Raw genomic sequence first — 54,720 nt, forward strand, 5'->3', positions numbered from 1 at the left:
ACGAACCGGGCCACCGCGGCAGGATGCCACGAACCGGGCCACCGCGGCAGGATGCCACGAACCGGGCGACCGCGGCAGGATGCCACGAACCGGGCCACCGCGGCAGGATGCCACGAACCGGGCTACCGCGGCAGGATGCCACGAACCGGGCCACCGCGGCAGGATGCCACGAACCGGGCCACCGCGGCAGGATGCCACGAACCGGGCCACCGCGGCAGGATGCCACGAACCGGGCTACCGCGGCAGGATGCCACGAACCAGGCCACCGCGGCAGGATGCCACGAACAGCTACGAACCATCCCCAAATAAAGAACCTCCGTACCCACAAAATTGGGTCGGAGGCTCACTTTACACTCACTAGTATATATGAAACTTAATCAACTGCTCTTGTAACTACCTTACTGCAAGAAAAGTTATAAGCAATAAGGCTTTTGTTCAAGGTTTTAACATTTTCTTTTATTCCTTGGCTACCGCCGGTAGGGTACCGGTCTTAGTGCGGAAAAGTTTCCACCAAAACGCCGGTCTGACGAGCTGCTTGCGGAGTTCAAAGTCGGTGTACATCCTACAGAGTAGTTCTACGAGCTCAGGGTTGGCTGCGACGATGCCCGTAAGAAAATTTGTTATCCATTTGTGCTGCATGATCTGCTGCATGCGGTAGCTCAACCGGAGTTCGGTGCGCAGCACACGCTCGATGCGCACGTCGTAAGCAGCTAAAAAAGCGGCATCAAAACGATTTTCCTTTAAACACTGCTCGGCCAACTCAGCGGCGATAAATCCGGAATACGTAGCGTTGCCGATGCCCTCACCGGTAAGGGGGTCGATCAGGTGTCCGGCGTCGCCGGTAAGCAGGTAGTGATCGCCGGATAAGGTCCGGTCTTTGGAGCCGAGCGGCAATCCGTAGCCGACAATGGGATCAATTTGCACAGCATCGCGAAACCGGTCCCGAAACTGATCGGAAGCAACGATCTTATCCATCTCCTTACGCAGATTCAGGCCGCGCTTCTTTACAATGTCGGAACGCATTCCCAGCCCCACGTTCGCCTCCCCGTTCGGCAGGGGAAAGATCCAGAAGTAGCCCGGGCTGTACGCGTCCAGAAAATGAAGTTCGATAAAGTTGTCGGGGTGAAAACCGGTGACCCCCCGATAATAGCCACGCACCGCGGCGGCGTAGTGGTCTTTGTCGATCTCCTGCCCGGCCTCGTGACGACTAAACTTACTCTGGGCTCCACTGGCATCGATCAGCAGGCGGCAGTTCCACTCCCGACCACCACGGGCCGTCACGCGGTACCCATCATCCGTTCGCTCGGTCGCGGTGATTTCCGTATCCAGGTGGAGGTCGATGTCAGCGCGCCGGCGGACTTCCTCGATCAGGAAGGAGTCGAAGTCGATGCGTTTGCTCACGTAGCCCGGCGCGGCGTCGGGGATACGTTCGTAGCCCACCTTGAAGGGCAGTTCGATCAGTTTTCTGCTGGGCGGATAGAAGCGGATGCCCCACACGTCGGCCGGGGAAAAACGCTTCCGAAAGCGGTCCATAATGGCCGGATCCAGGCGGTTGAGCAGGGTAGGGACCTTACCACTGATGGCATCGCCACACACCTTGTCGCGGGGAAATGTAGCTTTATCCACGATCACGCTGGGTATGCCGAGGTAGGAAAGGCGTAGTGCGGTAGCCGTTCCGGCGGGGCCTGCGCCGATGATCAGAATGGGAGTGGGAGAGTTTACCATTGACAATTTACCAGGTACGATGTACGATTTGCCGTCGGTACTGATGCGTCAACGGGCGGGGTCGCAGGTGCAAGGTAAGTACAAAGGCAGCTGACGTTCGTGGCACCCGCGCGCCGCCGCCCCAACAAACTTATGGCAAAATAGGGTGTTTCCCTGCTGAAACATATGTACACAATATCCGTCCGCCCAATGGGGGCGGTTGCAGTTTTATACCTACATGCCTAAGAATATAACGAAGAGCGGCAAGCTCAAAGCCCGCGACCTGGAGCGCGCAATCTACCAGGAGTTCAAGGCCAATGCCCGCAAAGAACTCAACCCCAAACAACTTTTACGGAAACTCAAGGTCAAAAACAGCAAGGACAGTATACAGGCTGCCCTCGACAAACTCGTGTCCGGCGGCAAGATCAAAGTCAACGACGACTTCCGCTACCAGTTCAACGGATCTACCCGCGAAAAACGCTCGACCAGCTACGCCGAAGGACGCGTCGACATGACCCGCAGCGGTGCCGCCTACATCATTATGGATGGTGAGGCCAACGATATCTTCGTCCCCGGAGGCCGGCTGGGTAACGCCCAGGACGGCGACAAAGTAAAGGTCCGCTTCTGGACGCCCGGCGGTCGCCGTAAGCCAGAAGGTGAAGTAACGGAGGTGCTCGAACGCAGCGTCACCCACTTCGTAGGTACCCTAAACATTCACGACAAGTACGCCGAAGTAGTGGTTGACGGTCCCGGAGGCAAAATCCTGAGTATCGCTGTCCACCGCGCCGAACTGATCGGTGGAAAGGATAAAGAAAAGGTGGTCGTCAAGATCCTCGACTGGGAAGAGAACCGCTATGGTCAAATCAGTGGCCAGATCACCGCCGTTCTCGGTGAACCGGGATCGAGCAACATCGAGATGCAGGCCATCCTGATCAACAACGGCTTCCAGATCACCTTCCCGCCGGAAGTGCTCGCCGAGAGCGAAGCGCTGCCCGGTGAAATCACCCCCCAGGAGATCAACATCCGCCGCGACATGCGGGAAGTGACGACCTTCACCATCGATCCGCTGACGGCCAAGGACTTCGACGACGCCCTGTCCATCCAGCACCTGGAGAACGGCAGAATCGAGGTAGGCGTACACATTGCCGACGTAAGCCATTACGTCAAGCCCGGCAGCGCCCTGGATAAGGAGGCCGCCGACCGCACCACCAGCGTCTACCTGGTTGACCGGGTCTGCCCCATGCTTCCCGAGCGCATCAGCAATGAACTGTGCTCCCTGCGGCCCAATGAGGACAAGCTGACCTTCAGTGCCATCTTCCAGTTCGACCCGAAAAGCTTCAAGGTAGTCGACCGCTGGTTCGGCCGCACCGTCACTCACTCCGACCGTCGCTTCACCTACGAAGAAGCCCAGGAAGTGCTCGATTCGGGAGAGGGAGATTTTGTCGATGAGCTCGATCTGCTCGACCGCATTTCCGATAAATTGCGCAAGCGCCGGTTTAAGGAGGGCTCGATCGACTTCAATACCAACGAGGTCCGCTTCAAGTTGGACGACCAGGGCAAACCCCTCTCGGTCTACATCAAAGACCGGATCGACACCAACATGCTGATCGAGGACTTCATGCTGCTCGCCAACCGCGAAGTGGCGGGATTCATCAAGAAAAAGGAGGAGCGGCTGAAGCAAAATATCCCCTTCGTCTACCGAGTACACGACGAGCCCGATATGGACAAGGTGGCGGAACTCGCCAAATTCGCTGCGGCCCTGGGGTACGAGATGGACCTGAGCTCGCCTAAATCCGTCTCCCAGAGCTACAATAAGCTACTCGCCAAGGCCGACGAGGACCCCATGGTCAAGATGCTTTCACCCATTGCGATCCGGACTATGGCAAAGGCGGTGTACACTACTCAGAACATCGGTCACTACGGACTCGGTTTCGATAACTACAGTCACTTCACCTCTCCCATCCGCCGCTACGCCGACGTACTCGTACACCGTTTGCTCGCTAAAAATCTCGAGAAGGGAAGCCTGTTCAAGGCCAATCCCGAAACCCTCGAGGAGCTCTGCAAGCACATCAGCAGCCAGGAACGCAAGGCGGTGACCGCCGAACGGGAAAGCATCAAGTACAAACAGACCGAGTACATGCTCGATAACGTGGGCGAAGAGTTCGACGGCGTCATCAATGGCCTGGCCGATTTCGGCGTATTTATCGAGCTCATCGAGAACTTCGTTGAGGGTATGATCCCCTTCGACAAGATGGACGAAAGCTACGACCTCAGCGCCGGCAAACTATACATCACCGGCAAGCAGTCGGGCAAGAAACTGAAAATGGGTGATCAGGTCCGGGTGAAGATTGAGGACGTAGATCTTGAGCGCCGCCGTATCGATATGTCCCTGGTGAAGGTCCTCAAAGTCCACGGAGAGCCCGAGCCCGCGAAGGGACAGCGCAGCCGGAAGTCCCGCCGGCGCAAGGATTAACGGGCGACCGTCGTTAATTTTCCGTTAAAGCCAAGACCCGTAATCGGGCAATTTTTTTGCACAAGTTACTGAATGAGAGGAAGTTGCGCCACAGGGCGGCTGGTTAAACCTTCCTTATCGGAGTAACTAAGACTTTTCCCAAACGTCTATTATAGAGTCAAGTAGCCCGGCTGCTTGTACTTTTGTGCACTAAAATTTAATCCTATGCGTCCCCGCAGTTTTTTGTTGATCGCCATTCTGACTCTGGCCGGCTTTGGCGCCTCGCTTTCGGCCCAGAAGATTGCCTCCGTTGACATGGAGAAGATCCTGAGCAGCATCACCGAATACCAGGACGCCCAGGAGCAGCTTGATCAGCTTGCCGCGAAGTGGCAGCAGGAGATCAATCAGGAATTTGATGCCATCAAGGGCATGTACAACAAGTACCAGGCCGAGCAGGTCCTGATGAGCGACGAGCAGCGCAAGCAGCAGGAAGAGTCCATTTACGATCGGGAGACCAAAGTGCGCAACATGCAGCGAGAGCGGTTCGGACCCGAGGGTTCCCTCTTCCAACGCCGCCAGGAACTCGTCAAGCCCATTCAGGATGCCATCTACGAGGCCATTGAGACCTACGCCAATCAGAACAATTACGATTTTATTTTCGACCGTGCAGGCTCCGCGGGAATCATCTTCTCGAGCGACCAGTACGACAAAACGGATGAGATACTCCGCGCCCTGAAAAACTAAATTTTCCCCACGAAAGATGCAATGACTTGCGTCTCAACCTTAACAACGATGAAACGATTTATTCAACTCGCATTTGTAGCGATCCTTTTCCTCGCCGCCACCGCCACGGCCACCGCTCAGAAGTTCGGTTACGTCAACTCCGCCGAAATTCTTTCCGAACTGCCCGCCATGAAGGCTGCCGAGTCGAACCTTGAGGGACTGCAAAAGCAACTCCAGAAGAAGGGACAATCAATGGTGCAGACCTTCCAGACTGATTACCAGGCGCTACAAGCCCAGGCCCAGGAAGGAACCATGAGTCCCAAGCAGCAGCAGGAAGCCGCCGCTAAACTTCAGGTCCGTGAAGAAGAGATCGGTAAGTTTGAGCAAAGCATGATGGCGGATCTGCAGAAGAAACGCGCCGAATTGCTGGAGCCCATCTACGAGTCCATCAACACGGCCATCGAGGAGGTCGCCAAGGAAAACGGTTTTCAGTTCATCTTCGATCAGCAGGTACTCCTGTACGGCGAAGAGAGCCAGGACGTGAGCGCCATGGTGAAGGCCAAACTCGGACTGTAGCCCTACCTTGCGGCCACCATGTCGCAGCACATTTACCTGCCCGACCATTCGGGCTCAATCGGAGTCTTTGACTCCGGCATTGGCGGCCTCTCGGTCGCCAATGCTGTTTCGGGACTACTCCCCACGGAACGCATGCTCTACGTAGCCGACAATGCCCACGCACCCTACGGAGGGCGGACGGATGCGGAGGTCCGGGAGTACAGCCGCTGCATCACCGACTTTTTACTCCGCGCGGGCGTCAAACTGATCGTTGTAGCCTGCAACACCGCTACCAGCGTCTCCATCGATTACCTCCGCGATGCCTACCCAGATGTGCCCTTCGTCGGTCTGGAACCTGCCGTAAAACCCGCCGCCGAGAGCACCAACGTAGCCGTTATGGCCACGGCCGTCACCCTCCGTAGCGACCGCTACCGGGCCCTCAGGGACCGCTATTTGGCCGACCGTCCCGTTTGGGAAAATGCCTGTACCGGTCTTGTCGAGTTGATCGAGGAATATCCCTCCGGATCACCCCAGATTTCCGACTACCTGACCGAGCTATTTAAAACCTCCGGCAATCCCGACGCTGTGGTACTCGGCTGTACCCATTATCCCCTCATCGCTGCGGATATTGCCGCGGTCGTGGGGCCTGACGTGAAGGTGATCGATCCATCGGGGGCGGCGGCGCGCCAGGTGCAACGTATACTGGAAAAGCAGGGGCTGCTTACCTCCGAAACTACGGCAGGCAGGTATGATTTTTTCTGTACCGGTAGCAGTACCGCGCTCCAGCGTACCCTGGGTCGGTTGACCGAGCTGAATGGGTACCGTCGGTGGGTGGTGCCCTACCTTACACTCAAATAGAACCAATGGATTCCGCCATCGCACACGCCTTTACCCTACACCAGCAAACCCGCAGGAACATTCATGCCCTGATGGAGTCCATGGAGCCGGAGCAATTGAACCGCATTCCGGGCGGACTGAACAACAACTTGGTGTGGAACGCGGGGCACGTTATCGCTACCCACGAGCTACTGATCTACGCACTGGGAGGCCACCATACCCCGAGCGGCAAAGAATTCATCAATCGCTACCGCAAGGGGAGTCGGCCGGCGCAACCGGTTACTGCGGAGGAGATAGCGTACATCAAGACCGAATTGACCGAGGGAGGGCGGCGCCTACAGGAGGCCTTTGGTAGCCTGGATTGGGCGGGGTTTACGTCCTATACCACCAGTTTCGGAATCAGCATCACCAGTGTCGGTGAGGCCATTACGTTCAACAACATGCACGAGGCGATGCACCTGGGGACCATGCTGACTCTACGCAGGCTGGTCTAGATGGGTCGACTGCCGGAGAAATGCTGCTCCATCAGACCACGGATCTTTTCCTTGGTCAGTGGTTTTGACTCATGCGCATCGATGAGGGCATACTCACCGGCCCGGGCGTAGTCTGAATCTCCTACCGAGCTGGTGAGCATTACGATCAGCACCCTGGCCCGGCACGCTTCCGGAAGTTGGTGGTAGGCATCGAGAAATCCCCATCCGTCCAGTACGGGCATATTGATATCCAGGAAAACGAGGTCGGGCCGGGGAAAGTTACCGTCGGCGTTGTGGGTAGTCAGGTAGTCGAGTCCCTGACGGCCGTTGTTGCGCACCACGATCTCTCCGGCCACGTGCATCTTGTCCAGGCGGCGGCAGTGGATAAAATTATCCGCTTCCGAGTCGTCAATCAGCAGTATGCTCCCCAGCTTTTTCATAATCTATGGTGCGCGGTATGCGGACGGTGAAGGTACTACCCTGACCCGGTTCGCTCTTCACTTCGATGGTGCCCCGGTGTAATTGTACTATTTTTTGACAAAATGCCAGGCCGATCCCCTGCCCGTCGTGGCTATCCGCACCGTGAAGTCGGGTAAACAAGTCGAAAATCTTAGTTTGGTCACATGCTGACATTCCAATCCCTTCGTCCCTGACGGTGATCCGGTAGACATCCGCTTCCTCCGAGCCTTCTACCCGGATGCGGGGCGGTTCTCCGGGTTTGTGAAACTTCAGGGCGTTGGCGATCAGGTTTTGTAGCAATTGCCGCAGGGCCACGGCATACCCGGTGATCACGGGCAGCCGATCGGAAGTGAGGACGGCACCGGACTCCTCGATGCGCAGGGAAAGGTTCTCCCGCACCTCATCCAGGACGCGGTTTAAATTTACCCGACCCGGTAGTTCGGAACGTCCTACGCGGCTATACTGCAGCAGGCTGTCGATGAGCGCGCTCATCCGTTGGGTTGCCCGGGAGATGAAAGACAGGTGTGATTTGCCCTCCTCATCCAGTTGGTGGGCGTGATCCTCGTTGATCACCTCCACGAAGTTGCTGACCGTGCGCAGGGGTTCCCGTAGGTCGTGAGAGGCGATGTAAGCGAACTGATCGAGCTCCCGGTTCTTAGTACTGAGTTCCTGATTTGCGGCACTCAGGCGCCGATTGGCCTCGCGCGCTTTGTCGTGGGCCTGGGATATCTCTCCGTAAAGCGGATGAACATGGGTATAGATGTAGTAGAGAACGAAGGCGAGGCCCACTACGCCCAGTAGCCTTAGGGCAGTCGTTACCTGGCTGAGCCTACTCAGTTGTTGTTGGCGCCTGGCAACATCGTTGTTTTCCGTTTGCCGCAACAGCACGATGGTATTCCGGATCTTGGTCATGATTTCGCGCCCTCCGCCGTTTTGAATGATGCGATCGACGGCCGCCGTGTCGCCGATAGCCCGCGAGTTGATGGAGCGGGAAAGGTCTCCGAACCGGTACCGGGTGAGGGAACGCACCCGTTCGACCCGAATTTGCTGAATGGGATCGGCGAGCACCTCCATTCCGATCCGCGCCAGTATCGACCCGATGGTGTCCCGTGCGTAAGTATAGGGTTGTAGGTCACTCGAATCCTTGGTCAGCAGAAAGCTCCGCTGGCCGATCTCCGCATCCTGCAGCGTGGTCAGCAGTTGGCCGAGATCGCGTTCGAGCCGCAAGGCGTTGTCGAGTTTCTTGCGTACATCGATGGCGGCCAGCTCCGTAACTACGGAGGCGAGTACCACGAGGGTAAGTAGGCCGAGACCGGCGAATAGAACACGGAACAAGCGGTTGCTCTTGCTGTTTGGTGCGGATTGGATAGGTGCAGGTATCAAGTAAGGTGGCTGAGTAGGCGGTAAAAATAGGCAATGTAGCGGAGCCACAGGCGCTTTCCGGCGGATTCAGGTAGGTAGGCCGCCGACCGCAGAAAACTTGTGTATATTTGCCGCGATACAAAATAACCTAGATCATGGCCGCAAATGCGCGGCGTCCGTCGGTCATCAGCGACCCCCGGCGGGACTAAGAGATAAGATCGGTGTAAACCGGTCGAAAATGGCAGCTTTGCCGGACCTTCATTGGACCCGCGACCCCGCCCTACCTCCCCCCCCCTTATTTGAGGCTGTTTTGTGTCTTGCACTTGCTCAACCGGAGCAGGGCAGCGAAACACGTATTTTCATTTAAAGTCCAATCAATAATGGGTAATAAGACCCCAATGTCGGTGAACTTCGCCCTGCCCAGTGGGCGGGAGATCACCATCGAGACCGGTAAGCTGGCCACCCAGGCCGACGGCGCCGTTGTCGTCAAGTGTGGTAATACCATGCTATTCTGCTCCGTCGTCTCCAGCACCAGCGTGCGCGAAGGCCAGAGCTTCTTCCCGCTCAGCGTAGATTACCAGGAGAAATTTGCCGCCGCCGGCCGCATTCCGGGTAACTTCTTCCGCCGCGAGACCCGCCTCAACGATTACGAGGTGCTCATCAGCCGCATCGTCGACCGCGCGATCCGGCCGCTCTTCCCGAAGGGCTACATGTTTGACACCCAGGTGATCATCAACCTCATCAGCCTCGACGCCGAGGTGATGCCCGATGCCCTGGCCGGCCTCGCCGCCTCGGCCGCCCTCATGGTCTCCGATATTCCCTTTGCCGGACCGATCTCCGAGTGCCGCGTGGCCCGGATCGACGGCGAATACGTGGTCAACCCCGACCGCAGCAGCCTAAAGGACGCAGACCTCGACCTCATCGTAGCCGCCGACGCCGACAACATCATGATGGTGGAAGGCGAAGGAAAGGAAGTGGACGAAAAATCCATTCTCGGTGCCCTGAAGGCCGGACACGAAGCCATTAAGGTGATGTGCAAGGCCCAGCTCGAACTCCGCGAAATGGTCGGCGATAAGGCCAAGACCCGCGACGTAGAGATCGTAGAGCAGGACGAAGAAATCCTGAGCTACGTAGAAAGTAAAGTCAAGGAAGGGATCACCAAGGTTGCCCGCGGTGCCCTCAACAAGCAGCAACGGAAGGACGCGTTCAGCCAGGTCAAAACCGAGTTTAAGGAGGCCGTACTCGCCGAGAAGGGTGAGGAATGGCAGACCGAAAACAAGGAGCAACTCAGCAGCGCCTACGACAAGGTGCAGAAGAAGACCATCCGCAACCTGATGCTCAACGATCAGGTCCGTCTCGACGGTCGCGCCTTTGATGAGGTACGCCCCATCTGGACGGAAGTAGACTACCTGCCCAGTGCCCACGGTTCGGCCATTTTCAACCGCGGTGAGACCCAGGCCCTGACCAGCCTCACCCTCGGTACCAAGACCGACCAGCAAATGGTCGACGTAGCCCACGAAAACAGCTACGCCAACTTCATCCTGCACTACAACTTCCCGGCCTTTTCGGTAGGGGAAACCAAGCCGATGCGCGGTCCTGGCCGTCGCGAAGTGGGCCACGCCAACCTGGCCGCCCGCTCAATTCGCCAGGTGCTTCCCGAGGAAATGACCCACACCATCCGCATCGTATCCGACATCCTGGAGTCCAATGGTTCCAGCTCGATGGCTACCGTTTGTGCCGGCTCGCTGGCCCTGATGGACGGCGGTGTACAGATCACCCGCCCCGTAGCCGGTATCGCTATGGGTATGGTGGCCGAAGGAGGTAAAATTGCCATCCTGTCGGACATTCTCGGCGACGAGGATGCCCTCGGTGATATGGACTTCAAGCTGACCGGTACCGACAAGGGGATCACGGCTTGCCAGATGGACATCAAGATCGACGGACTGCCCTACGAGCAACTCGAGCAGGCACTGGAGCAGGCCCGCGTGGGCCGTCTTCACATCCTGGGCGAGATGAACAAAACGCTAAGTGCACCCCGGGAGGACCTCAAGCCCCACGCACCGCGGATCGTCAAGCTCATCATTGAGAAGAGCTTCATCGGTGCGGTCATCGGACCCGGCGGTAAGATCATCCAGGAACTGCAGGAAATGACCGGCACGAACATCAACATCGACGAGGTCGACGGCAAGGGGCACGTCTCCATTGCCAGCAACGACAAGGCGGCGATCGACGATGCCGTAGCCCGGATCAAGAAGATCACCTTCACCCCCGAAGTGGGCGGCGTCTACGAAGGCACCGTAAAGACCATCATGCCCTACGGCGTGTTTGTCGGATTCGAGGGCGGTCGTGACGGACTGCTGCACGTAAGCGAAATGAGCCACAGCCGTATCGAAAGCGTCGAAGACGAATTCGAGGAAGGCGATACCGTGAAATTCAAGATCGTCGACGTCGACGAGCGCACCGGTAAACTCCGCCTGAGCCGCAAGGCCATCATGCCCCGCGCCGACGGTACCATCCCCACGGATGAGGAACTCGAGGAAGAGCGTAAGGCCGGTAAGTCACGCGACCGTGGCGACCGTGGTGACCGCCGTAGCGGTGGACGCGACCGGGGCGACCGTCGTGGTGGCGGACGCGACCGCCGCGATCGCAACGACCGCGACTAGTCCGGTTAGCGATACTGTTTAAGGGAGCGCCCGGTAGCTATGCTGCCGGGCGCTTTTTGGTTGGCAGGAGAATGGCTGCTCGTTTTAGAATGAGGTATAGGTCGAGGTGTTGCACACCGAGCTACGGGACGTATCATGTCGAGCGGCTCTGGTCCGAGACTCTGTTTTAACGCAGATTAAAAACGGATTTGATTCACAGATTTTCGCAGATTAAGGTCGAGGCGTTGCACGCCGAGTAGGGTTAAGCGAAAACACGGCTCCTGCGTCCCCGCCGAATAAAACGTTCGGTCCCTACCGGGGAAACAAACTCGCGTAATCCAGCCAGTAGACGACCTTTACCGATACCGAACCGGAGCGGGGGGTATCCTTGCCCCAGAGGCCCGAGAAGCTGTCGAAGTAGGTGTCGGCCTGCCGTTCGTCGAAGTCGGAGATGTTGGTTTTGTAGACCACGAAGATGTCACTGCCCGGAGCGAAGCGCCAGCGGTAGATGAGGTCGACGTTGAAGGCATCGAAGTCCTGGTCGTGGTTGGTGGAGTAATCGGTACCGGTGAGGGTGCCGTCGTCAGCGAGCAGGTTAAAGCGGTTGTAAGCGACGCCGCTCCAGTAGTGACGGACGCGGAGGTTGAGGGTCATATTGGCGGTAAAACTGTACTTGCCGAAGAAGCCGGCCTCGACGCTGTTGCGGTCGCGGGTGCCGAAGTAGATGTCGGTGCGCTCTAGGTCACCCATCGAGACGGTCTCCCGGTTCACGTAGCCGACGTCGTTGTAGTAGTTGCCGCGCCAGGCGTAGGTGCTCAGACTAAACCGGTCGCTGAAGCGGTAGCGGAGGTTGAAGTTGAAACTCACTGAGTGGCGGTCGGTGTCGTCCCACCAACGGTTGAGGTTGAAGTTGGTGCTGAAGCGTAGTTTCTTACGGCCGTCGGAGCCGATCCAACCGCCGAGGTTGCTGTAGCCGGGGCCCCGCCAGTAGCGCCCCTTCACCCGGGGTTCGAAGAAATCGTACTGGTCGCCGATGTCGTGCTCGGTCCAGAGGTTGAGGTTCCAGAACTTTTTGGTGGTGGCGTACACGTAACCCTCCAGATTGGTGCCGACGTAGCGGCTCGGGGCGAAGAGCCGGCGGTAATCGAGGTCAACACCGCCGCCGCCGTTGAGGAAGTAGCCGTTGAAAAAGGGTTTGGGCTGATTGTAATTGAGTTCTGCGCTCCAGAAGCGTGAGTTGTTGGCGAAGATGATGCCGAGGTCGTTAACGTCGTAGGTGTCGCTTTCTTCCCCGTAGCTGGCCTCCCAGGTCCACTGTCCGGAGATGCGGGCGATCTCGAGGTCGAGGGCGTGGCCGCTACGGTCGTTGCCCGGCTCGTACTGCCGGCTGTGCTTGAGCTCCCCGCGCACGGCGTATTCATTGGCCTTATTGTGGATGTCGAAGAGCAGACCGGTCACGTTAGCGTCGCGGGCGGCCCCCTCCCGCAGCACGTTGGTGTTGATGAGGGTAGCGGAGGAGTTGTTGGGTAGGTTCTGGTCGACGGTCAGTACGCTGTAGTTGGTCAGGGGATTGGTGAGCACCTGCCGCTCGTCGCCCTCGGCGTTGCGGATGGTGGCGTAGCTTTCCTGCTCTACGGCATTGAAGATGCCCACCCCAGTACCCTTAGCCGTACGGCCGCTGATCTTGGTGGCATTGTAAAGCTTTGCGCGCTGGGGGTTGTTGACGATCTCTTCGTCTTCCCCAAGCTCATCGTACACCCGTCCCTGGTAAAAATTTCGGCCACCGACCCGCCGGCTGTAGAACAGGCCGCCCTTATTGAACAATTCCGTTCCCTCGGTAAAGAAGGCCCGCTGCTCGTCGAAGCGCTGCTCGAAAGGGCCGAGGTTCAGAATCTGGTCGTCGCTGCGGGCTTCCCCGAAATCGGGTATGAGGGTCATATCGAGCGTAAAGGCGTCATTGAGGCCTAGTTTAACGTCCATCCCCCCGGTAATACTGGTGCCGTAGGTAGTTTTTTCGTTGGGCTCCCGTCCCTGCAGCCCGTATACCGCAACGAAGGGAGTGGCCTGCAGGCGCAGGGGCGCTTTGATGTCGTAGAGTCCGGTGAGGGTGCCCGACTGATTGAGAAATCCATCTACGTTGGGGTCGATTTCGGCCCAGAAGCTCTGCTCGTTCTCGCGGCGGAGCATGCGAACGAAGTTGACGGTCCACGACTGCTCGGCGGTGGAGGGGAAGCGCAGGGCCGAATAGGGGATAAAGACCTCGGCGAACCAGCCTTCGTCGGTGCGGGAGGTGCTGCTCACCCACACGGCGTCCCAGTTGGAATCCTCTCTGCCGCTTTCCTGCTTGGCGTCGAATTGCACGTTCGCCGGGGTGACGATAAAGGTGAAGCCATTGATGCCGCTCTGGTAGGGATCGAGGACGAAGCCGAAGAAGTCGGTATTGCCCAGGTCGTCGCGTTCGGTGAGTTCGGACAGGATGCTGTCGGGGCTGGTGTCGAACATCGCCGCGCCGAAGTAGATGCCCCGGTTATCGTACGCGACCTTCACTTCGGTCCTCTGGCTGGCGGGCAGGCCGGGGTTGGGGCGTAGGGTGATGAATTCACCGCCGGCCGGTACTTCCGCCCAAACAGCTTCGTCTAATATCCCGTCGATTTTAATGGACTCATCGGTGCGTACCGCCTCCAGGGTGGGCTTGCCCTGGGCGATCAGGTGGGTGGTGACGAGGCAAAAAATGGCTAGGGTAAGGGTTGATTGCATGAGTCGATTAGCTAAATAAACACCGGGGGAGACCCCGTAACGACGTAAGGAACCTGTAATGGTTGCACTTTTAACACTCCCGCCGGGCATTAAAAGTTACGGGCGACCGGCAATTAGCGGACGGGAATGTTGTGCCATCGGCCCACAATGGCCCCAATTACCGTGAAGAGTACGATGTGGTACAGCCCATCGATCACCGTGAGCATGGCCGGTTCGAAGGCGAACAGGTTGCCCACGCCGTGGCTGGCGGCGACGAGCAGGCCAATCATAGCACCCAGCGTGGCCCCTCCGGCGAGGGTGGCGTGGCCGGTGTGGTCCGTCAGCCACCAGAGAAAGACGGCGTAGGCGGCCATTACGAAGGCGTTGATTAGCATAGGGGTTACCGGATCCAGGGCGACGGACTCACCGTACTTCAGGAAATTGACATCGTCCTCGGTTGTAAGCCCTACTGCCTGTGTCCACGCGGAATTAAACAACAACCCGTAGAAGAGAAAGCCGATAAACATACCGGCTACGGTAGCACCGAGTATTGCCCACCGGTTGATGGTTTGTGTCATGGTCAGTGTATTGCTTAAGTTATAAGTTACGACAGAAAGCAGGATTACCGTTCGTCCCACCGAATTAAGGAGACGGCTTACTTCGGGAGTAGATATTTACCGTTTCTCCTCAGCGAAAAGGCCGATCGGTAAACCAAGGTCAATTGACCTGCAATTTTGCAATTTACGCTCATTTTAGGGGTGAGGTTCAGGTGATTATAGGACTGTTCTACTACCTTTGTGGGGTGATCCCCCCCAAACCACCCAACGAGCCGGCCCGTCTGGCCAATTTACGGGAGTACGCGATTCTGGATAGCCTGCCCGAGGAGGAATTCGATGATTTGACTACCATCGCGGCCCAGATATGTGGTACGCCCGTTTCGTTGATCAGCCTGATCGACGAGGATCGGCAGTGGTTCAAATCGGCCCAGGGCATGCCGCCGGGTTGGCCACAGACCAGCCGCGACCTGGCATTCTGCGCCTACAACATTATGGAGCCGAAGAATACCCTGATGGTACGCGACGCCCGGCTCGATCCCCGGTTCGAGAACAATGACCTCGTCTACAACGACCTGAATGTCATCTTCTATGCCGGGGTACCGCTGGTCAGTAAGGAGGGTTTCGCCCTGGGTAGCCTATGCGTGATCGACCACGTGCCGCGCGAGTTGTCACAGAGTCAGTTGGATGCACTCGAACGACTCGGTCGCCAGGTCATCAAACTTTTCGAACTAAGGCGGACGCTTTCGGAAGCCGAGCAGGTGGCGCGGGAGAGGGCACAGGCCTATGCCATTTTGCGCGACTTCAGTCACGTCATCGCCCACGATCTCAAAGCCCCCCTCCGCAATATTCGTCAGGCCGGAGAAATGCTGGAAGAGGATTACCTCCCCCTGCTGCCCGAAGATGGCGTACAATTGCTCCACATGATTCAGGAACGGGCCAGGGATGCCTCCCAGATGATCGACGGGGTATTGCGCTACAGCCAGATCACCCGTAGCCTGAAGGACGCACACGAAGACGTAAGCATCCCACAGTGCATCGCCCAGGCCGAGCGCCAGGTGAGCAACGGGGGCAACTGCCGCGTCACCTACATCGGTAAGGTAGACCGGCTCTACACCTCCTCCATCGCCCTGCTGCAAACCTTCCAGAACTTGATCGGCAATGCCCTGAAGTTTAACGACAAGGAGGACTGCCAGGTCATCATCGACTGCATCCACGAGCGCGGACGTGGCTACGTATTCACCGTAGAAGACAACGGCCCCGGTATCGAGCCCGAGAACCAGCAGGCGATCTTCCGCCTCTTTCACAGCATCGGTTTGGGTAAAACCCAGAGCCACGGCGTCGGATTGACGATCGTGCAGCGCCTCATCGAGGCCGTCGGGGGCAGCATCCGCGTGGAATCCACCATGGGGACCGGGACGAAATTCATCTTTGTCATTCCCGACTAGAAGTAGGCTCATCTGCGGACCCGTGCGATATTTTTACTGTTTTTCAGCCAGTTACAGCGGTCCGGTTTGAAAAATAACTTTTTAAGTGCTTGGTTTCGGCGACTTAGCTCCTTACCTTTGCGTCCGCTTTCGTGAAGCCGTCCAATGGGGCGGGAACGCGGGAGCAATGAATCAGAAAAATCAAGTTCCCTTGAATACCCTTTCCTACAAGACGCAGTCGGCCAACACCGCAACGGTGGACCGTAAGTGGCACGTCATTGACGCGGACGGCGAGATCGTCGGCCGCCTGGCCACCAAGATTGCCCACGTGCTGCGTGGCAAGCATAAGCCGGATTTTACCCCCCATTTCGACAATGGCGACCACGTGATCGTCATCAATGCCGATAAGGTGCGCTTCACCGGCCTGAAGTTCAACAACAAAGAGTACCTGCGCCACACCGGTTACCCCGGCGGACAGCGTAAGGCGACGCCCCGTCAAATCATGGCCCGCAAGCCCGAACTGATCCTGGAAAGTGCCGTCAAGGGCATGCTGCCCAAGACCAAACTCGGCCGCGCCCAGTACAAGAAGCTCCACCTCTACGTCGGCGCCGAGCATCCCCACACCGCTCAGAAACCTCAGGAACTTAAATAGGGGACTGAAGGAGGGACAGGAATGAGGGATTGAAGCGCCTTGCTCTCCACCTTTTTCCTTGCACCCGCGGCCCCGCCACTTCCTTCATTCCCTCCATCCCTACAAACTTCAATCCATAATCATGGAACAAATCAATGCAATCGGTCGCCGCAAAGCTGCCGTCGCCCGCATCTACCTCATGCAGGGTAAGGGCAATATCACCGTAAACGGTAAGGACTACAAGACTTACTTTCCGCAGACGCACGTCCAGGGCAAGATCGTTCAGCCCTTTCAGACCATCGAGGTGGACAACAGCATCTACGACATCAAGGTCAACGTCGACGGTGGTGGATACAAGGGACAAGCCGAAGCTATCCGCATGGCCATCAGCCGCGCCCTGGTAAAGCTCAACGAAGATTTCCGCACCCCCCTCAAGAGCCAGAAGCTGCTCACCCGTGACGCCCGCGTGGTGGAACGTAAGAAGTACGGTAAGCCCAAGGCCCGTAAGAGCTTCCAGTTCTCTAAGCGATAGATTCGCTGCGGTGGTCTACCCGCCGGTATCCTTTAACAACCATCCGGAATTTTCCCTCTCCCGGATTAACAATATAACAACCCATGGCAAAGCCAACCCATCAGCAGCTTTTGGAGGCCGGTGTGCACTTCGGCCACCTGCGCCGCAAGTGGAACCCCAAGATGTCGCCCTACATCTTCACCGAGAAGAACGGCATCCACCTCATTGACCTCAACCGCACCCTGGAGAACATCGACCGCGCCGGCAACGCCATGCGCCAGATCGCCAAGGCCGGAAAGAAGATTCTCTTCGTTGCCACCAAGAAGCAGGCCCGTGACATCGTCACCGCCGCCGCTCAGGAAGTCAACATGCCCTACGTGACCGACCGCTGGCAGGGTGGTATGCTCACCAACTTCAACACCATCCGCCGCTCCATCCGCAAGATGCAGAACATCGAGCGCATGCTCGGCGACGGTACCCTCGACAGCGTAACGAAGAAGGAACGCCTCACCCTCACCCGTGAGCACGAGAAGATGAACAAGGTGCTCGGTGGTATCGCCGACATGCAGCGCATCCCCAACGCCATCTTCGTCGTCGACATCGTACACGAACACCTCGCCATCGCCGAAGCTAAAAAACTCGGTATGCGCACCTTCGGTATCGTCGATACCAACGCCGATCCCACCAGCGTAGACTACGCCATCCCCGGCAACGACGACGCCAGCAAGGCCGTCGGCATCATCACCAACTACCTCGTCGAGTGCATCAAGGAAGGCCTCGCCGAACGCGGTGAAGAAAAGGAACAGAAGGAAAGCAGCGGAGAGGAAGTAGCGACTGCGGAGTAGGTAGTACAGTAGTAGGGTAGTACGGTAGGTGTACCACCGTACTACCCTACTACTATACTACCGTACTAGATTCCCCCACAAAAATCAAAATACCAACAATGGCAATTACTGCTCAAGAAGTAAAGAAGCTCCGGGACATGACGGGTTCCGGTATGATGGACTGTAAGAAAGCCCTCGCGGAAGCGGAAGGCGATTTCGACAAGGCCATCGAGATTCTCCGGAAGCGTGGAGAGAAGGTAGCCGCCAAGCGCGACGACAAGGAAGCAAACGAAGGTGTGGTCATCGCACAGGTAAACGACAGCAACGACTATGGTGTGATCGTGCGTCTGAGCAGCGAAACCGACTTCGTAGCGAAGAACGACGACTTTGTAGCCTTCGCCCAGAAGATCGCCGACATTGCCCTCGCAGAACGTCCCGCCGACGTCGATGCCCTGAACGCCCTGCCCATGGAAGGGAAGTTGACGGTAGGCGAAAAGGTCACCGAAATGGTCGGCAAGATCAACGAGAAGATCAGCGTAACGGCTTACGAGCAACTCGAATCTCCCCTGGTAGCCCCCTACATCCACAGCGGATACCGGGCGGGAGTACTCGTAGCCCTGAGCAAGAACAACGACGCCGCCTTCCAGGCCGGTCGCGACGTAGCCATGCAGGTCGCCGCCATGAAGCCGGTCGCGGTTAATAAGAGCGGTATCGACCAGGCCACCATCGACCAGGAACTCGACATCGCCATGGATCTGGCCCGCCAGGAAGGCAAGCCGGAAGCCATGCTCGAGAAAATTGGACAGGGTCGCCTCAACAAGTTCTTCAAGGAAAATACCCTGGAAGCCCAGGCCTTCGTGAAGAGCGATAAGCAGAGCGTCGCCCAGTACCTCGACTCCGTTGAGAAGGGACTAAAGGTCACCGACTTCAAGCACATTGCCCTCGGCTAAGCCGGTTATGCATCGCATCATCAAGGGTCGTCTTCCGCGCGGAAGACGACCCTTTTTTGGTTTAACGTGTTGTGTGGCCGTACATGCTAAAACACACCATGACCGCTACCCTGCACTCTTTCGCCACCAACATCAACTGTGGCAGTTGCGTACGCAGCGTCACCCCCTTCCTCGATGACCTGAAGGGCGTGACCATCTGGCGCGTAGACATCGAAGACGACCGTAAGCTCCTCACCGTAGAAGGTACCGCTTCCCGGGCCGCTATCATGGCAGTCGTAGAGGATGCGGGTTACGAAATCGAACCGCTCGATTAGCATTGCTCCCCCCCAGTCCGCTCCAGCAAATTAAGCATCCGGATGCCGTCCGGGCGGGCATCAACCTGTGGTGTAAGCGCGACGATCTTTACGCCTGGTACCCCGGCAGCCCCCTGCAGGGCAATAAGGTGAGAAAACTTTGGCCCCTTCTCCTTCGTTCGGATCTGCCCGGACGTACGGTCGTATCCTTCGGTGGGGCCTACAGCAACCACGTGGCGGCACTAGCCGCGGCGGGCCATCAGTTCGGTTTTGCGACGCGGTTCTATCTGCGTGGTGAGGCGGTGCGCAATCCCACCCTGGACGCCGTCCTTCGAAATGGCGGTAACCTGCACTTCATCTCCCGAACGGATTACCGACTCAAGCACGACCACCAGTTTCAGCGTGAACTAGGGATCGTGGAGGAGGAATTTGTCATACCCGAGGGCGGCACCTCTCCTGAATCCCTTCCCTACACCGGCGAAGTCTTCCGGGAAACCGTCAATCAATTTGGGGCCGTACCACCGGATTTCTTTTGCCTGAGCGCGGGTACTGGAGGGACCGCAGCCGGAATAATCGGTGCCGCAGCGGACACCCCCTGCACGGTAGAAGTATTTCCCGCCCTGCGCGGGAGCTGGATGCGGGATGAAATCCTGCGACACCTGGAAGGATTTTCAGGTACCCCCGCCTTCACCGTCATCGATGGCTATCATTTCGGAGGCTACGGCCGCTTTTCACCCCACTGGAAGATCCGTACGCCGATTGGTGCTACCGCAAAGCGGGCAGACATTGGCGAGCCGGGCCTGCCCGAATTAGAGCCCGTCTACACCGCCAAGTTATTCAGCGGGGTGCTGGACCGCATCCGTACCGGAGCCTACCCGCGGGGGTCAACCGTAGTCGTTTTGCATACCGGCGGTATATACTAAGGGTCTCATTTAGCCGAAGGGAGTTTCCGTCTTTGCCGCCGCGATGGTTTCCGGTTCGACGTCCTTCAGAATTTCAATGTGGGTGGGTTGCCAGTCGATGTATCCCGCCTGATCGAATTGTTTCAACCAGCCGTCCATCGGCCAGATCTGCCACTTCTGGTGAAAGCGCACCGCATTCGTGATGATGTCGCCCAGGTGATTGTAGGGAGGCGAGTAGGTGTCGTGATACTGATGGTACACCCGTGCCCGGCATCCGTAAAACGGCAACCGCACATGGCGCGCCGTAAAGGCAAAGTCCGTATCCTCCCCTCCGTACCCCGAATAGCCATCGTCAAATCCACCCATATAGGCGAAGTCCTCCGCACGCAATCCGAAGGAGAGCGACCAGAACAGGTGGTAGGGTAGGGGCATTAGAGTCCTGTCATCGGGAAGCTTCGGGCGCCGGGGATGGCGTTGCGCCAGCTTGTCGAGGGCTGCATCAGTCCAATCGCCGTCGGTGGCTCCCTTCGGCAGGTACCGCACGTCGCCCATCACCAACCCCCGGGATAGTTCCACGGCTTCGTCGAGTTGTTTTAGATAGTCGCGGTGGGGAATGCAGTCGACATCGAGAAAGGCCAGTGTTTCTCCCCGGGCCTCCGCAGCGGCACGGTTGCGCGCGGCGGCGAGGGGGAGGGCATGATCGGCATCGAACAGGGTATGCACAAAGAGCTGACAGCCAGGATCGGGAAGATCGCCCGGGTCAGATTCGTTCATAAGGACGATAATCATCTCCCGGGGTTTTGTCGATTGATTGGCTACCCCCCGCAGCAGGTGATGCAAATGATCCCTTCTTCCACGTACGATGGTTAGTAAACTGATGTCGCTCATATCCTAAAAACAACTTAAGCGGGACTAACCCGCCCTGCGAAAATACGGCGGCATCCCCTATTATAGGGATATAGCACCTAATATGAACGGTTAACCACGTAATTTACGAGCTGTTCTAAGCCTTCCCGTGCTGGACTTTCGGGCAGTTGCCGTAGGAGGGTAAAGGCCTCATCCCGGTAGCGGTGCATCGCGCGTTCGGCGTACGCGATTCCGGCACTTTTGCGCACGAATTCCAGTACTTCCCTCACTCGCTCCGGCTCGTCGCTGTGCTTTTTGATGTTGCGAATCATGCGCCGCCGGTCGGAACGGGAGGCCTGGTTGAGTGCGTGAATCAGCGGCAGGGTCATCTTCTTCTCCTTGATGTCGATGCCGCGTGGCTTACCCACATCGTCCAGTCCGAAATCAAACAAGTCGTCGCGAATCTGGAAGGCAATGCCGATTTTCTCCCCGAAGGCGTGCATCAGTTGCAGGGTCTCCTCCTCATCGGTCGCAGATGCTGCTCCGGCGGCACAGGAGGCCGCGATCAGACTGGCGGTTTTCTGCCGAATCACCTCAAAGTAGACCGCCTCGTCGATGTCCAGCCGCCGCGCCTTCTCGATCTGCAGCAGCTCCCCTTCGGCCAGGGCCTGCACGGCGTCCGAGCTGATCTCCAGGGTCCGGTACTGCTTGGTCTTGAGGGCGATGGAGAGGCCGCGGGCCAGAAAGTAGTCGCCCACCAGCACGGCGATTTTGTTCTTCCACAGGGCATTGATGCTGAAGAATCCCCGCCGCTCGTAGCTTTCGTCGACCACATCGTCGTGGACCAGACTGGCGGTATGTACCAGTTCGATCAGGCTGGCGGCCGTATAGGTGTCGTCGTTGATTCCACCGCAGGCCAGGGCACTGAAGAAGGTGAACATGGGACGCATCTGCTTACCCTTCCGCCGCACGATGTAGTAGGTGATCCGGTCCATCAGGGGCACGGGTGAACGCAGGGTCTCCCGAAACCGCCGTTCGAAGGTCTCCAGTTCGGTCGCGATGGGGCGCTTTATCTCGTCGAGGCCTTGGGCCATCAGGGGGCGGCGGTTTAGGGGGTCAAAGGTAGCCTATAAATTCGCGCCGGTGCCCCATCCCTCGCCTCGGTGCTGAGGTAGAGGGTGCCGTCGGGAGTAAAGACGAGCCCTTCGGGTTGTGGAAGCCTATCGCGGTCCAGTTTTTTTACCGTTTCGATGCTGCCGTCCGGCCGGGCGACCAGCAACTGCTTGCCCACGCTGCTGGTCAGAAAAAGCTGTCCGGTGTGCGGATGAATGTCCAGGGCGGAGGGGGAAAAGTCGTCCTCCCGCGGAAGGGAATAGGCGGCCTTATTTTTCAGTTTCTTTTTCTCCAGGTCAAAAGCGAAGATGTAGCGATTGTCCCTGTCCAGCCCGTTGCCCTTCGGGTCGTCCTTACAGGCCAGCAGTAAGCGGTCGTTCGCCGCATCGTAGGTGAGCCCCTCCACGTCGTTTTCCCCCTTCAGCCAGGTGTTGTATTCCTTCACTTTTTGCTCGGCGGTGCCGGCGTGCTTTACCCGGTACAGGCGTCCGTTGCTCTTCGTCACCCAGAGGTCGTCTCCGGCCACCGCAATACCTTCGTAGTCCCCCGCTTTCCAAAACTCGATGCGCTCCCGAATTTCGCCGTCTGCGAGGTCCAGCCGGTAGATCACCCCCTTCTCGTCGGCTACGGCGTAGAGTTCATCTCCCCGGACCGCGAGGGCGGATATCTCCGCTAGCTCTTCCGGTAATTCTACCAGCAACTCCAGGCGGTCGAGCGCGTAGGGGAACTGAGCATGCATTTGGGCGGGGCCGCAGGTGCAGAGAAACAGCGATAAAAGCAGACATAATGGGAAGCGCATACCAACGAAATACGTTGCGTGGCCGATGGTTTAGGCAACGACCCGGCAATAGTAGCGACGACTTCGGTCGTCACGCTGCCCATAGACTTAAAAAAGTCATTCGGACCGAAGCCCACCGGTAGGTAGCCCGCTCCTCCGCAGTACCTTTGCGCCCCCATGGAAACCGTCACCATCGCCGGCGAATTGCTGGAACTACACCCCGAGCGGGCCGTCTACTGGCGGGCACGCCGCATGCTGCTGCTGGCCGACCTGCACCTGGGTAAGGGCGCCCACTTCCGCCGTGCCGGAATTGCCGTTCCGCAACTGGTGAGCGACGTGAATTTCGCCCGTCTCCGGGGCCTCATCGAGGAGCTGCACCCCGAGCGCGTCCTCCTCCTCGGCGACCTCTTCCACAGCGATCACAACCACGTCTGGGGGGGCTTTTGCGACTTTACGGCGTCCTTTCCCCAGCTATCGTTTGAGCTCGTTCCCGGCAACCACGACATCCTGCCCCCCCACTGCTACGAGGAAGCCCGGTTGACGATGCACGAGACGATCATCACGGTCGGACCGTTCTCGCTCAGCCATCACCCGCTTACTCCGCTCCAGCGCATCGCCGGCAAATACAACTTGTGCGGCCACGTCCACCCCTGCGTTCGCCTGGTAGACCGCACCGGCGGCGGCATGAAACTACCGAGCTTTTATTTCGGGGAAAAGGAGGGCATCCTGCCCGCCTTTGGAGAATTTACGGGCTGCGCGGAGGTAAAAGTGCGACCGGGCGACCAAGTTTTCGTGCTGGCGGAAGATCAAGTGCTCGCGGTAGCCTAGCCGTCGGCTGCCGTCGGCCGAGCCTCGTACCTCGGTCGGCCGACGAGTTTAACTACGCCGTCGGCCGAGCCTCAGCTCGTCCGCCGGCTAAACGAGGAATTACTACTGCGTCGATTGTGAGGTTTCGCTGACTCGGCGGACGAGCCTCGTGCCTCGGTCGGCCGACGAGTTAGCGAAATCTTAGTGATAGCTGCCGTCCCTCCAGCGTATCCGGAGCATCATCGAAGAGCAGGATGGTGTAGGCCATTCCCCGGCCTTCCCGGTAGAGGGCGACCAACTGCGCCTGCTGTTTATCACTAAAACTGCGCTTGGGACGGAAGGTGTACATGCGGACCCAGTCGGCGTTGAAGAGCTCTAGGTCCTCCTCTCCGAAGCTGTGTACGGCCGTCACGGCATCCTCGTCGTTGCTGCTCAGGTTCATGGCCAGGGTGGTCGCGGCGAGGTGGGGAAGCTGGTAGTAGCGATCGTTGGCTACCTCGGGCCGGATGTGGAAGCGCAGTTCCAGCTTTTCGCGGCGGGAGGCCATGGCGTAGTCGTCGATGAGGTAGTCGTTGTCGTGGCGCATCCGTTCGCGGTAGTCGCTGTCGAGCGGCGCGGTGAACCGAATGTCCAGGCTGTCGAGCAGTCGCACGAAGTCGGGCGGAAGGTCCATCTGGGCGAATGCCGGTAGGCCAGTGAGCAAACAAAGGGAGAAGAGGAGCGACTTCATAGGCGGTAAACGCTTTAGTTTACCAAATTATCGGTTGCGGTCGCTTCTTGGGTAGCGTTTTTGTATTCACGTCAATTTGCCGACGTGAGGTGGGGGGGCTTGACGGCTGAAGCCGTAGTTACTGTGTCGATGGGTAGTTAACAGCTTGACGGTTGAAGCCATCGCTACTGGGCTGAAGCCATCGCTACTGGTTGCGTTCGGCTAGTTGATCGGGGGCGGGGGTTACGGAAGCTTGGTGCCGGTCGACGGCCGCCTGGATCGCTTCCAGGATTTCGGGGTGAGCGGCCGCAACGTTGGTGGTTTCCCCGGGGTCGGCACCCAGGTGGTAGAGCAGGGGCGGCGAGTGCTCCTCGCGCGGACCGAACTGACCGTAGTTGCCCTGAGTGAAGTAGTGAGATTTGTACTGCCCGACGCGGGCCGCATCCAGGTGGGTGCCCCGGTAAAAGAACATCTCATTGCGTGGACTATCGGCACCGACCGCAAGCGTCTCGGTAAGATCGAGACCGTCGATGATCCGGTCGTCCGGCAGTGCGACACCCGCCATTGCACTGAAGGTGGGAAGCAGATCGAGGGTGGAGCCTATGCCACGGACGGTCGATCCCGCGGCCACCCGCCCTGGGCCCCAGAAGATGGCCGGTACCCGGTGGCCCCCTTCCCAGGTAGTGCCCTTGCCGGCGTAGAGTCCCCCGGAGCTGCCGCCGTCCAGTCCGTAAGAGCGCCAGGGCCCGTTGTCGGAGGTGAAAACGACAACGGTATTTTCCGCCAATCCTTCCTCCCGCAACAGATCAAGAATTTGACCTACACCGTGGTCGATCTCCTCAATCACGTCTCCGTAAAGCCCCCGCTCGCTGGTGCCCAGAAAGTCAGTGGAAGCAAAGAGCGGGACGTGGGGCAAATTGTGGGCGAGATAGATAAAGAAGGGCGCTTCGCCACGATTGCGGATCACGTCCATCGCCTCTTCCGTATAGCGTCGCGTGATGGTCAGTTGGTCCGCCGGACGCTCGACCTCAGAAGTGTCCCGCAGCAGGGGGACGTTAAAGTTCTCGGGGCGGATGGAGTCGTGCGACTGCTTCCAAAAATCATGGTACGCCAGGGCCGACATTCTGTCCATGTCGTTGGAGTACGGAATACCGAAGTAGGAGTCGAAGCCGTGATTGGTAGGCAGGTACTTTGGCAGGTGGCCGAGGTGCCATTTGCCGATGGCCGCAGTCCGGTAACCTGCTGATTTGAGCTGCTCGGCCAGGGTAACCTCCGTGGCGGGCAGGCCGCCGGTGCTGTTGGGGAAGAGCACGCCGTGGCGATTACTGGTCATTCCGCTGCGAACGGGATACCGACCGGTCAGAAGTGCGGCGCGACTGGGCGTACAGACGTTAGCGGCGACGTAGAAACTGGTCCACCGCTGTCCCTCCCGCGCCATCTCATCAAGTCGGGGCGTCCGGATGCTGGGATGGCCGTAACACGCGAGATCGCCGTAGCCGAGATCGTCGGTGAAGATGATGACGAAATTGGGCGGTGGGTCTTGGGCGACTAAATAACCGGACAGGGCAAAGAAAAGTAACTGAAGAAGGGTGCGCATGGGATGAAGATAATCACCCCCGCTTCTTTCTGCTCGACGTGCAACGCCTCGGCCTTAGGTCAGGCGGTCGGCGAGCAGATCGAGATCACCGATGTTGTGGTTGGGTGACTTGGCAAGGGGGTATAATACCTGCCCGGGCCGCGCAATGAAGGCCGTCTGCAACCCCGCCCATCCGGCGCCGGCGATGTCCCAGCCGTGGGCGGCGACCAGCATGCAATTTTCGGGTGACTCATCCACGTAGTCGCAGGCCCAGGAGTACACCTCCCGGTGGGGCTTGAATTTGCCGACGGACTCGACGCTCAGCAGCTGCTCGAAATAGGGTTTTAGGCCGGAGTTGCTCATCTGGTCCTCCAGCGCTTCGGTGCCGGAGTTGGTGAGGGTGAACAGGCGGTAGCCTGCACTACGTAAGCGATCTAGGGCCACGGCGACCTCGGGGTGGGGTGGCAGCGAGCGGATCGGCTTCAGTACCTCTTTCACCTCCTCTTCCGAAAGCGTTGTGTCGTTCTGCCGGGCCACCATCTGCAGGGTAGCGGCTCCGATCTCCCCGAAGTCCGCGTAGCGATCGCCGACCGTAGCTACGAGGGAATACTGGAGCAGCGTCGTAAACCAAACCTTTACGAGTTCTTCCCGGCCGCCGAGTGCCCGGGCGACGCTCTGCTTGACGGGCGCCAGGTCGAGCAGGGTCTCGTTGACGTCGAAAAAGATGACTTTGGGTGAATCGGGCATGCCTACTGGGGATTTGTTTGAATAAAGGTGGCGATCCGCTCGGCAACGGCGGGTGCCTGATCTTCCTGTAAGAAGTGCTTGCCGGGTACTGTATGCACGGTGGATAGTCCGGCTACCCGTTTGATCTCTTCGCCGTAGGTTTCGAGGGTCAGTGCCGGATCCTCACTTCCCCAAATGGCCTGTACGGGGTAAGGGACGTCCTGCACCGCCCGGTAACAGCGGTCCCGGTAGGCTTCGGAATCCGCGAAGTTGCGCATGATCTTCAGGAAGGCCGTACCTCCGTCGTCGCGTTTCAGTAGATCGACGTATGCGTTGCTTTCTTCCTTCGGGATCTGGCTGCTATCGGCTACCCCCAGCCCTTTCCACATGAGCTGCCAGGTTAGGTGATTGATGGTTGCCAACTCCGCTTCCCCGATCAGCGGAAGCTCGAAGGGGCGCATGGGCAGGGGTTTTTTGAAGTTGACCACGTCGATCCAGGTATTAAGAATCGTCAGTGAGGCAATCCGGCCCCGGTGATCGTCGGCCAGCGCGAAACCGACCGGTCCACCCACGTCGTGGACGACCAGATGGTAGCGATCGAGTTCCAGGGCATCCGCGGCGTGGGCGGCAAACCTCGCCAGACTGGCAAAGCCGTAGTCAAAGTCCTCCGGCCGATCGGTAAAACCCAGCCCCGGAAAATCAAAGGAAATGCCCCGCAGTCCACGCTGCGCCAGTTCGTCGACCACCTTGCGGTACAGAAAGGAGGAGGTCGGTACGCCGTGGAGACAGAGGACTGCCTCGCCCGCTCCCTTCTCCAGGACGAAGGTGTTCAACCCCTCTACGGTGATGAATTTCCCGGCTGCCCGGTGATCTTGCAGTACGTCGGCGGAGGTGCGGTCGCTCATGTCGGTGGTGTTTACATCGATATACCTAATCTAAAGCCCAATGTTTCCCAAGAAGCAGGAGATGGGGAACCTTTTACTCAGGCACCGGATACGGGCGGTCGATCCAATGCCTCGATTTCACGTTTATACGCGGAGGGTAGAATCAAATCCTTAATCATTCTGTCCAGCCCGAGATATTTGCTCAATTTATAGCCGCCGAGCAACGGTTGCAATAGGGAAGCGCGCCGGTACGAGAGCAATTTCCTCACCCGTTCCGGCACGACCAGGTTCTGAGCCTCCAGCAGCAACCGGTAACGCACCGGGCCCAGGTGCTTGCGGTACTGGCGAAATAGGTCGGCTGTGTAGTTACTGTGCACTAGGTTTTGCTCCAGGTGCCGTTGCCGGGCTACTTCCCATTCTCCGTAGGATTGCGGAAGATTACGGACCCCCATTCGGCTACCGACGCGACTGAAGACAGTAAAAATCTCCTCCCGTTCGGCTAGATTAAGTTCCCGTTCCAGTATTTCGAAGGCGCGCATGGAATAATCGATCAGCATGAACAGTACGTCGCGGTATGCCCAGTCCGGTATGCGGGCACCCCTCCGGTCTTCCACTGCGGCGTGAATTTGTGCCATGGTGTCGATGGTCCGGTGAGCCGCCGCACGGTTGGCAAATACGATCGTGCGGGCGTAACCGACGGTCGAAAACAGCCGCCCTAGCGGATCGGCCGGCAGCCGACCGGTGAAGTACAGCCAGTCGACCGCTTTGTTAAGCGCAAACTCCGCCGCGGCACCCGCAAAAATGAAGAGAATGGTATCGCCGTCCCCCCAGATCCGCCGCACGATCGATTCCTCCCTAACGAAGTATTCCATAGGCTCATCCATTACACCGGTACCCGCATCACGTCGGGTCACTGAAAGTAGGCAAACGGTATTGCATTAATAAAGTTCTTTTAATTGTAAAGTTGTCCATCCGCTAAGTTTTGCCCTAAACTGATAGGGTGGGTGGATGGGCGTGCCCCGCTAGTTATTGGAGCAATGCAATCACGGTAGAAAGCCGTCCTGCCTAGGTAAAGTCCAGCGATACATCCGGGGGCGAACCGATGAGGCTTCGGAAGGTGTTGTCTGCCTTGTGGCAACTGACTCCTGCGGGCAGTTCGGTCAGGACAAAATGAAAAACCTGGTCCTCAATTATATAGCTGCCCGCCACCGGACTCAGGGAAGTCGGAATGGAGAATTTGCCAGCATGTCGGTCGCCGGCAAAGGACCCGTCCTTCGCTCGAATGGCATTTCGTAACCGGTCGATCAACTCATCTACGGGTTGATGGAACGTAATAGGAAATTCGCAGTCGGCCATAAGCTGAGTATTTGGGGGCGTACTTGTTGCAATCCCCCGCGGCGGTGAATGTTTGCTCGGGGCGGTCAATCTTTTTTGGATTCGATGTATAAATCTTTCTCAGGCAGTGCAGGGTCGGCTTGGAAAGCCTCAACCTTAGTTGCGGGGTCGGCTTAGAAAGCCTCAACCTTGGGGGTGTGTGAAAGGATGAGCCCTTCTAGGGCGACCCTGAAGTGCGGGTGCTACAGGGTCGGCTTAGAAAGCCTCAACCTTAGTTTACAGGGTCGGCTTGGAAAGCCTCATCCTTAGGTTACTTCACCATGCCGGCATCGATCACCGTCTGGAAGGTATCCTCCATAGTTTCCCGGAGTGGCCGGAAGGAAAGACCGAGCTCCTCCTTGACCTTGGTGTTGTCGGCCCGCCACGGAACGTTGACGTTGTTACGAATAAATTTGCGAGAGAACAAGGAGTTTACGAGTGGTCCCACGAGCATGAGCAGCCACTTGGGTAGGGCGTTTTTAGGTAAGGGGAACCGGTCGCCGTATTTGGGTAGTAAGAGGTTGCTGAGCTCCACGAAATCGGTATTGTACGCGGAAGTGAGGTACCTGCCCTCCGCCGCGGGAGTGAAGCCCGCCCGGTAGTGGGCTTCGGCCACGTCGCGCACGTCGACGACGCCAATCCCGATCTTCGGGGCACCCAGTTTCATTTCGCCGCCGCCGAGCAGGACGATCATATTTAGGGCTTCCGAAGTGTTTGCTTCGGCGTTGAGGGACGGGCCGAAGACCAGACTCGGATTGATCGTTACCAAATCCCACCGCTCCTGCGCCCCCGCCATCTCCCACGCCTTGCGTTCGGCGAGCGTTTTGGAGTAAGAGTAAGGCTGGTAATCCAGGGATGCCGTGTTGTTCCACACCGCTTCGGTCAATCGGCCCTCCGGGGCATTCACGGTGTCGACCGCATCGGTGTACATAGCGGCGCAACTGCTCGTCACGACCACCCGCTTGACGGACGCTACCTGATTGGCGGTATCCAGGACGTTCTCCGTGCCGTGGACCGCGGGTTCGATGAGCTCCGTTCGTGGGTCCTTCACCTCCGTCACAAACGGCGAGGCGGTGTGGAAAATCAATTCGCAGCCCTCCATGGCTTCCCGGTAGGATCCCGGCACCAGCAGATCGGCGCGGAAGAACTTGATCTGCCCTTCGGTAGCGGCAGCGGCCCTTTTCAGGTGACCGATTTTGTGTTCGTTGTCGGGATCGCGCACCGCCGCGTGAACGGTCATACCCTTCTCCAGGAGCAACTTTACCAGCCAGCTGGCGACGTATCCGTTGGCACCCGTTACGGCGACCGGCTTCGATTGATCTATGCTTGTCATGCGATTCTTTGGGGTTCGGTGGGCGTTAGCTGCCCTTGCTCTGCGCTTCGGCGTACTGACGGAAGTTGTCGAGGATGGACTGCCAGCCCTGTTTTTGTACGTCCCTGTCCTCGCCCGGCTCGGGATCGAAGTCGATCACCACCCCGGTACCTTCTCCCTCCCCTTCGGAAAAGTCGACGCTGACCTTGCGCCCATTGCTGAGGGTGTAGGCGATGTGGGTTTCGGGGCTTACCTCGTCGTAGGTGCCTTCGAGGTCGAAGCTCATGCTGCCGTCCTTGGCCGCCATGGTGATGCGGAAATCGCCACCTACGCGCAGGTCGTTTACCGCGGCCGGACAGTGCCAGTCTTCCGAAGCGAAGTTCCAGTTGATGACGTGCTCCGACTCGGTGTAATAATGCCAGGTCTCGTGGAGGGAGGCGTTGACGGTGGTTTGTACGGTAATCTGTTCGGTTGCCATTACGTTGCGGTTTCCTCACCTAACCCCGCCCGCACTCCGGGGTTCATCCGACGGAGCGGAAGCTTACACCGTTCGGATATCGCACACTTTTCCCGCCGACCAGACGAAGGAAATCGACCGCAGGCAGGGTGGCTCCCCCCATTCGAAGGTCAGCTCGAAGGTGGCCGTGTCGAGGTCGTTGTTGGTGATGAAGGCCAGTTCACCGTCCCAGTCGCCGGGCCTGATTTCCGGGTGGCGACCGGGTTGTCGGGCAATCTGGCGCCGCAGGTCGTATTTGATGTCGTCTACCGAATCAATGATACGACCTACTGCTGCGAGTTGACTGCGGTAAGGTCCGGCCGCCGTTCCCTCCAGGATGAGGTCGGTGGGGATGCGCTGTCGGGGACACTGGTATTTTCCGAACCAGGTACACGCCGCAGTTGGGGCTGCGGAACTGACGTGCGCCGTCATGACCCCCAGTTGTTGGTGGGCGTAGCGGATCTTTTTGCCGAGCAGCCAGTCTTTGGTGTGCATGATTTTTCCGATGGTTGACTAAAGTCTCGGAAGGATAATGTAATCCCAAGCCCGAATCGCATAACCTGCGGAAGTTTAACCTTTTGCGCGTCGGCACTTTGCAGTTGCCTTACTTCTGTCGCTCCAAAAAAGCAACCAGCGAGGCCAGCTCCTCGAACGAGAGGGCGTTCGCCAGTCCCTCCGGCATCATGGAGGTGGGCAGTTCCTCCCGATTCGTGATGTTGTCCTTGGCCAGTTCGGTGCTGTTGCCCCCGATGTCGCGTAGCGTGAGCTGGTCGGCGGATTCCGCGGTGACGAAGCCGACGTAGGCGTTGTCGTCCTTCGTCTCGATGAGGTAGGAGGAAAATCCCTGGGAGATGGAAGCGTTCGGCTTGAGGATCGACTCGGTGATCTGGTCGCGGGTCATGATGGAGCCGATCTGTCCCATGAAGGGTCCCTTCATGGCGTCTCCCTTCTCGACGGCATGGCACGCTATGCACCCCTGGCTGGTGAACAATTCCTTGCCGCGGGCCGGGTTGCCCTCCGTTTCGGCCATTGCCAGGATGACGTCTTCGATCGAGGCATTGCCCACTTCGCCCTTCTTGCCGGAGATGGCGTTCAGGTCCACCGTGTTTTCAGCGGCGACGGCCTCCTCGGTCACCACCCCGAGTTCAGGGATCTCCATCCGGTTGCGCTCGTTCAGAAGGGCGAAGAAGCGCTGCTTTTCCGGACCGGCCGCCCGGGCTTCCCCGGTAAGGAAGTCTTTGATCTTATCCGAAAATTCCCAGTTAACGCCCTTGTAGTACGGGCCGTGGGTGTCCGGGCGGGTGCTCCACCACCAGTCGCCGGCGTAGGGTGCCTCGTGGGTGTAGAGGCGGCCGAGGGTAGCCAGGATTTCTTCCTTCACTCCGGCATCTTCTATCGACCCATACGCATCGATCAGCCCATCTACGGTCTCCGGGCTGTGCAGGTACCGGAGTGTCCATAGGGCAAGTTTCGGATTGTCCCGGATTGCGCCGATGGTCGCATCAACGGCTTCCAGCTCAACCAGCGAACGGACCGCCAGGTGGGGAAGGACGATTTCGGAATTCGGCGTTGCGTGGGGTCCCTCGGTGCCGGGTTCCGGTGCCTGGGCAGATGCCGGGACGGCGACCGTCAGGAGGGTTTCCGCGGCTTCCGGTTTACCTAGGCGGCCCAAACCGGTGATTGCGGCAGCCCGTACCCGTGGATTGGCGTCGTCGACCGCGGTAAGGAAAGGATCGAGGGGCACGGCTTCCAGACAGCTTTTGCGATCGGCCAGTGCCCGCAGGGCGAATTCACGCAATTTGTCTTGCTTACTCAACTCCACCAATTCTTCAGCTCCCTCGCTGCAGGTGAGCTGGGCGTAGGTGTAGATGCCAGCGACCCGTGCTTCCAGTGTCGCACTTTGCTCCCGCGCTACCCGCAATGCAACCGCCGCCGCTTCCCCGGAGGGACGGGTGAGTAACTCCTGCTGGGCGTGGAAACGCGCCACCGAATTGCCGGCCCTGAGCAGTTCGCCCAGATCTTCCACCGACGCGGCCGTCAGGTCCGGAAACGCTTCGTAAGTCCATCCTTCCGGCACCACCCGCACCACGTAGCCCTTATCCGGACTGCCCCGGTAGCCGGCCCCGTCCCAGGCGGCGAGCAGCATTCTTCCGGATCCGTCGAGGTCGATGTCGGTGATCTGGGGGAGTTCGATGAACTCTTCGTCCCGCTGGGTGAAACTCGGGCCGTCCATCTCCACGCGGTGGATGTACAGTTGGTTCCTGCCCCAATCGGCCATCATGGGCACATGGTTGTAGCGGGCCGGCCAGCGGTCGTCGTCCATGAAGTAGCTGCCGGTGCCCGAGCCTCCACCCACATCGATCAGGGCGGGTAGGGTCTCTTCCGTAAAGTGCTTGAAGAGGGTGGGGTAGCCGTACTCGCCGCTCTGCAGGTGGTGGAGGAAGCGGACGTTCCAGCCGCCGCCGTCGTTGGTGTTGCCGCGGGTGTAGACGTTCATAAACGGATCGATGGCCACGTCGTAGATGTTGCGGGTGCCATGGGTGTAGACCTCCATTTCCGTCCCGTCCGGCCGCACGCGCACGATCCCGCCGCCGAGCATGGTCATTTTGGTGCCCGACCGGTCTTCGGCGTTATGGAAGCCGAAGTCGCCCACCGCAATGTAGATCCAGCCGTCGATGCCCATACGAATGCCGTTGGTGGCGTGGTCGGTGCCCCGATCCTGGAGCGGGGTGGGGGAGCTGATGTGGGTGATCAGGGGTCGCGAAGGACCGTCGGCTATACCGTCACCGTCCTTATCCTCGAAAACGACCAGGTCCATACCGGCCGCCACTTGCTCTCCCTCCCCGAAGGCCGTATGCAGTACGAAAAGTTTATCCCCAACCGGCATCAATCCGCGGGGGTTGTCGACCAGCGCGTATTCCGATTGCGTTTCGTAGGTGCCGTCGTTGTCGCGGTCCACCAGCCGTACGATACTTCCCTTCCCGGGTTCCTTGCCGAGCGATCCCATCTTGTCCACCCCCACGAAAACTTCTCCGGTAGGCAGCACGGCCAGGCAGGCGGGGCTGGGGACGATGTCAGGACCGGCAATCTGTTCCATCACGAGTTGGGCGGAGTCCGCGGGAGCAGCGTCCGGGGTACCATAGTACGTTTCCAGTTCCGCCGTGTCGGTGGTGGTCGAGGATTGTTCTTCGGGGGTACAACTGAAGGGTAAAAAGCAGAGCAGGCTGGGGAAGAGCAGAATTCGTAGGGGCATGAAGCCAGTGTGTTTATTGGGCGAGAAGCTGGAGTGGCGTACAGGAGGGGCTAAGATATACAGATGGCGAGACGAATGGAGTAAACCGCCGCCTTCCCTTCCGATTAGCGTGTGTTAACGGTTACCCGCCAGTTGCACCTCCCCCGCCATCGCTTCCTCCATACATTTCGTCACAAAGGTGGCATAGGCCGCACTCCCCTCCGCGAGGATGGCGATCGGGATGCGCTCATCTACATTATGCAGGTGCTCCAAATAGCTGCGATCGATTTTTACCGGAATGGAAGAGTATGCCGGTATCCCGTGGGAGCGGAAGATCCCGTCGTCGGAGAAATTTGGGACGAAGATTTTGGAGACGTGACTGTCCGGATACCTTTCCAGGATGGTGGCCTTCAGCAGGCGGTAGAAAACAGTATGCTCGGTCGATGGATCCATTTCCGGCATTTCCTTGATCACGGTCAGTTTGATGGAGTCGTTCTTCAATTTCCGTCTCAGGCGGGCCAGAAATTTTTCGGAAGAGGCGTGGGGCAGCAGGCGGCAATCGAGCAGAGCGGTCGTAGCACCGGGCACCACGTTCACTACACCGTTGTGGTTGTCGAGGTCCGTCAGGGTGATGGTGTTGGAGAACAGCGCGAAGATCTCGGGCTGCTTACGCAATTTTGGTACGATCAGTCCCCGAAACAATCGCGGATGCTTGAGCACGAAACCGGTGACGCCCCGTTCCAGGGAGCCGAGTTGGCGCAAAATATCGACGTTCAGGTCGGTGAAGATCGCCGGTTGCCTTCTGCGCAGCAGTCGGTGCAGGGAGCGGACCATCTCCTTGTTCGAATACGTTACGGGAGTGATCGAGCCGTGTCCGGAGGTGTGTATCTTACTTTCCAGTTTGATCCACAGGGCCCGCTTGTGTGCCACGGAGATGCCGAAAATGTCCCGTTCCGGAAAGCGTTGCAGTACGCCGCGCAGGGCCGGGGGACCCTCGCCGATCACCACGGCGGGATTGAGCCGGTCGAGGTGATGCTTCACCACATAACGGGCCCCTCCCTCGCACTGGGTTTCCTCGCAGGAGACCGCCAGGAAGGTCACGTTGTAGGGGACGTCGGTATGCTCGTATTGCTTTAGGATAGCCAGAATTCCGGCCAGCTGCATCACCCCGGCCCCCTTGTTGTCGAATGCTCCCCTTCCCCAAACTTCCGTGTCGGTGATCTTGCCGCAGAAGGGGGGATGTGTCCAGGCGGTCGTGTCGCCGGGGGGCACCACGTCGATGTGGTTCAGGAATACGATGTTGGGCAGGTTCTGATCTAGCGGACGGATGGAGGCGGCGAAATTGAAGTTGCCGTTTTCATCGCCCATCTGGGTGATGTGCAGCCCGTTTTCCCGACAGAGCTCCCGCAGGAATTCCCCCGCCGACCGCTCATTGCCACTTTCCGAAGGGTGTTGGACGTACTCGCTCAGTATCCGGACCACGTCCGTTGCCTTCCCCTGATGCTGTAGGTAAGAGGAAAAATCGAGCTGAGCGAAGCAGGTCGCCGGTACAAGGAACAGGACGATCGGCAGCAGCGGCAGAGATTTTATACCTGTAAGCATGGGGTACACCAGTTGGGTATCCGATGGAAAGATTGGGTGTGTGCAGTAAGGAATCGCGATTTAAGATAGGGTAATTCCAGGCGACCTCCGATCCAATTCTAGTGAGCGGCCACTTCACTAATGAGAAAATTTACTTACTCAGTTGGAAGAGTCAGTTTCGCAGCCTACCTTTGTTATGTCATACATAATACTACCCCGTGAAGGACCTTATTGCTGCCACCTACGCCCCGATGCATTCGGATGGCTCCCTTAACCCGGACATCATCGGCACCTACGGGGATTTCTTACGAAACAACGGGGTGGCGGGGGCATTCGTCAATGGTTCTACCGGTGACTTCGTATCGCTGAGTACCACCGAGCGTAAGCAGTTGATCGAAGCCTGGGCGAGGGATCGGCCGGCTGACTTTTACTTAGTGAATCACGTAGGGCACACAAACTTGCGGGAAGCGCGGGAGCTGGCGAGTCACTGCGCGGACAGCGTTGATGCGATCGGAGCACTGGCTCCGTACTATTTCCGATTGCGTACGCTAGATGGTTTGCTGCACTACTGCAAGGAAATCGCAGCGAGTGCGCCCAGTACACCCTTCTACTATTATCACATTCCCGTCCTGAGTGGGGCAGACTTCGCAATGGCGGAATTTCTGAAGATGGCCACCCGCGAAATTCCCACCTTCGCCGGCATTAAGTATACCCAGGTGAACCTGGCGGACTATGCAGCATGCGTCGAATTCGACGGGGGGAGTAGCAATGTTCTGTTTGGGGTCGACGAGATGCTGGTCGACAGCTTGCCCCTGGGTGCCCGGGGATGGGTCGGAAGCACCTACAACCACCTGGCCCCGCTCTATACCGAACTTATCACTCACTACCGCACCGGGAATATAGACGCTGCCGCAGCTCTCCAAAAAAAGGCCGTGCGCTTCGTCGAAACGCTCGACGGACTGAGCGGCTTCAACGGTGCCGGTAAGAGCTTCATGAAAGAACTGGGGCTCGACTTCGGTCCCACCCGCTTCCCCCACCGACCGCTTACTCCCGGTAATCGGGAATCAGCGCTGCGTACACTCGAAGAAAATGGCATCACGCCTTACCTCAGCAAATTGCCTGCGGCCACTACCTAAGGCGGAGTCGGATTCCAACAACTAAAGCATGCCCCACCATAGGCGGAAAAACTGTCGCCATAAGCATGCACCAAAAAACTTATGTATAACATAATACTATTGTCCTATCTTTACTCCTCCAAGTCGATCTCCACAAACTAGTCCACATGATTTACTCCTACCCTCCCTCGCTTTCCGGGCCGACGCCGCGAATATCCCTCCTCGTCGTGGTCTTTTGCTTGTTCTGCAGCACCGCCTTTGCTCAGGGCAATACCGTGACCGGAACGGTAAATGACAACAGCGGCTTTCCCCTACCGGGAGCCACCGTAGCCGTTAAGGGAACTACGCAGGGCACACAAACGGACCTGGACGGCAACTACACGCTGCAGGTACCACCGGAAGCGACGCTCGTCTATACGTTCATTGGGTATACGACCCAAGAAATTGCCGTCGGCGGTCAGTCCGTGATCAACGTACAACTCGAGGAGGACGCCACGACCCTCGGCGAGGTGGTCGTGACGGGCTACGGTACCCAGTCGCGGGCTAAGATGACCACCTCGGTATCCAAGCTGGACAGCCGCGTACTGGAAACCTCTACCCGGTCCAACGCCGCCACGGCACTCCAGGGCAACATTGCCGGTCTGCGCGTGACCAACTTTACGGGGCAGCCCGGCTCCACGCCGCAAATCATTCTTCGCGGGGGAACCAACTTTAGCGGGACGGGATCGCCTTTGATCCTCATCGACGGAATCCCCGGCAGCTTTTACGGTCTGAACTCCGACGACATTGAGTCCATCGAAGTACTGAAGGATGCGGCGGCGACCGCGATCTACGGAGCCCGATCGGCAAACGGAGTGGTACTGGTAACCACCAAGACGGGCAAAAAGGGACGCTCGAGCATCAGCTTCAAGCAGCGCTACAGCGTAAATCACGAACGGGAGACTCCCGCCTACATCGGTGCGGCCGACTTCATCCGCTACAATCGCCAGGCCGTCCAGTACTACCGGGAAGCGACTGGCCGGGAAACCGGATTCGCGGCCTTCCTCGACGGTGCCCTGGCCTTTGGCACCGGGGGCAATACAACCAACTCACCCTTTACGACGCAATTCCTCACCGACGACAACCGCTACCTGCTCAATCAGCCGGGGTGGAACACCGTGACCGATCCACTCGATCCGACGCGGGAGATCCTCTTTATGGAGAACGACGTCAGCAAAAACATCTACCAGGACAGCCGGGCCATCGACAGCTATATTTCCGCCGACGGGGGCAACGATAAGGGCACCTACTACCTGGGTCTGGGCTACCTGGACAACGACGGATTGATTCTGGGTTCCGGCTTCAAGCGGTATTCCGGTAAATTCTCGGGTTCTTACGAGATCACGGACCGGCTCCGGGTCAATTCAAATATCCTGTATACCCACTCCAATCTGAGCCAGAGTCCGTTGGGTGGTGACGACACGGTGTTTCGCCGGTTCGCCGGTCAGGCCCCCACCTCCCGGGTGTACAACAATAACCCTGACGGGACGCTCTCGCAGGACCTGAATCCGGGCACCAACTTCGGATTTGGCAACCCCCTCTACTACATCGATAAGTTCGACCGAAGCAACCTCGAGCAGCGCCTTTCCGCATCCGTGGGCCTCGACTGGAACGTATGGGAAAATTTGAAACTAGCGGTCATCGGCAGCCACTTCACGATCAACAACCAGAACGCCTCCTTCAACCGCGCTTACCTCAACGGCAGCACCCTTATCACCAGCCGCAACGCCAGTGCAAGCCTTGGTCGGACGCTCCGGAACCAGTTCACCGCCACCGCGAACTACACCAAGCGCATCGCCGCCCACAATTTCGACTTCTTACTCGGCGCCGAGTACTACCACGACAACTTCTACTCCCTGAGCGCGGCGACCCAGAAATCACCCACCGACCTCATCGGCACCCTCAACGCAGGCAGTGAAGCAAATGGCGTACCCAGCAGCTTCGAAACGGAGAACAAGATCATCTCCAACTTCGGCCGCATCAACTACGACTTTAACGACAAGTACCTGCTGAGCCTTACTTACCGCTACGACGGATCTTCCCGCCTCGGCAACAACAAGTACGGCTTCTTCCCGGGCATCTCCGCGGGTTGGAACCTGAGCAACGAGGAGTTCTTCCAGAATCTTGGTCTGGCAAGTACAATCAACGTACTTAAACCACGCATCAGCTACGGCGTCAACGGCAACCTGGAATCCCTGCCCGGCAACTACGGCGTCTTCGGATCCTACGGCTCCCAGGGCATCTACGACGGCCGGACCGGATATGCCAACACCGGGCTGCCCACCCTCGACCTGAAGTGGGAACGGGCCACGACCCTCAACTTCGGCCTCGACGTCTCCCTGTTCAACTACCGCGTCTCCCTCTTAGCGGACTACTTCATCCGTGACGTAGAGGATAAGATCGCCGGGCTGACGCTGCCGTACTGGACCGGCTTCAGCTCCATCAGCACCAACAACGGTACCCTGCGTAACCGGGGCGTTGAACTCCAGCTGACCGCGGAAGTGATCAGCACCGAAGCCGTGAGCTGGCAGCTGCGCGGTACGCTGTCGCACGTCCGCAACTACGTGGTCAAACTGCCCGACAACGACAATGAATTCAACCGTCAGGGTGGCTCGTTCATTAACGATCCGAATACCGGTGAACAGGTCTGGATCGGCGGACTGCAGGAAGGCCAGCGCGTGGGTACGGATCTGGTCGTGACCTACATCCAGGATTACATCTACGCCGATCAGGCCGCCGTCGACGCCGACGCCGAACGGGTGGATGAATTATTACCCGATCCCACTATGCGCTACCCCGGCGACGTAGCCTGGGTGGATACCAACGGCGACGGGATCATCAACAGTTTCGACCGCAGGGTGGTAGGACGGACGACACCGGACTTCAGCGGCGGATTCTCCTCCAACCTGAAGTACAAGAACCTTTCGCTCTACGTTCAGACGGACTTCGCCACCGGCCACGTCATCTACAACCATATCCGCGGCAAGGGATTGGCCCAGACGCAGGGCAACCTCAACCAGGATGCACTCGTCCTCGACTCCTGGACGCCCGACAACCGGAATACGGACGTACCCCGCTTCGTCTTCGTGGACGCCCAGCGTAATATTTTCCGGGGCAACGAAGGCACGGTGAACAGCCGCTTCTGGGAAAAGGGCAACTACCTCGCACTGCGGGAAGTGACCCTGAGTTACAGCTTCCCCACTTCCACCTTCCGGGACCGCATTAAGGGGCTCAACGTGTACGTCACCGGTTCCAACCTGCACTATTTCAAAAGCTACAGCGGGGATACGCCGGAAACCGGTGGATACCAGGCGGGAGAATTTCCGGTGCCGCGGGTATACACCGCCGGTCTAAACCTAACCTTCTAAAAACAACGCAATGAGATATTTAACAATCGTAGCCGCGCTGCTGGCATTCAGCAGCTGTGAAAGTCAACTCGAACTCGTTGCCCCCAGTGAACTTACGGCCGCCGGCTTCTGGGATTCGGAAACGGGCGCACGCGCGGCACATACCGGTCTGTATGGCACCCTGCGGGGCGAGAACAGTACCCTGTGGCTACTCGGTGAAATCCGGAGCGACGTATGGGGCGGACAGACCTTCGAATCGCCCTCGAACCTCGATCTGATCGAATCGAACATCAACGTTTCCAACGTGCCCTTCAACGGCTGGGCGGGAATCTATTCGAATATCTACCGCGTGAATGATTTCATCGCCAACGTGGAAGACATCGACTTTAACCGGGATGAGGACAAAGCACACCTTCAGGGACAGGCCTACGGCATCCGCGCCCTGTACTATTACACCCTGCTGAAGACCTGGGGAGATGTACCCATCGCCACGGAACCGCTGGTATCCACCGATCCGGAAGGACTCAGTAAGGTGCGTGCACCGCAGTCCGAAGTAATGGCCCTGATCAAATCGGATCTCGAAACTTCCCTGAGCTTCTTTGGCGACGACGGATCGTTCTGGGAAGGCAAGCGAGTATACTGGTCGAAGGCCGCCACTCTCGCCCTGAAGGGAGACGTCTACATCTGGTCGGGTACCCTGCTCAACGGCGGGGAAGCCGATTACCGGGAGGCAAAGGAAGCCCTGCAGGAAGTTGAGACCCTGGGTGTGGACTTGGCGGAAAATTACGCCGACCTCTGGTCAACGAGCAATGAGAACAATGCCGAATTCATCTTCGCCCTGCAGTACGAAAAGGACGAGGCCACTAACTTCTACTCCCTCATGACGGGCCGGACCACCGAAATCCAGCCCCAGTTCGATAGCGACGGCAACCCGCTGGCCGACTACATCGTCAACGGCAGCAACCGCTACGGACCGTCCGAGAAGACACTTATCCTAACGGACGACGAGGCGGACTCCCGCAAGGCAGCCACCTTCACCCGCCTGTACACCGACGACAACGGCGGCGCGGGATACCCCACCTACACGGCGGATAAGTACTTCGGATCCATCATCGCCAAGTTCGACGGGAGCCTGGACGGAAGCATCCGGATCACGGACAACGACGTTCCGCTGTATCGCTACGCCGATGTCTTGTTGCTCCTGGCGGAAGCGAAGAACCTGCTCGGTGAAGATCCTACGGAAGAAGTCACGCGTATCCGGAAGCGGGCCTACGGTGACAACTACGATGAGTCAGCACACGGTTTCACCACGGGATCGCAGGAGGAGAATACCCGGGCAATTCTCGAAGAACGGTATAAGGAATTTATCGGTGAGGGTAAGCGGTGGTGGGACCTGCGGCGTGCCGGCGACCAGTACGTCCTCGAGCAGGTCGAATTCCTTAGCACCGACAATGCATACAAGCTTGTACTACCTATTTCGCTGGATATGATCGGCCGCAATCCCCTGCTCGAGCAAACCCCGGGGTACGACTAGCGGGAACCGGTTACCGGCTTCCGTTCCTGAACGCATGATCGAAGTGGGGCTCCAGGTGCCGACGCATAGCATTGCGGAAGCTTTCTGGGGTCCCCTTTTTCAGGACATCGAGCAGCATGCCGTGGGATACGAATTCCCCCTCCGAATAATGATAGACGTCCGGGTTGGTTTTGGTTTCCTTCAGGTATACGTAGTTAAATACCGGTAACAGTAAATCCTGGAATTTTTGCAGGGTCACGTTATTCGACATTTGGTAGAGCTTGCCGTGGAAGGCAATCTCCTTGTCCAGGCTAAAGCGGATCTTCTGCGTAGCGGTGGCTTCCTCCTCGGCGACGATGCGCTCCAGTTCTTCGAGGTCTTTCTGCTGACGGTTCTCGAAGAGGAAATCCGCCATCCCCATCTCCAGGATAAGGCGCAATTCGAAGAGCTGCTTCATAGTGTCCTCTCCGAGTAGGGTAGGGTCCAGCACCCGGGCGAAGTTGTTGATGATGTCGGGCTGCTTGAAGATCATTCCCCTTCGCTTTTTGGACTCCACGAGCCCCAGGGTACGCAGGCGCAGCAGGGCCTCCCGGACTACGGTCCGGCTTACGCCCAAAGAATTAGCCAGATCGATCTCCTTCGGAATGGCATCGCCCGGAACCAGCTCATTGTCCTTAAAATATTTCAATAGCCGTGATTCTACCTTATCCACAAGTGACTCGGTACCTACGGGTTCTAATTTTTTAAGTTCCATATAGCGGATTATCTGATACTGATTGCCTGCCCTTGCGTGGGTCGGGTAACAACAAAGAAAAGCAAATTCTACTTACCTTAGCATTATGTCATACATATAATATGAGCCTGTCCCAGCGTTACCAACAAAATTTACTCGACGATGTGCTCCCATTCTGGGAGCGCCACTCACCGGATCCGACCAACGGCGGCTACTTCACCTGTCTAGATCGTCGGGGAAAGGTATACGACACCGACAAGTTCATTTGGTTGCAGGGCCGGCAGGTCTGGACCTACTCCATGCTGTACAACCGCGTAGAGCAGCGCGACAACTGGCTGGAAACGGCCAGACTAGGTGCCGAATTTCTGAAGAAACACGGCACCGACGATGTAGGTCACTTTTACTTCTCGGTCACCGCGGAAGGCCGGCCCCTCGTGCAGCCCTACAACATCTTCTCCGATTGCTTTGCGGCTATGGCATTCAGTCAGTACGCCAAGGCATCCGGCGACGCTGCGTACGGAGAACTGGCCCGCATCGCCTACTTCCGTATCCTGGAACGTAGCGACAACCCAAAGGGGCAGTACGAAAAAACCACCGGCGTACGCAAACTAAAGGGGTTCGCCCTCCCGATGATCCTCTCTAATCTGGTCCTCGAGCTGGAAGATCACCTAGATCCGGAAGAGGTTGACCGCACCCTGGACCACAGCGTCCACGAGGTCATGAACGTATTCCTGCAATCCGATACCGGGCTGATCCGGGAAGCGGTCCAGTCCGACGGATCTACCCACGACAGCTTCGAGGGCCGGCTGCTCAACCCGGGACACGGAATCGAGGCCATGTGGTTCATGATGGACATCGGGGCCAGGAGGAATGACACGGAGCTCATCCAACGCGCCGCGGATACCGTCCTCCGCACCCTGGAACACACCTGGGACGTAGAGCACGGCGGCATATTTTACTTCATGGACGCCCACGGCCACCCGCCCCAGCAACTGGAGTGGGACCAGAAACTCTGGTGGGTCCACCTGGAAGCCCTGGTCGCCCTGGCCAAGGCCTACGAGCACACCCGTAGCGAGCAGGTAAGGACCTGGTTCCAGCGGGTCCACGACTACACCTGGTCCCACTTCCCCGATCCGGAGTACGGCGAGTGGTTCGGTTACCTCAACCGACGCGGCGAGCCCCTGCTTGCGCTGAAGGGAGGAAAGTGGAAGGGTTGTTTTCACGTACCCCGGGCCCTGCTGCAGTGTGCCCAAAGCTTAAAAAAATCAGGATTATGAAAATCACCTTTTCCCTCCTCATCGCCATCCTCTGTGCCGCGCTGGTCACCGCCTGCAAGACACCGCAGCGCAGCGACTCCCTTACGATCGAGGCCCGTCAACCCGTACTGCCCATACTGGCCGGACGGGAAAAGAATAAGGTGCTGGCCATCACCGTAACCAACGGTCAGGGTCAGTCGGGCACCGCCATCCATTCGTTCTCCTTCTCGCTGGAAGGCTCGAGCGGGCTCAGTGACATTCAGCGGGTCCAACTGCTTTATTCCGAAACCGGCGATTTCTCGAAATCCGGGGTGGTGGGCACCCAATCCGCCGTACGGACCGAATTCGACATAGCGCTCACCGAGCCGATCGTAGCGGATACGGGCGAGTTCTGGTTGTCATTGGAACTCGTCGACCGGCCCGATCTGTCGCAGCGGATCACTGCCAATTTGCTTGCTGTTGAATTAAGTGACGGCACCCGCGTCCCCGCCCGAATGTCCCCGCAGTCGCACCCCCAACGCATCGGCCTGGCCCTCCGCCAGGCGGGAGAGGACGGCGTTGATACCTACCGCATCCCCGGGCTGGCCACCACCAACGAGGGAACCCTGATCGGCGTATACGACGTGCGCTACGACGATCCCGTGGACCTGCAGGAAAACGTCGACGTAGGCCTGAGCCGCAGCACCGACGGCGGACAAACCTGGGAGGAGATGAAGATCATCATGGACATGCAAACCTTCGGCGGACTCCCCGAAGACCAGAACGGCATCGGCGATCCGGCGGTACTGGTAGACCGCAATACGAACACCATCTGGGTAGCCGCCCTGTGGCTGCACGGATTTCCGGGAGAACGCGCCTGGAATGCTTCCCAGCCCGGCATCGAGCCCGCGAAAACCGGCCAGTTCGTGCTGGTGAAGAGTAAAGACGACGGCCTGACGTGGTCCGACCCCATTAACGTGACGGCCCAGATGAAAAATCCCGCCTGGCAGCTCTTCTTCAACGGCCCCGGAAAGGGGATCACCATGAGCGACGGCACCCTGGTCTTCGCCGCCCAGTTTAAGGACGAAAATCGAATCCCGCACTCCACCATCATCTACAGCAAGGACGGGGGAGAAACGTGGACGGTAGGCACCGGCGCCAAATCCGAAACCACCGAGGCCCAGGTAGTAGAACTCTCCGACGGCTCCCTCATGCTCAACATGCGCGACGACCGCAACCGCAGCAACCGCCAGGATACACTGAACGGCCGCTCCGTAGCCATCACGACCGATCTCGGCCAGACCTGGACGCAGCACCCCACCTCGCGCCGGGCGCTGCAGGAGTCGAATTGCATGGCCAGCATCATTGCCTACGATCATCCGGAAAAGGGAAAGGTCCTGTTTTTTTCCAATCCCGACACCAAAGTCACCCGCAACCACATCACCATCAAGACCAGCTTCGACGACGGCATGACCTGGCCGGAGGAAAACCAGCTCGAACTCTACGAGGAGAATACCTACGGCTATTCCTGTATGACGATGGTGGATGAAGACCACATCGGCATCCTCTACGAGGGAAACAAGGAGTTGTACTTTGAGAAGATCGCGCTAACCGAATTATTCGCCGAGTAGTAAACCAAACGAATGCACCACTTCGCGAAATTGACCGTCGGCCTCCTGTTTTTACTACTGGGATGCAGTTCCCTGCTTTTCGGTCAGACCACCCCGCGAATCAGCCTGTCCGAACTGCCCGAGCTTCCCGTAGCCCGCGGCGACTCGGCCTCTATCGGCTACGCGGGCATGGTGGGCGGCCCGGTAGGTGGCGCGATCATTGCGGCTGGCGGGGCAAACTTTCCCGCGGCACGACCCTGGCGCGGGGGTGAGAAAGTGTACAGCGATCGCATTTTCGTGCTGGTAGACCGTAAGTGGCAAGAAACCGAGACGCGGCTGCCCACCCCACTCGCGTACGGGGCCTCGGTCGCCCTGCCGACGGGCATTCTGGTCATCGGCGGAGAAACCGGAGAAACGACTACCGACCGGGTATTCCTGCTGCGGTACAGTGCGGCTTCCGGTATGGAAATGCAGGACTATCCGTCGCTCCCCGAGCCTCTGGCCTACACCTCGGCCGTGGTGGAGGACGGCTACGTCTACGTGGTGGGCGGCAAAAACGACGCGCGCAGCGTGCGATCCTTTTACCGGATGGAGCTTGCGCGGGCGGACCGCTGGGAACGACTACCCGACCTACCCGGTCCGCCGCGGGCCCTCCACGCCGTAGCGGTGCAGGAAACCCAGGAATCGCGCAACCTCTTCGTGGTGGGCGGTCGCAACCAGGTAGCGGGGCAAAAGTCGGACCCCCTCACCACGATTCTTTCCTACGACCTACGTCGCGGCAGCTGGCACGAGGAGGGAGAACTGGCCATTGATGGGCAGACCGTCGTAAGCATGGGCGGATCGCTGGTCGCTACCGGCTCCATGCACCTGTTGCTCTATGGTGGCTCCGACGAGGTGCTGTTCAATGAGCTGGAAGAACTTTCCCTACGTATACCGCAGGCGGGGGGAGATTCCGCGCTGATTACCCGCCGGGACGAAATTCTCGACCACCACCCCGGCTTTTCCCGCCGCGTACTGGCGTACAATACCATCACCAAGCGGTGGTTTACCTACGATTCCCTGTCCGTCCCCCTGCCCGTCACGGCCCTCGGCTTCATGGACGGGGAAAACTTCGTCGGCGTGTCGGGAGAAGTGTCGCCGGGAATTCGCACCCCCGGGGTAAGATCCTACCGCGCCGCTGAAGCGGCCCAGCCCTTCGGCCTGTTCAACTACGCGGTACTGGCCGGCTACCTGCTGCTGTCGGTGCTCATCGGGGTGTACTTTTCCTACAAGCAGAAATCCACGGAAGATTACTTTACCGGCGGCGGACGCATCCCGTGGTGGGCTTCCGGCCTGAGCGTCTTCGGTACGCTGCTGAGCGCGATCACCTTCATGGCCATTCCGGCGAAGTCGTTCACGACCGACTGGTCCTTCTTCATGCTCAACATCACGGCCATCCTGATCACGCCGGTGATCGCGCTGCTGTTTATTCCATTCTTCAACCGCCTCCGGATCCGGACGGCCTACGAGTACCTCGAGAAAAGATTCAACTACGCCGCCCGGGTTTTCGGTAGCCTTTCCTTTATCCTGTTCCAGTTGGGGCGCATCGGGATCGTGCTGCTGCTGCCGTCGCTGGCCATTTCCATTGTGACGGGTATTCCGGTCGAGGCCAGCATCCTGATCATGGGTTTTCTGTGCATCGTGTACACCACCTTTGGCGGGATCGAGGCGGTGATTTGGACCGACGTACTGCAGGTGATCGTCCTGATGGGGGGAAGCGTGCTGGCCGTGGTCTGGATCCTGCTGCACACCGATCAGTCGGTGGGGGAGATGATCACCTACGCCAGCGAGCGCAATAAATTCAATCTGGCGGACATGAGCTTCGACTTCACCCGCTCCACCTTCTGGGTCGTCTTCATCGGCGGGCTCGCCTCGGCCATGATCACCCAGGGCACTGACCAGACCATCGTGCAGCGCTACCTCACGAGTTCCAGCATCGAGGATTCCCGCAAGACCCTGTACACCAACGCGGTGATGACGCTGCCGGCTACCATCATTTTCTTCAGTCTGGGTACCCTGCTCTTCATCTTCTATTCCGAGCGGCCGGAAGCCCTTTCTCCCACTATGTCCAACAACGACTCCATCTTTCCCTGGTACATCGTCCGGGAGCTGCCCGTCGGGGTGTCGGGCCTGCTTGTGGCCGGCATCTTTTCCGCGGCCATGAGCAGCATCAGCAGCAGTCTGAACTCCGTGTCCACGGCCTTCTGCAACGATTTCTATGCCCATTTCCGTCCCCAAGTAGCCGACCTGCGCCTGTTGCGCATTGCCCGCATCGCGACGATCATGACCGGCATCCTCGGCGTGATTCTGGCCCTCTGGATGGCCAATTCCAACATCAAATCGCTGTGGGACGAATTCTACCGTTACCTCGGGCTGTTTACCGGTGGCCTGGGTGGTTTGTTCCTCCTCGGCATGCTCACTACCCGCGCCAACGGGCGGGGTGCCCTGATCGGCCTGACGGTGAGTGCCGTGCTGATCTGGTACGTGAGCGTGTACACCCCAATTAGTTTTCTCATGTACGCATTTTTCGGGCTTACGTCCTGTTTCGTCTTCGGCTACGCCTTTAGCTTGCTGTGGCCGGCCGACCAGCGGTAACGTCCGGGCAACCCATTTGGGCGGGGACACAGGTGCGGTGAATGTCCGTGTGAGCGTAGAATTGGGTACGAGGATGTTCGTTTTAAGCGGTTCATCCAGCTACCTTCCTTATTATTATCGAAAATGTCCGCAACGTGGACGCAAACCCATTTCGCGATGAGCAGACTAAACCGCAGAAACTTCCTCCAGAAAACCACCCTCTTCACGGCCGGAACCCTGCTGGCCACTCGCTCCCGTAGTGCCGGTTACCCCGCTGCGGCAGGGGAATACATGGGTGGGTACGCCGCACCGAAAATTGCCAACATCCGCGCGGCATTCATCGGCGTCGGTGCCCGCGGCGGACAGCACGTCACCAATTTCGCGAAGCTGCCGGGAACGGAGGTCGTCGCCATCAGCGACCTGTACGAGGACAATGTGGCAAAGTGGCGGGAAATGGCCGGTAGTCTGGGACAGGAATCGCAGCACCAGGACATCGAAGGGTACTTCGGTGGGGAGAACGAATGGAAACGGATGCTGGAAGAGCAGCGCCCCGATGTCGTCTTCATTGCCACCAACTGGGCCGCCCACGCGCCGATGGCCACCGCGGCGATGGAAGCCGGTGCCCACGCGTTTGTCGAGGTTCCGATCGCCCTGACCATCGAGGAAATGTGGTCCGTCATCGACACGTCGGAGCGGACGCAGAAGCACTGCATGATGCTGGAAAACGTAAACTACAGTCGCGACGAGTTGCTCTTTCTGAACCTCGTCCGCCAGGGGATGATCGGGGAAGTGCTGCACGCCGAAGCCGCTTACATCCACGATCTACGCGGCCAGATGGAAGAGGTCGACCGGGGCACCGGTTCCTGGCGCACGGAGCACTACGCCAAGCGCGACGGCAACCTCTATCCCACCCACGGTCTCGGTCCGGTGGCCCAGTACATGAACCTGGCGCGCGGCGAGGATAATTTCCGCCGGTTGACCTCCTTCTCCACGCCCAGCCGGGGGCGCAGCCTCTACGCAAAGAAAAACTACCCGGCCGACCACCGCTGGAATCAACTTGAATTCAAGGGCGGTGACCTGAACACCTCCCTCATCAAAACGGAACTCGGTCGGACGGTTATGGTGCAGTGGGACGAGACCAGTCCGCGACCCTACACCCGTCACAACCTGATCCAGGGAACCCTCGGTGCACTGGCCGGATTCCCCACCCGGGTAGCCCTCGAAGGCGGTGTGCCCGGAGCGACGGAAGACCACCACCGCTGGGCGCAGGGCGAGCAGCTACAGGCGCTCTACGAGCAGTACGATCACCCCCTCTACAAGCGGCTCAACGAAACGGCGAAGGGCAGCGGACACGGCGGCATGGACGGGATCATGATGGTCAGGATCGTCGAATGTCTGCAGCAGGGCTTACCGCTCGACCAGAACGTTTACGAAGGCTGCTACTGGAGTGCGGTAGCCCCATTAAGCGAGGCTTCGGTTGCGGCGGACGGGATGCCGCAGGACTTTCCTGACTTTACGCGGGGCCGGTGGCGGGAGACGGAGCCGCTGGGTGTGGTGGAGTAAGGTTAGTACACAGGGCAAGGGGCACGGTGGGGTCTTTTTAACACGGATTGACTTCGTCGCGCGGATTCGCTGCGCTCGGGCACGGATTTGCGCAGATTTTTGACCTGCGGCCTGATTTTGTGGAGGAAGGTCAGGGCAGTGGAGTAGCAGGTCGAGGGGCTCTGGTCCGAGACTTTTCACCACGGAGGGCCACTGATTCAACACGGATTGACTTCGTCGAACGCGGAATTTATTGGTTCGTGGCATCCTGCCGCGGTCACGCTGGTTCGTAGCATCTTGCCGCGGTCACGTTGGTTCGTGGCATCTTGCCGCGGTCACGCTGGTTCGTGGCATCTTGCCGCGGTCATGCTTGAGATCACTACGGATTAACCACCGGTCGACTGCGTCGGACATGGAGCACTAAGGTGGAGCCCTTCAAGGGCGACCCTGAAATGCGGGCAATACAGGGGCGGCGCAGAGCGCCTCCACCTCTTTTAACCTACTCCACCACATATTCCCTGAGCAACGACGCCCAACGTTGGTATCCCGCGCCGTTCAAGTGCAGGCCGTCGTTGCTGTAGCGAATGTCTAGTTTTTGCTGGTCGTCCGTGAAGGAGGGGTGGAGATCGAGATAGCGGTAATTTCCTTCGACTCCCTTCTCCAGGGCGGCATTGATCGCTTTAATCTCCTCGCCCTTACCCGTGTGCCCGGCGAACATTCTGTAATGGTCGTTGACTGGAAAAATACTCTGTACGTACACCTCCGTTTGCGGACTGGCCTCATTGGTAGTGACTACGATTCGACTGATGTTCTGAATCACTTCCTCCACCGAGCTGCCCCGGGCCAGATCGTTGGTGCCGATCAGCAGGAAGACCTTGGCGGGCGCGGAGGCGGTTACCTCTTCGAGGCGATCCAGTACGCCCAGGGTGACGTCGCCGCTGATGCCGCGATTCTTGACTTTGTCGTTGCCCAGGAGCTCGGCCCACTCGCCGCCGTCGGTCATGCTGTCGCCGATGAGGACTATTTCTCCCTCGTCGTTGGGTAGGGACTCAAAGTGGGTCTTTCTCTGGTGGTAGTAAGTAGAGTGCTCGTCGGGGCGGATGGCGAACCGCAGGCCCTCCATGCTCAGGGGAGCGAAGGTGAACATCCAGTTCTGGTAGTCGGTGGCGGCGGGAATCTTTGCTAGTACCTTATTCCAGCCCTGCTTTAGGGTGACCCTGGTGGGCTTGCGGGTCCAGTAGAGTTCTTCGTCCGTCCAGGGCTTTTCGAGGTCTTCGGGACTTGCCCATCCCGTTGACCTGGCCGGTTTCCAGCCGGGGTTGTTCCAGGAGGGGGCGGGTAGGGGGGCGTCGTTCAGCCAGATGTCACCACCGTTCGCGTCCCAGGATCCGGTTTCGGGGATGCCGCCGTAAGTGCGGTTGGCGCGCATCGGGGTTTCGAAGCCGATCCAGGTATCCACCTGGCGGTCGCGGTCGGAATGAATGTGGGTAAGGGCATAGACCGTTTCTCCGGCCGAAGCCTCCGGGAAGTAGCCCCCAAGTCTGAAGCGATCCTTCATCACCAGGGTGTTGCCGGTAGCGGCTTGCCAATTGAACTCCTTTCCACTTAGGGTGTAGCTGTCCTGAATCGTGTCGAAGCGTGCGTCGGCTTTGTCGCCGGGAAAGGGGCCGATCACTTTCCACGCCTTGTCCGTCTGCTTTAGGTAGGGGAAGGGCGCGTTCGCGAAGTGTTCGTCTCCGTGGTGCAGCAGGATGTCCTCATAGGCGGCGAAGTAGCCGAAGGCCGGCGTGCCCCGGGGCGGGAGGGTCATGAAAAAAGTTGGTGATGCGGTCTGCACGTCGGCCGTCCAGGTGGTCCAGGCGTAGGTGAGCATAGAGGGGTAGACGGGGTTTTGGGTGTAGGCATCTTCGGGGCGGGCGAGATTTACGTCGGGCCACAGGCAGAGGATCCCTCCGAGTACTTCGCTGTTGGAGGATTCTCCGATCGGTTTGAAGAACAGCCGCTGGATCTGGGTCATCGGTTCACCGTTGTTGATGTAGCTGTTCCAGGAGTCGATCTCGCGGTAGTCGGTGTCCGAGGGGGGCAGGGGCTTCCAGGTTTGCCGGATGACGCCGGGCTTGGCGGTGAGTCCGGGATTCCAGACCATCACCTCCCGACCGTTGGCTTCACAGAAGTCGATCATGCGGTTCATGAATTCTTTCGGATTGGGTACTTCCACCTCATCCGAACCGATGTGGATGATCGGGCAGTCCGCGGCCGGGATTTCCGTGAAGAATTCCGTCAGGATATCCTCCAGTATTTCCATGCCCCGGTCCGTTTCCATCCTGACTCCCATGGCCGCCGTGAAGGAATCGCTGTGGCCGGGCATATCGATTTCGGGGATTACCGAAATGTGACGCTCCTTAGCGTAACTGATCAGCTCCCGGATCTCGGCGTAGGTGTAGTACATACCGGGGTCGCGGGTGGGCCGGTGGTTTTCGGTGGCGTTTAGCTCAGGGTACTTCTTGCTTTCGATGCGCCAGGCGGGTCGGTCGGTGAGGTGCCACTGGAAAACGTTGAGCTTGTAGCGAGCCATGATGTCCAACTGCCGTTTGAGCGATTCCAACGGCTGGAAATTGCGTCCGACGTCGACCATGAATCCCCGCACGGGAAAGGCGGGTGCGTCCTGAATCTCGCAGAGTGGCAGCACCGTTTGGCCACCGCGTTCCTGGATCAACTGGCGCAGGGTCTGAAGCGCGTAGAAGTGCCCCGCTTCCGTAGCTGCCGTCAGCTGAATGCCCGTAGCGGAAATGGCGATGGCGTACCCTTCCTTGCCAAGACTTGTATCCGTGACGAACTCGCAGGAAAGGTTCGCCCCGTCCCGCAACGCTACGTCGTGGGCTTGCAGCATTCTAGTCAGTTCCTTACGCAGTCCGGGCGCGGCCGATGCCGCGTTGCGAAGCTCCAGCGATTCGAGCGCGATGTGCTCCCCCGTCCAGTTTATTTCCCGGGGAAAGGGGATGAGTTTTGCCGGGGCGGCACGGAGTTGTTCCGCGGTGAACTTCGCTACAAAAAGCGGCTCATCCTGGGCAGAAATGCAAGTGGAGAAAAAGACCAACACTAGCGTGATAAGTCGGGACAATGGCTTTGAAGATTTCATATTATTATGTCGTGGCCTGATTGGACGGCTATTCGAATAAACTTTGCTCCTGCGTTCCCGCCCAAAAGTGGCAGCAGATAATGTCTTACTCCTTAAAAAGCCTGCTTCCGGAACGCCTCCATAGCCGCGTACTCGGTAAGGCCCAGTTGGTTGTAGAGCTGGGCGGTCTTGCGGTTGCGTTGTTCGGCGCGCTGCCAGAATTCCCGGTCGTCCTCTCCCTGAAACACGACGCCGTCCTTCTGACTCTGGTGCTGGAAGATGGCGGTGCGTTTTTGCTCTACCTGCCGGGGGCTCATCGGTACGGCCATTTCGATTTCGTGGAGCGCCCACTCCTGCCAGGCGCCGCGGTACAGCCAGAGCCAGGTGTCGGTGATGGCCGGGGAGTCGTCCGTTCGCAGCTGCGTGAGGGCTTGTAAAATCGCGTCGAGACACACCTTGTGGGTACCGTGGGGGTCTGCCAGGTCACCGGCGGCAAAGATCTGGTGGGGCCGGATTCGTTCGATCAGTTCTCTGACGATTTGAATGTCTTTCGCACCGAGGTCTTTCTTCTTGCTGCGGCCCGTCTCGTAGAAGGGCATATCCAGGAAGTGAATGTGCTCGTCCGGAGTGCCAAGGTAGCGGGCTCCGGCGATGGCTTCTCCCCGGCGGATGAGGGCTTTGATGTCCAGAACCTTCTTGCTATTGGAAGCCAGGTCGTTGCGGCTACCGGAAAGTTCGGCGATAACGGCGGGTAGGCGATCGTTCTGGCCACCCATTTTCTTATTCAGGTCGTAGCAAAATTCCGCGTAGCGCAGGGCGTCGCTGTCGGACACCGCGATATTTCCGCTCACCTGGTAGGCCACGTGTACCTCGTGCCCCTGCTCGATCAACCGGGCGAATGTCCCGCCCATGGAAATTACGTCGTCGTCGGGGTGGGGAGAAAAGATGATCACCCGCTTGCGGTGGGGGGTAGCGCGTTCCGGCCGGCCCTGGCCCTCCGTACCGGGTTTGCCGCCCGGCCAACCGGTGATGGTACGCTGGAGGGTGTTGAAGAAGTCGATGTTGAGCTGGTAGACCGATCCCCGACTCGCCAGCAGATCCGACATGCCGTTGAGGTTGTAGTCGCGCTCCGTAAGGTTCAGGATCGGTTTTTTGACGTGACGGCTGAGCCAGATGATGCCCTGGCGGGTGAGTGCCTCATCCCACCGACAGGGAGCGACCAGCCAGGGGGTATGAATGCGCGTAAGTTGGGCGCTGGCCTCGGTGTCCAGTACCATTGTCAGGTTCGGGTGACCCTGCAGGAGGGTGGCCGGGGTTTGTACGCTGGGAGCTCCTTCCACTGCCTTACGCACGATCTCCGCCTTCTTGTTGCCCCAGGCCATCATGACGATGCGGCGGGCCTGCATGATGGTGGCGATACCCATGGTGAGGGCCCGGGTGGGCACGTTGGCGATGCCGTTGAACTCCGCCGCGGCGTCACTCCGGGTCAGGTGATCCAGGGTGATGAGGCGGGTCAGGGAGCGGGAATTGCTGCCGGGTTCATTGAATCCGACGTGACCGGTCCGGCCGATCCCGAGGAGCTGAAAGTCCAGTCCGCCGGCCTCCTTGATCCGTTGCTCGTAGTCCATGCAGTGGGCGAAAACCTCCTCCAGTGGGAGCACGCCGCGCGGAATGTGGATGTTTTCGGGGGAAACATTGACGTGATCGAACAGGTGCTCGTGCATGAAGTACCAGTAGGAGCTCTGGCTGCTGCGGGGCAGGCCGTAGTACTCATCGAGGTTAAAGGTAATCACGTGGCTGAAGTCCAGCCCCTCCTCCCGGTGCCGGCGCACGAGCTCTTCGTAGACCCGGATGGGGCTGGAACCGGTGGCCAGTCCGAGAACGCAGGCTTGTCCCGCTTCTCCCTTACTACGAATAAGGGTCGCTATTTCCGCCGCCACGGCCAGGGAGCCGCGTTCCGCGGACGGAAAAATCTCCGTGTGCAACTGTTCGAAGCGGGTTTCGTCCGTTGCGCCCACCGGCCGGTACTGGAGGTCTGCGTTGGCACTGGGGGAAATCGGGGAAGCTGTCATAGGAAAAACTTTGGGGCAAAGATAAGAACGAATTGTATTTGTCATACATAATACTTTGCTTGCTGCACTTATGCTTCCGGCTGCGCGGCTATGAGTGAACTTCGGTCAGGGAGTGATTCCGCACCCGAAGTCTGTAGGTAAACCGTGGGGGGTGGAAGCCTTTTATCCCGATTGGCAAGTAGATGCAGCAGTTCCCCAGGTAAGGTGTACACGTAATCCGACCAATTGTACGCCAAAGAGCTCGGCTAATCGTCCGTATATACCTGAAAAATCCTCGAACGGCTGGGTCGTGAATAAGGCGCGTTGGGTAAACC

General features: G+C 58.6%; 43 protein-coding genes. 21 read left to right on the forward strand and 22 right to left on the reverse strand.

The window, feature by feature from the left end; genetic code table 11:
- Positions 1 to 456: 456 nt before the first annotated feature.
- Complete coding sequence (locus GGR28_RS18280) at positions 457 to 1,725, reverse strand: NAD(P)/FAD-dependent oxidoreductase (RefSeq protein WP_183497277.1); 1,269 nt, start codon at positions 1,723 to 1,725, stop codon at positions 457 to 459.
- Between the two features lie 217 nt (positions 1,726 to 1,942).
- Here GGR28_RS18280 and rnr point away from each other — a divergent pair, with 217 nt between their 5' ends.
- The 5 genes from rnr to GGR28_RS18305 all read left to right on the forward strand — a co-directional run bounded on the left by rnr (position 1,943) and on the right by GGR28_RS18305 (position 6,765).
- Positions 1,943 to 4,177 carry a ribonuclease R gene (gene rnr / locus GGR28_RS18285; RefSeq protein WP_183497278.1) on the forward strand — a complete coding sequence of 745 codons (2,235 nt, stop codon included), beginning with the start codon at positions 1,943 to 1,945 and terminating at the stop codon, positions 4,175 to 4,177.
- A gap of 204 nt (positions 4,178 to 4,381) precedes the next feature.
- A complete protein-coding gene (locus GGR28_RS18290) occupies positions 4,382 to 4,900 on the forward strand; it encodes an OmpH family outer membrane protein (RefSeq protein WP_183497279.1) in 519 nt (172 codons plus the stop codon).
- 48 nt (positions 4,901 to 4,948) lie between these two features.
- Positions 4,949 to 5,455 carry an OmpH family outer membrane protein gene (locus tag GGR28_RS18295; RefSeq protein WP_183497280.1) on the forward strand — a complete coding sequence of 169 codons (507 nt, stop codon included), beginning with the start codon at positions 4,949 to 4,951 and terminating at the stop codon, positions 5,453 to 5,455.
- A gap of 18 nt (positions 5,456 to 5,473) precedes the next feature.
- Entirely contained in the window at positions 5,474 to 6,292 is an 819-nt protein-coding gene (gene murI, locus GGR28_RS18300; protein WP_183497281.1) for a glutamate racemase, read from the forward strand.
- 5 nt (positions 6,293 to 6,297) lie between these two features.
- Positions 6,298 to 6,765: a DinB family protein gene (locus GGR28_RS18305; RefSeq protein ID WP_183497282.1), complete on the forward strand. Its 468-nt coding sequence runs from the start codon at positions 6,298 to 6,300 to the stop codon at positions 6,763 to 6,765.
- Here GGR28_RS18305 and GGR28_RS18310 read toward each other — a convergent pair.
- Together GGR28_RS18310 and GGR28_RS18315 are read right to left on the reverse strand one after the other, a co-directional pair.
- A complete protein-coding gene (locus GGR28_RS18310; protein WP_183497283.1) occupies positions 6,762 to 7,184 on the reverse strand; it encodes a response regulator in 423 nt (140 codons plus the stop codon). The genes GGR28_RS18305 and GGR28_RS18310 overlap by 4 nt on opposite strands.
- Positions 7,153 to 8,538 carry a sensor histidine kinase gene (locus GGR28_RS18315; RefSeq protein WP_183497284.1) on the reverse strand — a complete coding sequence of 462 codons (1,386 nt, stop codon included), beginning with the start codon at positions 8,536 to 8,538 and terminating at the stop codon, positions 7,153 to 7,155. Before GGR28_RS18315 ends, GGR28_RS18310 begins: the two co-directional genes overlap by 32 nt.
- A gap of 407 nt (positions 8,539 to 8,945) precedes the next feature.
- Between GGR28_RS18315 and pnp the strand changes: the two genes are divergently transcribed.
- Entirely contained in the window at positions 8,946 to 11,228 is a 2,283-nt protein-coding gene (gene pnp / locus GGR28_RS18320; RefSeq protein WP_183497285.1) for a polyribonucleotide nucleotidyltransferase, read from the forward strand.
- 291 nt (positions 11,229 to 11,519) lie between these two features.
- Here the strand turns inward: pnp and GGR28_RS18325 are convergent, their stop codons facing one another.
- Both GGR28_RS18325 and GGR28_RS18330 read right to left on the reverse strand, forming a co-directional pair.
- Positions 11,520 to 13,964 (reverse strand): DUF5916 domain-containing protein, encoded by a 2,445-nt coding sequence (locus GGR28_RS18325; protein ID WP_183497286.1) that lies wholly within the window; start codon positions 13,962 to 13,964, stop codon positions 11,520 to 11,522.
- A 113-nt stretch (positions 13,965 to 14,077) separates the two neighbouring features.
- Positions 14,078 to 14,521, reverse strand: a complete 444-nt coding sequence (locus tag GGR28_RS18330; RefSeq protein WP_183497287.1) for a DUF1761 domain-containing protein — start codon at positions 14,519 to 14,521, stop codon at positions 14,078 to 14,080.
- 224 nt (positions 14,522 to 14,745) lie between these two features.
- Between GGR28_RS18330 and GGR28_RS18335 the strand changes: the two genes are divergently transcribed.
- From GGR28_RS18335 to GGR28_RS18365, 7 genes are all read left to right on the forward strand, one after another.
- Positions 14,746 to 15,945: a sensor histidine kinase gene (locus tag GGR28_RS18335; protein ID WP_183497288.1), complete on the forward strand. Its 1,200-nt coding sequence runs from the start codon at positions 14,746 to 14,748 to the stop codon at positions 15,943 to 15,945.
- 190 nt (positions 15,946 to 16,135) lie between these two features.
- The gene (gene rplM / locus GGR28_RS18340) at positions 16,136 to 16,576 is read left to right on the forward strand and encodes a 50S ribosomal protein L13 (protein ID WP_246416857.1); all 441 of its coding nucleotides are present in this window, start codon (positions 16,136 to 16,138) and stop codon (positions 16,574 to 16,576) included.
- Between the two features lie 121 nt (positions 16,577 to 16,697).
- Positions 16,698 to 17,087 (forward strand): 30S ribosomal protein S9, encoded by a 390-nt coding sequence (rpsI, locus tag GGR28_RS18345; protein ID WP_183497290.1) that lies wholly within the window; start codon positions 16,698 to 16,700, stop codon positions 17,085 to 17,087.
- Between the two features lie 83 nt (positions 17,088 to 17,170).
- Complete coding sequence (gene rpsB / locus GGR28_RS18350) at positions 17,171 to 17,911, forward strand: 30S ribosomal protein S2 (protein WP_183497291.1); 741 nt, start codon at positions 17,171 to 17,173, stop codon at positions 17,909 to 17,911.
- Positions 17,912 to 18,009: 98 nt separating this feature from the next.
- The gene (tsf, locus tag GGR28_RS18355; protein ID WP_183497292.1) at positions 18,010 to 18,840 is read left to right on the forward strand and encodes a translation elongation factor Ts; all 831 of its coding nucleotides are present in this window, start codon (positions 18,010 to 18,012) and stop codon (positions 18,838 to 18,840) included.
- Positions 18,841 to 18,938: 98 nt separating this feature from the next.
- Positions 18,939 to 19,154, forward strand: coding sequence for a heavy-metal-associated domain-containing protein (locus tag GGR28_RS18360; protein WP_183497293.1), 216 nt, complete (start codon positions 18,939 to 18,941; stop codon positions 19,152 to 19,154).
- A gap of 2 nt (positions 19,155 to 19,156) precedes the next feature.
- Positions 19,157 to 20,056: a 1-aminocyclopropane-1-carboxylate deaminase/D-cysteine desulfhydrase gene (locus GGR28_RS18365; RefSeq protein ID WP_183497294.1), complete on the forward strand. Its 900-nt coding sequence runs from the start codon at positions 19,157 to 19,159 to the stop codon at positions 20,054 to 20,056.
- Positions 20,057 to 20,065: 9 nt separating this feature from the next.
- On the opposite strand, the gene GGR28_RS18370 is transcribed toward GGR28_RS18365, so the two are convergent.
- The 3 genes from GGR28_RS18370 to GGR28_RS18380 all read right to left on the reverse strand — a co-directional run bounded on the left by GGR28_RS18370 (position 20,066) and on the right by GGR28_RS18380 (position 22,793).
- Positions 20,066 to 20,923, reverse strand: a complete 858-nt coding sequence (locus GGR28_RS18370; RefSeq protein WP_183497295.1) for a glycosyltransferase family 2 protein — start codon at positions 20,921 to 20,923, stop codon at positions 20,066 to 20,068.
- 77 nt (positions 20,924 to 21,000) lie between these two features.
- The gene (locus tag GGR28_RS18375; protein ID WP_183497296.1) at positions 21,001 to 21,975 is read right to left on the reverse strand and encodes a polyprenyl synthetase family protein; all 975 of its coding nucleotides are present in this window, start codon (positions 21,973 to 21,975) and stop codon (positions 21,001 to 21,003) included.
- A gap of 14 nt (positions 21,976 to 21,989) precedes the next feature.
- Positions 21,990 to 22,793, reverse strand: a complete 804-nt coding sequence (locus tag GGR28_RS18380; RefSeq protein ID WP_183497297.1) for an SdiA-regulated domain-containing protein — start codon at positions 22,791 to 22,793, stop codon at positions 21,990 to 21,992.
- Positions 22,794 to 22,949: 156 nt separating this feature from the next.
- Here GGR28_RS18380 and pdeM point away from each other — a divergent pair, with 156 nt between their 5' ends.
- Complete coding sequence (gene pdeM, locus GGR28_RS18385; protein WP_183497298.1) at positions 22,950 to 23,600, forward strand: ligase-associated DNA damage response endonuclease PdeM; 651 nt, start codon at positions 22,950 to 22,952, stop codon at positions 23,598 to 23,600.
- 169 nt (positions 23,601 to 23,769) lie between these two features.
- On the opposite strand, the gene GGR28_RS18390 is transcribed toward pdeM, so the two are convergent.
- The 11 genes from GGR28_RS18390 to GGR28_RS18440 form a co-directional block, all read right to left on the reverse strand.
- Complete coding sequence (locus GGR28_RS18390; protein ID WP_183497299.1) at positions 23,770 to 24,309, reverse strand: hypothetical protein; 540 nt, start codon at positions 24,307 to 24,309, stop codon at positions 23,770 to 23,772.
- A 184-nt stretch (positions 24,310 to 24,493) separates the two neighbouring features.
- Entirely contained in the window at positions 24,494 to 25,885 is a 1,392-nt protein-coding gene (locus GGR28_RS18395) for a sulfatase family protein (RefSeq protein WP_183497300.1), read from the reverse strand.
- 54 nt (positions 25,886 to 25,939) lie between these two features.
- Complete coding sequence (locus GGR28_RS18400) at positions 25,940 to 26,611, reverse strand: haloacid dehalogenase type II (protein WP_183497301.1); 672 nt, start codon at positions 26,609 to 26,611, stop codon at positions 25,940 to 25,942.
- Positions 26,612 to 26,613: 2 nt separating this feature from the next.
- Positions 26,614 to 27,495 (reverse strand): alpha/beta fold hydrolase, encoded by an 882-nt coding sequence (locus tag GGR28_RS18405; RefSeq protein WP_183497302.1) that lies wholly within the window; start codon positions 27,493 to 27,495, stop codon positions 26,614 to 26,616.
- A 77-nt stretch (positions 27,496 to 27,572) separates the two neighbouring features.
- A complete protein-coding gene (locus GGR28_RS18410; protein ID WP_183497303.1) occupies positions 27,573 to 28,346 on the reverse strand; it encodes an oxygenase MpaB family protein in 774 nt (257 codons plus the stop codon).
- A gap of 193 nt (positions 28,347 to 28,539) precedes the next feature.
- Entirely contained in the window at positions 28,540 to 28,830 is a 291-nt protein-coding gene (locus GGR28_RS18415; RefSeq protein WP_183497304.1) for a hypothetical protein, read from the reverse strand.
- A 289-nt stretch (positions 28,831 to 29,119) separates the two neighbouring features.
- Positions 29,120 to 30,181: an NAD-dependent epimerase/dehydratase family protein gene (locus GGR28_RS18420; RefSeq protein ID WP_183497305.1), complete on the reverse strand. Its 1,062-nt coding sequence runs from the start codon at positions 30,179 to 30,181 to the stop codon at positions 29,120 to 29,122.
- 25 nt (positions 30,182 to 30,206) lie between these two features.
- Complete coding sequence (locus tag GGR28_RS18425; protein WP_183497306.1) at positions 30,207 to 30,638, reverse strand: SRPBCC domain-containing protein; 432 nt, start codon at positions 30,636 to 30,638, stop codon at positions 30,207 to 30,209.
- A 63-nt stretch (positions 30,639 to 30,701) separates the two neighbouring features.
- Positions 30,702 to 31,151: a hypothetical protein gene (locus tag GGR28_RS18430; RefSeq protein WP_183497307.1), complete on the reverse strand. Its 450-nt coding sequence runs from the start codon at positions 31,149 to 31,151 to the stop codon at positions 30,702 to 30,704.
- A 109-nt stretch (positions 31,152 to 31,260) separates the two neighbouring features.
- Positions 31,261 to 33,909, reverse strand: coding sequence for a DUF7133 domain-containing protein (locus GGR28_RS18435; RefSeq protein ID WP_183497308.1), 2,649 nt, complete (start codon positions 33,907 to 33,909; stop codon positions 31,261 to 31,263).
- Between the two features lie 114 nt (positions 33,910 to 34,023).
- On the reverse strand, positions 34,024 to 35,490 hold the full coding sequence (locus tag GGR28_RS18440; protein ID WP_183497309.1) for a M20 family metallopeptidase: 1,467 nt from the start codon (positions 35,488 to 35,490) through the stop codon (positions 34,024 to 34,026).
- A gap of 197 nt (positions 35,491 to 35,687) precedes the next feature.
- On the opposite strand from GGR28_RS18440, the gene GGR28_RS18445 reads away from it, so the two are divergent.
- The 3 genes from GGR28_RS18445 to GGR28_RS18455 all read left to right on the forward strand — a co-directional run bounded on the left by GGR28_RS18445 (position 35,688) and on the right by GGR28_RS18455 (position 41,504).
- A complete protein-coding gene (locus GGR28_RS18445; protein ID WP_183497310.1) occupies positions 35,688 to 36,605 on the forward strand; it encodes a dihydrodipicolinate synthase family protein in 918 nt (305 codons plus the stop codon).
- Between the two features lie 146 nt (positions 36,606 to 36,751).
- Positions 36,752 to 39,991: a SusC/RagA family TonB-linked outer membrane protein gene (locus GGR28_RS18450; protein WP_183497311.1), complete on the forward strand. Its 3,240-nt coding sequence runs from the start codon at positions 36,752 to 36,754 to the stop codon at positions 39,989 to 39,991.
- A gap of 10 nt (positions 39,992 to 40,001) precedes the next feature.
- Positions 40,002 to 41,504 carry a RagB/SusD family nutrient uptake outer membrane protein gene (locus GGR28_RS18455; protein ID WP_183497312.1) on the forward strand — a complete coding sequence of 501 codons (1,503 nt, stop codon included), beginning with the start codon at positions 40,002 to 40,004 and terminating at the stop codon, positions 41,502 to 41,504.
- 10 nt (positions 41,505 to 41,514) lie between these two features.
- Here the strand turns inward: GGR28_RS18455 and GGR28_RS18460 are convergent, their stop codons facing one another.
- Positions 41,515 to 42,237 (reverse strand): FadR/GntR family transcriptional regulator, encoded by a 723-nt coding sequence (locus tag GGR28_RS18460; RefSeq protein ID WP_183497313.1) that lies wholly within the window; start codon positions 42,235 to 42,237, stop codon positions 41,515 to 41,517.
- A gap of 101 nt (positions 42,238 to 42,338) precedes the next feature.
- Between GGR28_RS18460 and GGR28_RS18465 the strand changes: the two genes are divergently transcribed.
- From GGR28_RS18465 to GGR28_RS18480, 4 genes are all read left to right on the forward strand, one after another.
- On the forward strand, positions 42,339 to 43,493 hold the full coding sequence (locus tag GGR28_RS18465; RefSeq protein WP_183497314.1) for an AGE family epimerase/isomerase: 1,155 nt from the start codon (positions 42,339 to 42,341) through the stop codon (positions 43,491 to 43,493).
- Complete coding sequence (locus tag GGR28_RS18470; protein WP_183497315.1) at positions 43,490 to 45,082, forward strand: sialidase family protein; 1,593 nt, start codon at positions 43,490 to 43,492, stop codon at positions 45,080 to 45,082. The genes GGR28_RS18465 and GGR28_RS18470 overlap by 4 nt, the downstream gene beginning before the upstream one ends.
- 12 nt (positions 45,083 to 45,094) lie before the next feature.
- Entirely contained in the window at positions 45,095 to 47,695 is a 2,601-nt protein-coding gene (locus GGR28_RS18475) for a sodium:solute symporter family transporter (RefSeq protein ID WP_183497316.1), read from the forward strand.
- 156 nt (positions 47,696 to 47,851) lie between these two features.
- Complete coding sequence (locus tag GGR28_RS18480) at positions 47,852 to 49,237, forward strand: Gfo/Idh/MocA family protein (RefSeq protein ID WP_183497317.1); 1,386 nt, start codon at positions 47,852 to 47,854, stop codon at positions 49,235 to 49,237.
- 478 nt (positions 49,238 to 49,715) lie between these two features.
- Here GGR28_RS18480 and GGR28_RS18485 read toward each other — a convergent pair whose 3' ends face one another.
- Together GGR28_RS18485 and nagB are read right to left on the reverse strand one after the other, a co-directional pair.
- Entirely contained in the window at positions 49,716 to 52,337 is a 2,622-nt protein-coding gene (locus tag GGR28_RS18485; protein WP_183497318.1) for a family 20 glycosylhydrolase, read from the reverse strand.
- Between the two features lie 110 nt (positions 52,338 to 52,447).
- Positions 52,448 to 54,406, reverse strand: coding sequence for a glucosamine-6-phosphate deaminase (gene nagB, locus GGR28_RS18490; protein WP_183497319.1), 1,959 nt, complete (start codon positions 54,404 to 54,406; stop codon positions 52,448 to 52,450).
- Between the last annotated feature and the right edge of the window lie 314 nt (positions 54,407 to 54,720).

The organism is Neolewinella aquimaris, from assembly GCF_014197245.1.
In the GTDB taxonomy this organism is placed as follows: domain Bacteria; phylum Bacteroidota; class Bacteroidia; order Chitinophagales; family Saprospiraceae; genus Neolewinella; species Neolewinella aquimaris.

What these genes read in the sequence shown, in the direction of transcription:
- GGR28_RS18380 (WP_183497297.1), bottom strand. Translation starts at nt 22,793, where the DNA reads ATGCGCTTCCCATTATGTCTGCTTTTATCGCTGTTTCTCTGCACCTGC.
- GGR28_RS18390 (WP_183497299.1), bottom strand. Translation starts at nt 24,309, where the DNA reads ATGAAGTCGCTCCTCTTCTCCCTTTGTTTGCTCACTGGCCTACCGGCA.
- GGR28_RS18400 (WP_183497301.1), bottom strand. Translation starts at nt 26,611, where the DNA reads ATGCCCGATTCACCCAAAGTCATCTTTTTCGACGTCAACGAGACCCTG.
- GGR28_RS18360 (WP_183497293.1), top strand. Translation starts at nt 18,939, where the DNA reads ATGACCGCTACCCTGCACTCTTTCGCCACCAACATCAACTGTGGCAGT.
- GGR28_RS18440 (WP_183497309.1), bottom strand. Translation starts at nt 35,490, where the DNA reads ATGCTTACAGGTATAAAATCTCTGCCGCTGCTGCCGATCGTCCTGTTC.
- GGR28_RS18470 (WP_183497315.1), top strand. Translation starts at nt 43,490, where the DNA reads ATGAAAATCACCTTTTCCCTCCTCATCGCCATCCTCTGTGCCGCGCTG.
- GGR28_RS18280 (WP_183497277.1), bottom strand. Translation starts at nt 1,725, where the DNA reads ATGGTAAACTCTCCCACTCCCATTCTGATCATCGGCGCAGGCCCCGCC.
- GGR28_RS18415 (WP_183497304.1), bottom strand. Translation starts at nt 28,830, where the DNA reads ATGGCCGACTGCGAATTTCCTATTACGTTCCATCAACCCGTAGATGAG.
- murI (WP_183497281.1), top strand. Translation starts at nt 5,474, where the DNA reads ATGTCGCAGCACATTTACCTGCCCGACCATTCGGGCTCAATCGGAGTC.
- pnp (WP_183497285.1), top strand. Translation starts at nt 8,946, where the DNA reads ATGGGTAATAAGACCCCAATGTCGGTGAACTTCGCCCTGCCCAGTGGG.
- GGR28_RS18405 (WP_183497302.1), bottom strand. Translation starts at nt 27,495, where the DNA reads ATGAGCGACCGCACCTCCGCCGACGTACTGCAAGATCACCGGGCAGCC.
- GGR28_RS18295 (WP_183497280.1), top strand. Translation starts at nt 4,949, where the DNA reads ATGAAACGATTTATTCAACTCGCATTTGTAGCGATCCTTTTCCTCGCC.
- nagB (WP_183497319.1), bottom strand. Translation starts at nt 54,406, where the DNA reads ATGACAGCTTCCCCGATTTCCCCCAGTGCCAACGCAGACCTCCAGTAC.
- tsf (WP_183497292.1), top strand. Translation starts at nt 18,010, where the DNA reads ATGGCAATTACTGCTCAAGAAGTAAAGAAGCTCCGGGACATGACGGGT.
- GGR28_RS18410 (WP_183497303.1), bottom strand. Translation starts at nt 28,346, where the DNA reads ATGGAATACTTCGTTAGGGAGGAATCGATCGTGCGGCGGATCTGGGGG.
- GGR28_RS18305 (WP_183497282.1), top strand. Translation starts at nt 6,298, where the DNA reads ATGGATTCCGCCATCGCACACGCCTTTACCCTACACCAGCAAACCCGC.
- GGR28_RS18455 (WP_183497312.1), top strand. Translation starts at nt 40,002, where the DNA reads ATGAGATATTTAACAATCGTAGCCGCGCTGCTGGCATTCAGCAGCTGT.
- GGR28_RS18435 (WP_183497308.1), bottom strand. Translation starts at nt 33,909, where the DNA reads ATGCCCCTACGAATTCTGCTCTTCCCCAGCCTGCTCTGCTTTTTACCC.
- rpsI (WP_183497290.1), top strand. Translation starts at nt 16,698, where the DNA reads ATGGAACAAATCAATGCAATCGGTCGCCGCAAAGCTGCCGTCGCCCGC.
- GGR28_RS18450 (WP_183497311.1), top strand. Translation starts at nt 36,752, where the DNA reads ATGATTTACTCCTACCCTCCCTCGCTTTCCGGGCCGACGCCGCGAATA.
- GGR28_RS18370 (WP_183497295.1), bottom strand. Translation starts at nt 20,923, where the DNA reads ATGAGCGACATCAGTTTACTAACCATCGTACGTGGAAGAAGGGATCAT.
- GGR28_RS18430 (WP_183497307.1), bottom strand. Translation starts at nt 31,151, where the DNA reads ATGCACACCAAAGACTGGCTGCTCGGCAAAAAGATCCGCTACGCCCAC.
- GGR28_RS18420 (WP_183497305.1), bottom strand. Translation starts at nt 30,181, where the DNA reads ATGACAAGCATAGATCAATCGAAGCCGGTCGCCGTAACGGGTGCCAAC.
- GGR28_RS18425 (WP_183497306.1), bottom strand. Translation starts at nt 30,638, where the DNA reads ATGGCAACCGAACAGATTACCGTACAAACCACCGTCAACGCCTCCCTC.
- GGR28_RS18310 (WP_183497283.1), bottom strand. Translation starts at nt 7,184, where the DNA reads ATGAAAAAGCTGGGGAGCATACTGCTGATTGACGACTCGGAAGCGGAT.
- GGR28_RS18330 (WP_183497287.1), bottom strand. Translation starts at nt 14,521, where the DNA reads ATGACACAAACCATCAACCGGTGGGCAATACTCGGTGCTACCGTAGCC.
- rpsB (WP_183497291.1), top strand. Translation starts at nt 17,171, where the DNA reads ATGGCAAAGCCAACCCATCAGCAGCTTTTGGAGGCCGGTGTGCACTTC.
- GGR28_RS18460 (WP_183497313.1), bottom strand. Translation starts at nt 42,237, where the DNA reads ATGGAACTTAAAAAATTAGAACCCGTAGGTACCGAGTCACTTGTGGAT.
- rnr (WP_183497278.1), top strand. Translation starts at nt 1,943, where the DNA reads ATGCCTAAGAATATAACGAAGAGCGGCAAGCTCAAAGCCCGCGACCTG.
- GGR28_RS18395 (WP_183497300.1), bottom strand. Translation starts at nt 25,885, where the DNA reads ATGCGCACCCTTCTTCAGTTACTTTTCTTTGCCCTGTCCGGTTATTTA.
- GGR28_RS18325 (WP_183497286.1), bottom strand. Translation starts at nt 13,964, where the DNA reads ATGCAATCAACCCTTACCCTAGCCATTTTTTGCCTCGTCACCACCCAC.
- GGR28_RS18290 (WP_183497279.1), top strand. Translation starts at nt 4,382, where the DNA reads ATGCGTCCCCGCAGTTTTTTGTTGATCGCCATTCTGACTCTGGCCGGC.
- GGR28_RS18375 (WP_183497296.1), bottom strand. Translation starts at nt 21,975, where the DNA reads ATGGCCCAAGGCCTCGACGAGATAAAGCGCCCCATCGCGACCGAACTG.
- GGR28_RS18475 (WP_183497316.1), top strand. Translation starts at nt 45,095, where the DNA reads ATGCACCACTTCGCGAAATTGACCGTCGGCCTCCTGTTTTTACTACTG.
- GGR28_RS18480 (WP_183497317.1), top strand. Translation starts at nt 47,852, where the DNA reads ATGAGCAGACTAAACCGCAGAAACTTCCTCCAGAAAACCACCCTCTTC.
- GGR28_RS18465 (WP_183497314.1), top strand. Translation starts at nt 42,339, where the DNA reads ATGAGCCTGTCCCAGCGTTACCAACAAAATTTACTCGACGATGTGCTC.
- pdeM (WP_183497298.1), top strand. Translation starts at nt 22,950, where the DNA reads ATGGAAACCGTCACCATCGCCGGCGAATTGCTGGAACTACACCCCGAG.